We start from the raw sequence: 57,671 nt of genomic DNA, 5'->3' as shown, positions 1-57,671 counted from the left end.
AAAAGCTGTTTCAGTCGCTCAACAGGCGCGTCCGGCGCATAGGTACCCAAGGGAAATGCGGCAAACGGAACGGTCGGGCTCAGGAGCACATCGACATCGTTCAGCGGTTGAGCCGCCAAGGCCCCCAACTCGGCCAGTGTTTTCTGCGCGGCGATCATGCTGCGCGTATCAAGCGTCTCTCCTCGCTCCGCGAGCATCCGTGTATAGGGCTCGAGTGCCTCTAAGGGAGGTTTGGCTCCGGTCATTTGCTCGATCTTCGCCAGGATCCCGAAAACCGACGCAGACATGAGATCGAGGACGGCTTCCACACCGGCCCCGTCAGGTTGCTGGGGCATTTCGACAGGCACGATTTCATGACCGAGCGAGGCGCAGAGTGCGCTCGCCTGCTCGAAGACCTCAAGAACCTCCTTCTCGGCGTATTGTCCGAAACAATCACGGGCGTGGACACCAATTCGCAGTCTCGGGCAATTTTCGCGCAGTTCGTCATCGGCTTGCAGATTGTGTGCCTCGGTCTCGGTGACGCGCAGCCAGGCAGCGCTGTCGCGAACGCTTCGGCTGACGCAATGCTCGCTGAGGATGTTCCACGTCGGTGCTTCGGGAGGGACATCGGCCTGCACGGTTCGTCCCCTGCTTGGCTTGAACCCGAACAGACCGGTATGGGAGGAAGGACCGCGGATCGACCCACCGCCATCCGAAGCCTGCGCGACCGGCACGATGCCTGCGGCGACCGCTGCGACCGCACCGCCGGATGATCCACCGGTTGAACGGGTTGGATCCCACGGATTTCGTGTGGCACCAGTTGCCAGACTTTCGGTGGTCCCCATCAAGCCGAACTCGGATGTCGTGGACTTGCCGAAGACGACCAGGCCGGAGGTCTTGAGTGCATTGATATAAGGCGAGGACGTCTGCGCCAAATAGCCCTGAAACAAGCGTGATCCATATCCGCAAGGCAGGCCGGGATATGCACTCAGATCCTTCACCAGCGTAGGCACCCCGGCAAAAACACCACCCCGGTCGCACTGCTGCGCCTGCTCTTGAGCGACGTCAAAGTCGACGGATGCCAGCGCATTCACCAACGGGTTGACCCGTTCCACCCTGCGCTTGGCAGCTTCAAGCAATTCCCTCGGCTCCACCTCACCTGAACGGACCAGTTCAGCCTGGCCGGTGGCATCAAGATCAATATCGAGAGACGCATCTGACATCGGAGCTATCCAATACTAAAAGAGAATCATAAATTCTCTTTTAGGCTAACGTCTCCGCCTCGTCAAATCGAAGACGAACGAGCGAAGAAAAAACGCTCAATCAAGGAAAGGGAAGAGGAAACCTGGCCGAGCAGCGTCTCGAGTTCTGATCAGGCAAAAAGCGACGCGGGCAGCGAACACCACAGACAATCGACACCCCGTTCAGCACGAGGTTGAACCCATGTCTCCGGCACAAACCGCTATCTACGTCTCTGGGCCGGAAAATGAGGAAAGTGGCGCACCCGACAGGATTCGAACCTGTGACCACTGCCTTCGGAGGGCAAGGGATATTGAGTTTTCTAGGTTTTTTGAGATTCCGTGAAATTCAGTAAGGAGCTGAAATAAAACAAAAAATTACCAAAATCATTGATTTGCGTTCCTTGACGTTCTGCCTCCGGTGGTTACTATTTGGTTACTTTTTGGAAAAGTAACCACCAGCGGCAAGGGGCGCGCATGTCAGCGGGAACCACCAAAATCGGGTTTATCAATCGCAATCGCCAGAAGGTGATCCGCAATACCGAAGCGCCCGGGAACGATCACAATCAAAAGGTCTACGAGTTGGAGTGTCTTGAATGTGGTCACCGATACGGTGCGAACGGCTCTGATATCTTTCAGCGCCGTTGCCCAAAGCACGACAGCGGTCGGCCTGGGCTCGACATATGAGTAAGCGTCTCACGAAATCGACGATCGATGCTGCGAAGCCGGAAGCGTCGGACTACTTCCTTTGGGACGGCGAATTGAAAGGCTTCGGGCTCAAGGTTTCGAAGGGAGGCCGCAGGACCTACATCTGCAAGTACCGCGTTGGCACTGGCCGAACGGCGCCGTCTCGCCGCATGACGATTGGTGCACATGGTTCGCCGTGGACGCTCGACCAGGCGCAGGCGGAAGCGCGAAAAATCCTCGGACGAGCTGCTAACGGCGAGGATCCTGCAAAAGAGAAGCAAGATGAGAAAAAGCAGATTACCGTTTCTCAGCTCTGCGACCTTTACCTTCAGCATGGTGCAGGCACAAAAAAAGCCAGTACGCTGGCGACCGATAAAGGCAGAATAGAGCGCCACATCAAACCGCTGCTGGGCCGCAAGAAGGTACCTGCGGTCACGCGGGCGGACATCAGGCGCTTTCTGCAGGACGTTGCCAATGGCAAGACCGCCAGGGATGAAAAGACGGGTCTGCGCGGCCGCGCAATTGTTCGGGGCGGCCAGGGCACAGCAACAAGAACGGTGGGCCTGCTGGGCGGTATTTTTTCCTATGCGCTCGACTGCGGCATGATCGAAACAAATCCGGTCCGTGGCGTGAAGCGTTTCAAGGACAAGAATGGTCAGCGCTATCTCAGCCAGCAGGAACTCGTTGCGCTGGGCAAGGCGTTGCAAGTCGGCTTGGAACAGGGACTGAACCCGCAGGCATTGGCGATCCTGAAGTTGCTTGTCTTCACCGGAGCACGAAAGGGTGAAATCGAAACCCTGCGCTGGAGTGCGATCGATTTCGAAACTGGCTACCTCCGCTTGGAGGAGTCCAAGACCGGCCAGAAGGCGTTTCCGCTGAATGCCGGTGCCTTGGAAGTGCTTGCCGGCATCCCGCGCCTCAGCGGGACCAACTTTGTTTTCCCTGCGCTGCGTGGTGAAGGCCACTATGAGGGCACGCCAAAGATCTGGCGGAAGGTGCGGGAAATGGCGGACCTGCAGGATGTCCGGCTCCACGATTTGCGCCACAGCTTTGCAAGTATTGCGGTCTCAGGCGGGGTGAGCCTGCCGGTGATTGGGGTGCTGCTAGGGCACGCAGACAGCACGACAACGCAGCGCTATGCCCATTTGCACGATGATCCGGTCAAGGCGGCGAGTGAAGCGATTGGGAACAGCCTCAAGGCGTTGTTAGACAATTCAACCTCACAGGCCCATTCCGAAGGTGAGATGAGCTGATTTCGTGTGAGGGACTCAGACCAACGCCTGCCATATGAATAGCTTTTCAATATTGTTCTCCGAACTTGGAAACTGCATCAATCTCAGTCCAAAGTAAGGAATCTTTCAATTTTGAAGTGCATCGAACTGGTGATGCGCTCACACGGAAAATCGTATGCGAAATAGCAATGCCATCGGCCTCGGACTAAACGAGCAAGAAGCTACGCCCAAAACGCCTTACCGCCGGAAGGCTTGGCTGAGAATATCAGAGCGTCAAAACGGCCGGCACACTCCACCTGCGACATTCCCTGACCCCGAAATTTGGATCCCAGAAACCCATCTAAGGTTGAAGGAGGCCTTTGAGCTTGTCGGAATGCGATTTGTTCCAGAGTGGACTGGTAATGAGCGAAATGCGCGCGCGGTCGATGCGGAACCTGACCCGCCCTGGAACTGATTGCCAACGGGCATCATTCTAGAGACGCGCTACCAGATCATTTCAGATGACGGTGAAATTGAACTCGTCAGCAAAGAGCACGCCTTGAAATGGTGGTTTGAGCTTTTGCCTGTTCTTCGCGCTGAGTGGAAGGAGGAGCAGGAAGCTCAACGCCGCCAAAGTGCATGCTACGAAAAATTGAGAAACCTGTTGGCAGCGGGGGAGTCGCAAGCTCAGGTCCTGACGGAGAAAGGTCATCTCGTTGATGTTCCTCAAAGGATCTGGCGGAGCAGAAAAGGGCATCGGAATCTAAAAGCCGGCGTAGCAATTTCCGAACAAACAGACGGGGTCGAGCCAAAACATGTCAAAGGCATCTTAGTTGTCCGACATGACCAACTTGCATTGCTCAGGCCCAGTCGCGAAAGCGTCCCAGTTGCTCTGCCTGAAAGATCAGAAGTCGATGCAGAGAGGTTTCCATATTTGTCGCTGATGCTGGAAGCAGCGAAGTCAGAATTATTCGAAGGAGAAGAACGCGTCCGCACAGAAACGATTGTGGGTTGGCTGTCAGACAACTGGCCCCACGGGCTTGGGGGTAAATCGCCGAACAAGTTCTCGAACATGGCGACTCTGCTTAGGCGCCCTGAAGACGAAAAAGGCGGACAAACAAAGAGAAAGGTCCGGATGATTAAATAATTGACTTATAACGAATTTCCGTGGTCCGGATGTTTGGAAAAACCAACATCCGATCCCTTTGCACGTTTCGGATCGACACTTTTTTCTGAACTGTTCCCTCACTGGCCGGGGTGTTCCGGCACATGCTAAGTGATGGATCAATGAAGACGCTAACTCCACTTGTTCTCAGCGCAGACCAGGTCGCAAAGCTGCTCGGTCTTTCAATCAGCACGCTGGCAAAAATGCGACTGTCTAGCGCTGGGCCGGCCTATTCAAAGCTCGGCCGGCGTGTGGTGTATTGGCCCGAAGACGTCGATACCTGGATTGCATCAAACCGGTTTCAGTCGACCGCCGAATATGACGTGAAGCGGGGCTAGCAGCATGGCCGTTGTTACCCGTAAACGAAGCACCGATTTCGCCGTCATTCCGAATGCAGTCGCCGCCGACAAAGCCTTGTCCTTTGATGCGCGCGGTCTGCTCGTCTATCTGCTTTCAAAACCGAATGACTGGAAAGTACTCGTCAAGAACATTCAAAGCGAGGGCGGCATCGGCCGGGACAAGGCATACCGGCTCCTCAGTGAACTGATTGGCGCTGGCTACATCGAGAAGCAGGAAGTCCGAGGGCCAGGTTCTCGCTTCACGGATGTCACCTACATCGTCCACGACTGTGTTTTGCCAAAAGCTGCGAATGTCGACAGAAAGACGATGGCAGAAACAGCTGAGCCGATGGCCGACAACACCGATTCCTGGTTTTCCGGATCCGGAAAATCAGGACCCAATACAAAGAAAGGAAGGATACAAAGAACGGAGTCCCCCCCTACCCCCCGAAAAGGGGGATGAGGAATTGTGGGATGAAATCGTTGGCATGTGGCCGAAGAAGCATTTGCCCAGAAGCCTGCGCGCAGCAAAAGCGGTCTTTCAGAAACTGAGTGTCACTGAGCGGCAAGAGGCGCGCGAGACCTGCCGCTATTTCCTGCTGCGAAATTTTGGTCGAAAAGAAACGCCGTTGCTCATCCCCTATCTCAAAACGAAAGCCTGGCAGGAGTTTCTCGACGAGCCGCCGAAGGACGCAGAGGGTTACTTCATCATCGAGAACTTCCGTCCAGAGTGGGACGCATGGTTGGATCATATTCGGGTGACGAGAGGGGAAGACGCGGTCGCCAAGGAAAAACGCCGAGGAAAAATCCTGGCAAAACGCAGGTGGCCAACGTGAGAACGTTGGCCACGATGGCAATCACGCGTTTGCGCTGGGCGTAAAAGTCAGAGCGGCAACCGTCACAAACTGTAATGTGAAATCAAGCTGCGCGCCAATACCGGCCGCTGTAGATTGCAGATCCGAAGCGCGATGCCACAGCAACCTATTTGCCTCTCCAACGGCTAATCTCGCAGGTTGAGATTCAAGGCGTGCACTAAATTCGTTCTGAACACCGTGACTAAACGTTACCTGAAATCGCACAGAATGCTGATCGCAAGACATCGCTGGAGCACCTGAGCGGTTCTCTTCGATTGATGCCTAAGGTCCATTAGATGTTCGTGGCGCGACAAAATTGACCCAATTGAGCGCTCTGAAAACGTGACATGAAAACGAAACGTGTCCAAACCGGCTGAAAGGGGAACGGCGCGCTGGTTCACCGTTCTTGAAGCGGGCAACTTCACCAGCATGGCGCGCTTTCTGAGAAACGCTCCTGAGACCGGCATCAGAGCCTAGAGGAGGATGAGGTAGCGGCCAGGGGAGTGGTGCCCGGATAGCCGTCAGCATAGCCAACGACAGCAGTGAAAGCGCCGACGAGGAATTACTAGCCAGTCGTATTTATGATGCCAATAGTGCTTTGCGAACGGGACACCTGCTGCTTTATCATCCGCTAACACTGCAGTTTGGCGCGCGTATGATGTTCGGCGTGCACTACAGACTGAACCCGCGTCATCAAGCTCGGCAACCGCGCTGACCGCTGAGAAAGTGACGCGGATAGAGGTTTCGAAGGCAAGATTTTCTTCTGACCAAAGCTAGGCGCCCTTCCAGGGCGGCAATGTCTTCGACAACTAGAATAGAGACCAACTGAACACGAGAAGTATGCATGGGGACAAAAGAAGACATTCTGGAACAGATTGTCGAGGAATACCTTGTACACAATGGTTATTTTGTCCAACACAACGTCAAATTCCTGCCGCGCAAGGACCATCCCGATTACGTTCAGAACAAGGTTTCCAATCACAGCGACATTGACGTAATCGGCTACCACCCACTGCTGAAAGGAGTCCGCCGAGTACTTGTGGTCAGTTGCAAGAGCTGGCAAAGCGGATTCAATCCGGCGGCCGAAATCGATGCGGTCGAGAACCAGAAGATCCGTCGTGGCCGTCAGGCCTGGCAAGCCTTTCGCGAATTGGCCAGTCCAAAATGGTCTGAGGCCTTCATCGGTGTCATCAAGTATGCCACGGGCACCGACCGCTTTACCTACCTTACCGCTGTCACGCGGCTCACCGGCGACAAGGCGCTCTGGGAAAAGCATCGGAAATTCTCGGATGCCATCGGCGGTAATCCCTTACAGATACTCACCTTCGAAGAAATGGTGACGGACATTCAGGGCAAGCTGACGACGACGCTGGCCGCCACCGAAGTCGGCCGGATGCTGCAGCTCTTCTCAGCCGCAAGGATCAAGGTGACCTGACCTTCAAACGATAGGAAGATCTTTGGAATTTTCATTCGACATCACCGATAACGATATTTCCCGCGTGAAGAGCTTCGTGAGGGAGCACGAAAATGGCCGATACGTGGTCGAGAGGCGCAGAAGAAACCTCTCGGCAACAAAGCCGGAGATCACGAAAGAGCAATTCTGGAAGGCAATGACGGGAGCCCGGCTTACGTCGGTTCAGCGCTCCGGCCCCCAAAGCCCGGTCAGCCGCTTTCTGAGTTCTCAACCTTTTCCTCTGGCTTACGACAACGTGCGCGAATCCAAAGAGCCGGAACACTTTATGCGCAGCGCCCTGGTAAAAGCCGGCGGCATCAGATTCTCCAAGCGCATTGCCGAAGACCTTACCGCAAACCTAGAACTGTTGCGGTCTGGAGCCTGGAAGCAAACGCTTGCCGATTGCAACGCTCTTCGGTCGGCTACATCCGCGCAAGACGAAAGACGCGCGGCGTACCATATCCGCATCACGTTTAAAGGATTCGGCCCGAAACAATCGCGCAATCTTCTGCAGTCGCTCGGACTGACCCGATACGAAATTCCGATCGACAGCCGGGTTACCCGTTGGCTGAGGGACTTCGGTTTCCCCGTTCCGCTCAGTCCCTCGGCACTCGCCGACAGTGACTATTACGATTTCGTCTCCGGCGGACTTCAAGACCTGTGTAGGAAAAGCGGGGTCGAACCCTGTATTCTCGACGCGGCCATCTTCGCTGCGAAAGACGGCGATGACTGGGAGAATGCCGACATCCTGTATTAGGGCTTTGCAGGTCAAGCGACGGCTCCCAAGGAGCGCACCGAGGCAAACGTGACGCGATTGATTTATTTGGGGAGATCGCCGAGGCTTCAGTCGATCTGCTGCGAGGATATCGAAACAAAAGCCGATAGAGCCGACTACTGCTCGGGCTCTGTCGTTGGATTCAAAATGGCGGCGAGATTGCCTATCGGCAGTGTGTAGGAATCGCCCGGATAAGAGGTCGCTAGCTGGTCGGCTTCTTTCGTCAACGTCACGGCGAGCTCACTGATCGAGGCGCGAGGGTTTTCGAGGCGCGCCTTCATGACATGGTTCCAATCCGCCCAGGTCGCCCGCGGATCACGGTCGGAGAAGCCCGTAAAATAGGCGCTGTACCGCCCGATGACGAACAATTCGACCTTGACGTCCTCTTCGACCTCTATGCCAGCCCGTTTGGCGAGTTCGTGTGCGCCAAATCTGTCGAGCCAGCCGACTACGCGCTCCACCCAGTCGTTACCTTGAGAAAGTAGGTCCTTGCCAGCACTACGGCGGGCTCGATTGTCCATACCGACCGGCTGCTGCCACTTGAGCTGGAACAAGGCCAGTTCGTTGTTCCTCGAGTCGTAGGCGATGAAATCGAGATCGGTGACGGTCTTGCCGCCGTCACGCAATTTGAGATTTCGATCGTTCAAGACCCAACGGTCTCCCGGAAAGATGTGTCGCAAATCCTGCAGCCACCTTTTCTCCCGGTTATTGGCCACCCGGAACCAGTCCTTCGGAAACCTGGCCCGCAAGTCAGATAGGAGAAACAGAAATGGATTGATCTCCAGTCCGTAGAGCGGAAGAATGAAATAACCTTGGCTGGAACGGACGATTGGCGCCCATGCGATCTCGGCCGAATCCGTATGAGCGGCCAGATTCGAAGGTCCCAAGGTCAAGCACTCCAAAAGCCTACGCACCTGCCCGGTGTCGGCATCGAGATGGGCCGCCACGCCAGCGACGAACTCGTCGCAGGGAGCGAATGTCGTAAGCAAATTTCTCAAGTCCAGCTTTGGATGGCGACGCTTTAGAATGGACGCGAAGCAGAGATGTTTTTGTGCACGTCCTGCGATGGCTGCTAAAACGAAGATAGTGATTGAACGGTTCACCGCCGATTACGTCGTCCATCCCGATGAGGTCCTGGCTCCACATCCGGCGCAGGTAGATCTGACCGCACTCGACGAAATGATCGTCGATTTCCTCGGTAGTCGTGTACGCGATGCCCCACCCGCCAAAACATTCCACGGCCGCCTCGAACTTGTCTTCGAGAGCGGAATGGCGCCGCTGTATTTCGAACTCCCAGGGCTCATCGTGTTCGATAGTGAGATCGCTAACCCACCTCTTATGCCTTTGTGATATGACCTCGCCATACATGGAAGGATGGTCGGTTTTGAGAACGAGAATCGTGTCGATACCCGACTCCAGTCGTCTAGGTGGCTTGTCGACCCGCGCGGCCAATAAACCTTCGTCAAGCCAACCATAAAGCATTTCAGCGCGCTGCAGCACACCGGCCTGGAACAAAAACTCCGTTGTCTGCTGCCGGGTCTGACCGGTACTCGGAAACAAGCGAAAGGGGCCGCCTGGAAGCTCTGTCGGCACCATCAGGGATAGCGCCTTGTTCACGCCCCACGATGAAATCGTATCTTGTTGCCGCGATATGCTCGGTTCTGCATCGGGTGGGAGAAACAGCTCTTCGCAGAACAGGTTGTCGATGGTGCGAAGCGTTTCGAAAAGAAGCGGCTCGACAGGTTGTCGCCACTGTTCGAGGAACCGTCTTTGCGCTTCGATCTTCTCGCCAAGGATTTCGAGCGCTTCGTCCCTCATCTCAAACCACCGTCCAGCCCAGGGCCTCCTCGATCGCCTTTCTATAGCGGGTTCGAACGGGTGCCGGCGTCCGCCGGACGTAGGTTTCCGCCTTATCGCGCGTTTCACCCGACAGAGATTCGAGATACGTCACGACCTGCTGGCAAGACGGCGTGACGTAGGCACCCTCGAACTTCGGCTTGAGCGCCGTCCAGACCACACCGCCCCATCCGGATTCCGACGCCCAAGTCGCGACGGCGGCGGTTTCTGGGTGATCAGATTCGGAGTCCGCAGTCCAATGACCGACCGAGCGGTCCACAAAATGCGAAGATATTCCTTCACGCTTGGCGAGCGCGACACGCGCATCTTCGATCGAAAGCACATTCAGCCGGGCTGCGAACACTTTGACGGACGCCGCATCGGGTGTGAGAACCAAGGTGATACGACCGTCGTTAGATTGGCGCGCGAATTCGACCGGTAGGTCAGGCCCATCATATTCCCAATCAGAATGCAGGGGGAGGTCACGCGGGTCCCAGAGCAACGATCCCCAAGCTAAACAAGCGATTTTCATTGCAGTCTCCGATCGTTCGTTGATGGTGGCGTCTTAATGAGTATCTCCAAAAACACGGATTCAGATGTTAGCCAATCCATTGCGTTCTGGGCGACGTCATATGCTGGACGGGAAGTCCTTCCGACCAGAGAACATTCCCAGACGACCAAGACTCGCCAGCCTTCGTCGATCAGGCGATCGATATCGCGGCGGTCGCGTTTCTTGTTGGCTTCGAACTTCGCGAGCCAGAACTCGCGGCGCGATTTCGGAACGGTGGAGCGATAGCAGCCATGCGCATGCCAATAGCAACCATGAACGAAGATGACTGCCCGATATTTCGGGAAGACGAGATCGGGGCTGCCGGGAAGTTTGCGGTCATGCAAGCGATAGCGCAGACCGATCTTATGAAGAGCCGAGCGCAACAACATCTCGGGGCCGGTATTCTTCTGGCCGACTGAAGACATTATGTGTGAGCGTGTTTCCTTGTCGACCCTATCCATTTAAACGCGTTTCAACTGCCTAGTAGTGACGAGTGCTTCGAGATGATGATGGAGCTTTCTCGGTAGCGCACCACCGTCGATGAGAACGCCGGCTTCCATATTCTTTTCCATTGCATGTCCAGTCAGATTCGCGCTCGATATGAAGCAAATCCGCTCGTCCGCAACCGCCGCCTTGGCGTGAACCTTACCACCAGCGAAAGCTTCCGACTTATCCGACCAAAAATAGATTTGTGCGGCGGGCAGCAACTTTTGCATTTTGCGGATGACGTCATAAGAAACGCCGCCACCATGCTGCCGGTCGGATTCGAGCAGCATGGAAAGCGCGACGCCGTCCTGCATCGCCTTGGTGAGCGCCTTAATGATCGACGCGACTTCATAGGCGACGAAGCTGGTGAGAAAGAGTTTCGAGCGCGCCGCCTGGATGACCCGCAACAATGTCTGCTCTGTCTTACGGGTCGCGACGAGCTCGCTCGAAGGTCCGGTCCAGACGAGATCGACCACTTCTTCCGATTTCGCCTTATGGTAGGCATAGCTGGCACCGATCAGCATACCCGCCAACTCGGCAATTGACATATCGAGTACACCGACCGCACTGAGAAATCTGTCGAGCCGTGCGCGGGATGTCGCTGTCATTGCCCATCCGCTCGTGCCGACAGGAAAAGCCTCCATGGAGGTCTTCTGGATCAGGTCGGCCAGTTGCCGAACCTTGTCCGGCGGACTGTTGGCGACGAGATTGGTGATGGCATCGAGCAGTTCCTGCACAGTCCCCTCTCAATCGAAAAACGCCGCGTCGGCGACATCGAGTGTGGGCACGAGTAAAGTGCGGTCGATATAGCGGTTGCCGAACTCGCACGAGGTTTCCGAAACGAACGAACAGGCATGACAGGCCGCGGCATGCAGTGATCTGTCCTTTTCCGGTTCGTGTTCGGAACATAGCGGGTCCGACGAACAGATGTGGGCGCGGTTCAAAGCCTGACTCAAGAGACGGCCGAGATACTCGGGCTTTCCCAGATCGACGAGCCCGCCGAGCGTGCCGTCCGAGTCGGCCGCTGCCGTGTAGATTAGGATTCCTGCTTGCGGATCGTCGCCATCGACATCCGCATAAATTCGTTCGCGAATGCTGGCGGAGTTGTAGCCGCATTCGAGCGCGAGTTCCCGGATCAGAAGGTGGGAAAGCGTGTGCAGCATCGCGTACCGGATACCCGGATAACCTTCGTCCGGGTCGAGCTTGCGAGCGTTCCGCCATCCGCGATGTCCGGCGAGAAGCTTTTCGTTTCTCTCGATCACGCTCGGCAAAGCCTCCCAGGTCTTCAGCGCGTCTTCGCTGAACCGGATGAAGATCCCTTCGCCATGGACTTGCGTCGCCGGCACCCACTCTGGAGGGTCCTTGCACAAGGCTGCCCGCACCGGACTCTCGTCCGGGTTACCCGACTCTTCGGGCGCTTCGACGCGAGTGAAGCCGAGCAGCGCATTGACCTCGCGTAGCCGTTCGAGCAGCAAGACGCTCGCGATACGCTTTTCATACCCTTTCGGAACGGCAACCGGTTTGCTGAGGAAATGAGGCCAGTCGGTCGGTGGATTGGGATCGATTAGCACTTCCCATTCCGGGCCTTTGATATCGGCTTCCGTCACGCCCGTATCAGCACCGCCGCTTTTGATTTGCTGGATGACCTCCCAGATCGCTTTCGGAGTGTGCTTGTCGATACCGGGCAACGCACCGGTTTTCTTCAGCGTCTTGACCGTGACGGCAACCTCCGCCTCGGAGTCAAGGTCTTCGAAATAGTCCCAACCGTCGCGTACGAGCTGCGAGATCGGATCGCGTGCTAGGGGAATGGCCAGAGCGGACAAAGTGATCGGAAACCAGCTATTCGTCGCCCCGAGCAACACCGCGCGTGCCTGCTGGTTACAGTCGGCGTCGTATTGATCCATATGAGGATGACGACCCCGGCACTTGGGCAGGTTCTCTTTGCCGGATTTTCCGAACGCTTGAGCCATACTGCGCGACGCACCGCACTCGTCGCATTTCACCCAAAGGTTCTCGGTCTGCAGCGACGCACCACTCTCGTAGAATCGCAACGTTCCTGTGCAGCCCGACGGCCCGTTATGCACGAAGTAGTGCCACGGAAAATCATCGAGATGGCCGGCGCGGCAGGCGAGCAAGAATCGGGCGGGAACGGCGTCCGCATGTTTGGAGCCTTTGCAATCCTTGTGAATGAACCGGGTGCGTTCGGGCCGATAGCGATCCTCCTTACATTCGAAGAGACCGAGATCGTATTCCGATAGCAAGCCGCATTTCACGCAGCGCAGCCAGCGCGGAAACGGACGCACGGGCACGCCGATGTAGGCTTCGGCGGACCAGACGTCGATATCGTCGCTTTTCTGAAACGGTGGAACGCGCAAGCTATCGACCTGCTGTCCCAGCTCGTTCCTGACAGCGGCGAGCAGCCTCGCTTCTTCGATCGGCTGGCAACGGCTCTTTTCCCACCGATCGATGCCCAAGGTGACGACCGACAGACTAGGCATGTCGATCAGCGCGCCTGGACCGTAGGTCCACAGGAGCTGCGAAGGCCGGACCTGGCCGATGGGGGTTTTTTCACCGCTCATGCGTCTCCTCCATCGCTGTCATCGTTCTCGATCGGCGGCGGAGCCCAGGCCGGACTGGACCCGCCATGGCGATCGATACTCATGACGAGGCGCACGCCCGGCTCGACTTCACGCATCGACATAGGAACCGTGAAATTGTCCCACGCTTTGATGCCGGGTCTATGCAGCAGCGCAACCATCGTGTCCTTCTTCGGTCCCTTTTTCTCGTAAGCGAGCGTGCGTCCGCCTTTTCCTGCCTCGTTGGCCCATTCGTCGAGGCGCTCCTTGAGTTCATCGGACGCGAGGGTCTTGATCGCCGCCTCCTGCGATATACTCCAGGCGCGATCGACGATTACACTGGACGCGCGAGCGACTTCGGCCTTGTCGGGCTTGTCGAGAACGCCTGCTCCAACGTTGGGATTGAAGACGTCGTTCTCTAACCGCACCACGCTGAGCAGTGCGCCGGTCAATCCGCGGTCCATCGCCCGCGGCGAGAACGGTGTCACGGACTGCGCCTCGACATGTTTGTAGAATGTGGCGTGGTAGTGCTCGAACGTCTCGTAGTGCGACAAATCACGTGGCCGTGCCCATGTCAGGACCGTGCAGACGAGGCCGGGAGACGAGCGGCCGACGCGGCTCGTCGCCTGAATGTATTCGGCGGTCCCTTTTGGCTGGCCGTTGACGGCCATCAAACCGAGGCGGTTCACGTCGACACCGACCGAGAGCATGTTGGTGGCGAGTACCACATCGATGGCGCGAGCTTCGCCGTCGGCCCATTCGGTGACGTACTTCCCTTTCGACGGATCGAACCTCGCTTTGAACTTCACTTCCAACTGGTCGAGATATTTCGGGATATCCCGGCTCGACACGCGCGAAGTCAGCTCGCGGATATTGCTGACACTGCGCTGCGCCAGCCCCGGCCGCTCGAGGAGACTCATCTGCACGCGGTAGGATCGCGTCTGCACGTCGTCCTCGGCGAGCCGCTTCATGCCACCGAGCTCGCGCAGAGAATTGAAATAACCGACTGCTGTCAAATAGGGGTCAGCGGCCTGACCAAAACGGTCGAACAAAGCCTGCGAAGCAGTCAGGAAGGCGGTATAGACACGGATCAGCATGGCTGGGCGCGAACTTCCCGGCGAGCAAACGCCCATATAGCGCCGCCCCGGAATTTGCTCGGTCGGCCGCTGCACCGAGAAGAAATTGTCGGCGACATTGAGGCCGTGCGGCGGGAAGACCGCGACACGGCGCATGAAGACGTTGTTCACCTGCTCGGACGCTTTGCGCACCGTCGCAGTCGAGGCGACGATCTTGGGCTTGATGGTGAGCTCGCCGATCTTCCAACCAGACAGCTCGTCGATTGCGGTCTCGTACAGTCCGACCATCGTCCCCAATGGACCGCTAATCAGGTGGAACTCGTCCTGGATAATCAAATCAGGCGGCCGTAGCGGCGTGATCGTCTGCGCTGTCGAGCGCGGCAATCCCTTGCTCGCCGGATGATTGCCGCTGCAATCGGATTCGGGCCACAACAGGCCGTGACGCGGACACTCGCTCGTGGCGCGTCCAAACAGCGTTCGCACCTGCCCGCGCCATGCCATCAAAGCGAACTTGTCGACCGTGGCGATCATCATCGAGGGCGGACGGTGATAGATTTCTTCGTCGACCACGACGACAGGGATGCCGGGGTGTGGCTTCTTGCTCGACTTGCCGCGCGAGAATTCGCAGTGGCTCTTTTTGTCGCCGCAATAAATCGTCGTGCGTTTGAGGAAGGTATCGACATCAATGTCGCGCTTATCGGACACTTCACAGCCGCACCACGGACAGCTGGTCAACTGGGCCGGCGACGTTCCGCCGGCGTCGAACTTGTCGGGATCGCGAATGTCTTTGATCGCGCGGTGAGCGTCATCCGTCTTGCCGGGCGTCACCTTGTTGCCGACCCACAGGCCGATGGTGAACGGTTCTTGGCCTAACGACTCGTCACCATTCGCGAGCGATTCCTGGCGCAACAGTTCCATCGCACAAATCAGTGTCGATGCCCTCTGGAATTGCTGCAGGGTCAGCAGCCGCAACGTGTAGCGCATGATGACGCCGAGACCGCGGCCACCGTCGAACCCGCCTAGCTTCCCTTGGAGGCGCCTGATCGCCATGGCGAAAGCGGCGACGCCGAGATAGGCCTCGGTCTTACCGCCTCCCGTCGGGAACCACAGCAAATCGGCGTAGGCGTCTACCGGCTCGCTGCGATCCTTATGCGTCGGATCGGCGAGCGAGGGCAGCGAGAGTAAAATGAAAGCGAGCTGAAACGGTCGCCAAGAACGGTTCTTGCGCAGTTCGAATGCTGCAAGGCCCTTGCCTTCGCCACGGCGCCTCGAAAGCGCGTATAGGCTATGAATGCGTTGCCGCGCCATCGCATGGTTGGCGAACCGGAAAGCCTTCAGGGCTTTGTCGTCGGACTTGTCGGCAAGGACAGCAATGCCTTCTTCCAGTCGCGTTCTTATTTCCTGACACCGCTGCAACGCGGCCTTGGCTGGGGCATCGTGCCCGACGACGTCGGCTCCGATACGTGCCGTCTGTTCATCGATCCATTCGCCGTAATCGTCCGCGAGGATCGACAAGGTGGCGACGAGATCGTCGCGCTCCATAGCCGCGAGCGCGTCCATATCGAGATAGCCGTTGTCGACCATCTCGCGCATCGCCGGTCGATCCTCGGGCCTGAGGCCGGGAGTTTCAGTGACCGGCACTTCGTATTGCGGCATGACAACGGTACGTACGCTTGTCGCGCGCTCAGGATCGCCGGCCACGGTATCCGCATGCACGGCGACGCCGTGCCCGACCGCGAACTCGACTTGCCTGCGATAGATCATTTCGAGGGCGTCGCGTTCGGGATCGTCACCGTTGTCACTTAACGCGAGTCGCCGCCGGAAGATCGCGGGGTCTGTCGCACCGGAAGCGGCAAGCACCGCAATTTCGGGTTGGAACAGCCAGGCGCTGTCCTTGTTCTCTTCCGGCTCCTGCTGAGCATTCACCAGAAAGAGCGTAACGAGGCGGTCTCCGTTCGCGTTTTTGCCCCGGATCGTTCCCTGAATGCGTATTTCGGGATGATCCTTATCAGGCGCATGATGTGGAACCACTCCTTCGGTCAAATCCAGCGTGATTTTCCCACCGCAAGGCACACGCTGCCAGACCTTCGTTTTGACCTCTTCCTGTCTGGTTTCGACGACGTTGCCTTCTTCGTCTTTGACCTTCCTGTTGATCGTCTTTTTGTATTCGTGTTCGTGGATACGAAGATATTGCCCCCACCGGGCGTCGACTTCGATCTTGTCGATATCTCCGTCGACGCAGAAGGTAAATCCGAAGCTCGACGGAATGAGTGATTGATTGCTCTGTGCGTCGATCTCGTCAGCCGCTTCGGCCTCGGCGTCGACCTTGCCGGTCGTACCATCGAATTCGGCTCCAGGATCGTGGCGACCGGTATGGACTTCCAGATCGTCGGGCTCTTTTTCGTCCTCCGCTTCGAGCGGTCCTTCGAGACCCTCGATACCGCCCGCTTCGCCGCGCTGCTGTGGCGCGAGTTTCCCGACCAAATATCGATCGCGCACTCCCATATCGACAATATGCTCGTGTGGGCCGTTCGCAGGACCAAGAAGGTCGTCCATGACGGCAAGCTGGAGCAACTCTCGAATATAGGCTTGATTGTCAATTAACGGGACGTCTTCGAGCGCCTTGCCCGTCAATTTCGGCACCGCGCCGACAAAATCATTCCACTGCAAACGTCCTATCGAACCGGAACTGGGCAGTGAAAAACCAACTCTCGCCAAGCTCGTCCCGGCCAAGCATTCCACAGAGCGGTCGAAGTAGACAGTTGTGTTCTCCAAATCTGATCTGAGGCGCAGAACTCGGCCGACACGTAATGTTCGGCCAGAGTTCTCGGTAACTAGAAACCAGTCGCCTTCGGTGATGCCTTTGAAGAGGGTCGGGACACCGATCAACGTGGCGACGCTGTCTGGAAACGGAAAGTTGCCGGTACCGTCATCCAAGGCCAGCCATGAGTTGCACCCCGAGAACTCTCGCCCTATTTCTTCAGTACCTTGTGTGTCTGCATCGGTCGACATTTCGAAATCGTCATCAAGGCGTTGCCTAATGACATTGTTCGCCATGTTTTGTTGAAGCTCTGTCATGCCTGTGACGACGATTTTGTCGTTGAATGTCTCGCGTCCTAGCTCCGCCATCAATCGACCAAGCAACTCGTCCAGAAAACTACTCGATACCGAGCGGACGCCGGTGAAATCGATTTGGATGGGTTCTGCCGCCTCAGGCAATAATGCCAGGATTTTGCGTCGGATGCGGGTTGCCGGTGGCCGGCTACCCGTGTGGCTGCACTCGTTTTGTAAAACGAAACCGCTTTCTGCGATTCTTTCGCCTTCCGAGAACAGAAACATCGAGTCGCCGCTGGCGGCAATCCAAGTGTCCTCCAAAGACACCGGATTTCTGAGGTCGAAAGACATGGCAACGCCGGTACCCGCAATGTCAGATCCAGTTCGAAACCGGCCTATTTCGCCTTGTTTCATTTCATAGGTGGACTTTCCGGACCAAACGGAGAAACCACCCTTGTTCTGGGTCATAATTTCCAGACTGCCGGCCATCCCGTTGCCTTGGCCGACTTGCTTGTCCCGTGTCTTTCCTCGCGTTAAAGCGATTTCGATCGCTTCAGCATCGGTCTCCATACCGAAACTGCCCGACAAACTTCCAAGCAACCCAATGCCGTTATCGCAGATTGCGATGTCTAGTCGCTGGAGATTTGGGAAATACTGAGCACAAACAACGCCAGGGGTCGGAGATTCGGAATGAATGAAGACGTTGTCGACAATCTCGTTAACAGCCCATTCGAATGCAGGCAGGAATGCTGAAGCCTCGTCGAATTGTTGAAGCACCATGTCGGCGATAAGATTGACGGCATTGAAAACCGCCTCTCCATCTTTGACCAAAAGTATGGGAAGAAATCGTCCGGCCTCCGGGCTTCGACCATGATCCGGTTCTGCGAGGCCCAAGGCCCTATGGAAATCCATCCGGGCAAGGTAGGAGATAGCTGGCGACGTACCAATCAGAGAAACCGCCCGCCCTTTATGCTGTTCACCGAGCAACCAGCTTGTCAGGAGCGCGATTGCGCTGGTTTCTAGAAAACAATCATCCGAAAACTGAACGAAGATCGACTTATCTTTGGTTGGACATCGGCCAATCGCGACCTGCATCTCTTCGAGGCCGACCCGACCTGAGAGATCAATACTCGCCATTTAGTTAGCCTCCGTTGGAAATTCGGTAATCAGAGCCGTCCTCACACGGTCAAGCTCATTGTTACCGTTGGTTACGAGGATGCACCACTCCCGTCTGGCGCGATAGTCATCATGTCATGAGTTTTGTCCGTCACAGGCCACCTCCCCGAACCGCGAACAAATCGTCGAGCGCGTCGGCATCGGAGGCCTTACTCGCTGTAGCGCGCTTGCCGGTGTTGCCCGACTTACTTTCGTCCTCGTGCCGTACTTTGTTCAACGCCACTAAGTTCGAAATAATTTGCGTTGCGGTTTCTTCAGATACATAAAATCGCCGCCGATCGTTTAACGGAAGGTGGGAGATGTCATAGAAGTCATGCCGTAGTAGTATTTCGTCAAAACCATACGCTTCCAACACCGCCTGATCTAATTCCATTATGATTGATCTGAATTTTTGGACGCAATCGTCCTGATTTTCTTCATTGTTGATCAGATTATAGAATTCCGTTGGTCCAATATTTTTTTCTGAAAGTATTTTTTGACGTTTTTCGTAATATTTATTTCCTATTTCTTCAAGAAATTTTGTATTGTTTTCGGGCATTGGAAACGTATCGAGCGCCTTCGATGTAGAATATGATAAAGTTATTCCTCGCGAGCCAGACCTCCAACGTGCCCATACATCATGTATGTTCGACTGTAAGACCCCAAATGAACCATAATCCGAGAAAAAAATTGCTTTTGTTTTCTGATTAAAACCAGCCTTGCCCACATACCGTCTCAAAACGATGTACTTGGAAACGGAAGGCATTATGAGATAAGTATTATTATTTTCTTGCGCCTTTCTCAGTTTTGGGCGCATATCCCAGAACTTCCAAAAACAATCTTGATGTATTTGTCCGGTCTGACCGTCTCGGAATGGTTTAACTTTTGCAACTACACGTTCAAATGCGAAGCTCCATTGTGCGGCTTCCGTTTGGGACTTATCCTCAAAATCAATTACCCAACGATAGGGTTCAAGGGCCGGAAGGTCGACGATGTCGTCACCTCCAAAATAGGGTCTAATAATCTCATCTGCATCTTGGTCCTTGTTGGAGATTTCCGCCATTTCGGCTTCAGACAATACGAATCCTTCTCCCATCAACTTGAATCCGTCGGACTTCATGTCTCGCATCGATCTTAGTTTTTGCACCTTGAAATGCGACATTGAATCAAGCGCCGGGGAAATAAATGTAACGAACCTTCCATCTAATTTTCTGGCACCATTCCACTTGCCTTTGAAAATGGAGAAAACACTCACAGTAACCGAAGCGCTTCCGGGCCAGGGAGAGCTTGGATTGGCTGAAAATATCTCGCCACCATGTGTAAGCACTTGCTCGAAACCAACGTCTTTATTGCCGGTATCCTTAATTGCGCTAGTCGTGACAAGACCAAGGCAACCGGAAGGTTTGAGCAAAGAGAACGCTCGAAGAAGGAAAAAAACGGCTAAATCAGGCGAACCAGAAACAAAATTTCTGATTATATCGAGCGCGCGGTAATAAGATTGACCTGTATTGGATGTTATTACTCTTCCACCCATATAGGGGGGATTACCGACAATCCCATCAAACCCGCTATTTTCGCGACCGAACACCTCTGGAAACTCCAAAGGCCAATGGAAGGGACGCCTCGGTGCCTTTCCGTGGGAAAGGTCAGTACTCAATCTATCTCGTGCATGGCGCCGTAATAAATCGATCGAATGTCTATCACCGGCTATGCTCTTGCCTGCCTCGACAGACAAAGCCGTTGTGTCGATCGCTTTGGCGCCGGTCGCCAGAACCTCTCCAATCAATGCATCGGATATAAATTCAGGCAGCGACAACTTTGCACGTGCCTGTTCGTCCAAATTTGCCATGACCTCAACGTCATGAACGTCGCGGATGGGATGACATCGAAGTTTGGCGCGCAGCGTCATCGCTTCGTTTACAGTTTGATGGATTTTGGCAGCAAACAGCTTTTTTGAACTTCCCTTTCCGGGCTTCATGTCGAGATATAGCAATTGATCCAGCCTATGGATGCCCAACAGACCATCGCCTGCGCGGAGGTTGTGGTCGAGAAAACCGAAGGGTCGTCCCTTGGCGAGTGTGACAAGCCAGATGGAGAGCTTGGCGAGTTCGACGGCTAGCGGGTTAATGTCAACGCCATACAGGCAACGCTCTGCTATGAGGCGTCGAGCGGTCAACAATCTTTCTTCTAGGTTGTTTCGAAGAGGCTCGTAGCCGTTTCGCTTTTCGACAACGATACCTTCAGTGGTCACCGCGTTTCCGGACGCTTCACTCTGATCCCACGCCTCGACCAATCTTTCGGAAAGCCAGCGGCATACTTGGACCAGAAACGCCCCAGATCCCATAGCAGGATCACAAATCTTGAGATCAAGAAGCTCCGCTGGTGATTTGAGCTTCCACTCTTCACGTGGCGATCCTTCGGACGGGCCGACATAGACGATCGGTTCCAACGTTTCCTTGACGATCGCTTCGGTCAGAGATTTTGGAGTGTAATGAGTACCGGTCTCTCGGCGATCCGCCCCGGTGGTCACCATGAAGGTGTCAACCGGGTAAACAAGCGGATACCCCCAACCGTCCATTCGCAAGAAATGAAAATACGGCTTGATACGGTCACGGAGCGCTTTGTCTCCATGACAGGCGGTCAGAAGTTTGTCCGCGTCGGCGTCCTCGAACTTCTTCGCGAGATCATTCGTTACACGGCTCGCGGAGCTTCCCGTCCGGTTCTTGAGCAAGTCGGCGACCGCGTCGCCGCTCTTCTCGACCGCGGACTCCAATTCATCAAGTGTAATCCAAGGCTTCTTCGCACTCTTGGTCGCATCGAGATCCAGCGTCACGCCTTTGGCACGGACGACGGTACGCTCCAGAAGCCCTTCGTACACGTAGCCGATCTGTTCGACGTCGAGTGCCCGGTACGACAGAGTTCTCCCTTGAAAAAGTTGCACGGCGTCGAGCAGAAGCAAGACCGTTCGGTTGTCGATCGGTAGCGGCATCGCTGGATCGGCTTTCCAGTTCGAATCTTTCGCGCGTCCCTCGAGAAACGGGAAACGATCGGGATCGAAAAGCGAGCCACCGAGTGCCGGCAAACGGAGCGCTTCATGCCCGATGCCACCGTAGACTGCGCGGAATATAGCGAGCAGACGTGACCAGGCATCCCAACGTCGTTCCAGGATTTCTTCGGCTTCGCTGCGCAATTGCATGCGCAGCGTCGAAACGGCGTAGTTCGCTTCGTAACGTTCGTCCCCCATAAGCAAGAGATCACGCTCTTCTGCCGACAATAGGAAGACGATCCGCATCATGATCGTCAGGGCGGCTTCGTACAATTCGGCTGGCTCGACTCCTTCGAGAAGCTCGTAATTGCGATCGACGTTGGCACGGTCAAGGGATTGGATCAGAACTTCGACGGCACGGCGAACCTGCTCACCGAGCGCATCGGTAACTTCGTCTTGTAGCTTGAGCGACTCGTCGAGAAGCGCTGGCAACTGCTCGCTGCGGTCGACGAAAAAACGCCTTACGCCAAGAAGGTTGACGAAAGCCTGAAGTGTCTTGGGCTCCTGACTCCAAAGGTTGGCATACCAGCTCGCGAAGCTCGTCACCGCGCCAACCGGCGCGTCGACGAACATCCATCGCTCGCCATTCGTCACGAGCCCAATGCGCACACCCGTCGCTCGGCACAATTCCACCATGCGCTCGGCCGGGCTGGCGGGCCAACCGTCGGTTTTCAAGGGTTCGTCGAGCGCGACGCTGGGGTCGTAAACACAAACGAGCATCAATGGCTCGTCACTTTTCTGGTCGTTCACGATAGCGTAGTCGGGGTGAATCACGACACCGCGTTCGGGAATCTCGCATCGCAAAGCTTGAGGCAGATCTCGGCGCGACTTGAAAACGTCACCCGCACCGTCCTCGTCCAGTTCCAAACCTTGCCGCAAAACTAGATTGATCCATGCCGCGTGGATGGTGGCCAGGTCCGGGTCTTCGAGGTCCTGCGCTTCGCGCCATTCATCATAGGCCTGTCGAAGGACCCTACGCTTGGAGGCGTCTAGTTCCTCCAATCCTTGCGGAAAGGTCTTCGTCAGAACTGGCTCCGCGAGAAACGGCCCAGAGATATCAATCAGCGAAAGCCATTCGGCATGTTGACTTGCTGTGCTCATACTTCCGCCCTCGCCAGCACGGATTCGGGCACTATGAAGATAACTGCAACCGGGAATGTCCTGTCGTCGAGGTCATGGTAACGCTGTTCGATCGCAACGATTTCAGCTTCTTTTTCCATGGGGATACGGGTTAGCCTCGCTCTTAGCGCTTCGTTGTCGCGGCGCACCTGCAAGCGCTCATCCTCGTGCCACTGTTTGATCCAATCGATCTGTTCTGGCTCGGCTTCTTTTTTCAATTCTTCTTCGATCGCGTTCGAAAGTTCGTCAAGAACAGTGGTGATATTCTTGATTTCCTGCGTCTTTCGAGTTTCCAACGTGGATTCGAGATTGCGAAGACGATCGCGAGACCGCGCTTCGGCGGTTTGAGAGAGTGCGTCTTGGTGTTTGACGAACCTGGCCGAAAGCTCATTGAACAAAGGTTCTGATGCGCGGCACTCAGAGGATACCGCAAGCCATTCATTCACTTGGGTGACACGCTGCTCGCGCGCAAAGCCGGTGCTCTTCAGATAACCACCCGAAACCGTCAGTTCTTCATGGAGACGGTGGTGATTGCCACCAGTGACAACAAGACGCGCCACGATCACGGCAGCTGGTTCGTCAAGCATCGTATCCGGGACAGATCGGACGTCGATGCGGTGGAGCTTTTTGACATCGTCCTGCGCCCAAACCTCGGCGCGCATCAGCCTCAGACACATCTGGACGAGGCGATGGTTCAGGTGGATCAGGACGACATCGTCCCTGTTCTTCGCCACATCGTGGTCAAAGGTGATCGGGCGGAGCTTGCCCGTAAAGGGATGATGCAGTCCTTCCATACAGCGTGCCCAAGAGCCAGTCAGCGCCGGCATTTCGAAGACGGTGCCGCAAGGCGCACCTTCTAGCTCGACCTCCTTCAGCGGCGGCTTTTCGGCCAACGAGAGACCGGCTCTCACCGCAGCACAAATGCGCTCCGGGGTAAGGTGAAAATCTTTTTGGGTCTCTTGAAGGCGCTCGTGCAACCGGGTGATGCGTTCTTTGAGTTGGCGCTCAGCGCGCACGAATCGCTTGGCTTTCGCAGCACGCGCTTCTGCTTCCCTCGTATCCAGTTCACGCCGTGTCCCTTCAATGAGCCCCGCCATTTGGGGAGCGATGACAGGGTTCACGCTTCCCATGTCTGCGCGCATGGCTTCAAGCTTCTTGAGCGCGCGAATAATGTCGTCCTTGTGACCGCCGAGGTTGTCGCTTTGAGCGGCGCCACCGTCGACAGGATGCCAAATCAGTACCTCGTCGTGCCTCTGTCCGTGACGGTCGATACGACCGTTCCGTTGTTCCATAACGTTCGGGTTGTAGGGGATTTCGATATGGATCAAGCTGTTACAATAGTTCTGTAGATCGATGCCCTCCGAGGCCGCATCAGTCGCTAAAAGGATGCGAACCGGCGAATCAGTGGGGTTGGTCTGGAAGGCGGCCTTCACGATCTCCCGGTCGTCATGGTCCATTCCGCCGTGAATGATCGCGAGTCTGTCGCCGCCGAAACCGTTCGACGCGAGTATCTGCTGAAGCCATTGCTGCGTGGTGCGATACTCGGTGAACAGAATGACCCGTCGATCGTTCCAATTACCGTCGGTTTTGAGATTGTCGTTGACCCATTCGACGATGGCACGCGCTTTGGAATCGGCGCGCTGGGCATTCTTTTGTGCCCAATCCCGCATTTGGTCGAGCAGTCGTTTCTCTTCTTCCGTCAGCGGAGCCGTTCGCTTGGTCGCCTCTTCGACCGCTTCATTCTGGGCTGCTTCGGTCTGCCGGTCATCGGCGTAATCCTCTTCCGCTTTCTGGATCGCTTTGCGCAGGATGCGGTCAGCCAAAGGATCGGCCTTTTGCACCACCTGGCCAGCAGTCAAAGTCGCGAAATGCTTTTCGAGAGTGGAGGCAAAGGCGGCTGGCGATGAGAAGAGCCTCTTCTTCAGCATACCATTGACGAATTTGGTCGCGGTGGAACCGCTGTCTTGCGTCGTCAGCTCTCGGCTTTTGCAGTAGGCGTCAAGGACATGATGGATGGCACGTTCGTCGTCCTTAAATGGAATGGGCAGTGCTTGCAGGTTCCGCTTCGGATAAAGTGGTTTGCCGTCACTATCGACGAGGTCGGTTTTGAGCCGCCGGACCATCACTTGCGAGAGCTGCTTGTCGTCGGGCAAAATGTTCCGCGAGAAGCGCTGATCGTCGAGTAGTTCCAGAAGCGACGTGAAAGACTCGGTGTAGCCGTTGTGAGGAGTGGCGGTTAGAAACAGCTTGTGTTGGAAGTGCGGTGCGATCTTTCTTATTAGACGCGTTCTCAGGCTTTCCAGGGCATAGTGTGTGGAACCAGCGGGCGCTACGTTGTGCGCTTCATCGACCACCAGGATGTCGAATTTTCGTGGATAGCTGGCATGAAAGGGAAGTATGTCCTTGAGCGTACGATGGGCCTCACCCGACTTGATCCAGTCTACTGACGTGATCAGGCGAGGAAATGAAGTCCATGGATTTGCATGAATCCCGCGGTTGCGTCTGAGTTCCTTGACGTAGTCTGTATTGACGATCTTGAATTCCAGCCCAAATTTTCCGAGCATTTCGATGCGCCATTTCTCTTGAAGTGACGCTGGACAAACGACGAAAACCGTGCGGGCGCGGTGTCGCAACAGCAATTCTTGAATGACCAAGCCTGCTTCGATCGTCTTGCCAAGGCCGACATCGTCGGCAATTAGCAGGTTGGCTCTCGCCATATCGATTGCGCGGACCAAAGGATCAAGCTGAAAATCTTCGATACTGACGCCGCTTCGGAAGGGAGCCTGAAGGAAACCACGGTCGGCGTTCGTTGCCGCACCCCATCTCACCGCATCAAGAAACGCTTCCAATCGCTCGGTGTCGTCCTGTCCTGTGACAGAAGGTAAGCCCGCCCTTTCGATTACGTGAGCGCCAGGTTCGATCTCCCATATCACCTCGATTTCTTCACCGAGGCTGTCTTCGTCGATCGACGACAAGGTTAGGCAATGCTGCAGTGCAGTCGATCCGTTGTCTAGTGTCGAGGCTTGTACATCCGCGACAACCCACTGCCTGCGCCGGACTTCGACAAGCTGCCCAGGTTCGGGTGAGTTCGAAAAATAGCTTTGGGAAGGCTTGGGTTCGGTGCTGGCTAAAGACATCAGGCAGCGCACTCCTGGGATTCGTAATACTCTTGGACATGCCGAAGAATGCTCTTTCCGATCGCTTTGCCGAGATTCACTGGAACGGCGTTGCCAATCAATCGACCGATCGACTTGCGATAGATCGCGCCTTGGTTCGGAACGAATTTGTAACTACGAGGAAAACTCTGCAGGATCGCCCCTTCGCGAAGCGAGATCGCTCGATCTTGTTCGGGATGTCCAAACCGTCCGTTGCCGAAACCATAGTACTGCGTGGTCATGGTCGGGGCCGGGGCATCCCAAGTCATCCGGCCATAGACACTCGGATAGGTTTTGCCGGAACTCCTCTTGTGGCAGTCGGCGACAAGCTCTTCTTTCCAGTCGCGCCACGTGCCGCCCGGTTTTGACGCCTTGATCCTCTCTAGATTGAGCGGAGAGAGCTCGCAGGCCTGGTGTAGGGGATCGCTCTCGCAAATTTCCCCAGCCTCCAAAGGTGGCAAACCCTCGATTGCTTTTCTTACAGTTCTTCGACGTCCAACAGGGGTGGTAGGATCGATCAATTCTATCGGACCGAGTTTCGATGCGAGCAATACAAGCCGATTGCGTTGTTGTGGGACATTATAGTCGGCACAATTCACGACGTTGTGCCAGACATGAAACCCCTGGTTTTCAAGGCTTGCAATGAAGCCGGCAAAGACATCTTGCTTTGCGAGTCGCGGCACGTTTTCCATCGTGACTAAATCGGGCTCGGTTTCTTTTGCAATCCGACAAAATTGCTGGAGCAGATTCCAACGGTCATCTTCGGGACCACAACGTCCCTGCTGATAGGTTGAAAACGGCTGGCATGGAGCGCATCCGGCTAGCAGAGTAAGGTTCGCCCCCACAAAGAAATCGGACAGATCACTGGCTGAAACTTCATCAACGGATTTGAGGAGAAATCGAGCTTTGTTGTTCGCTTCATAGGGGTATTGGCAATGTGGATCGATATCGATACCCAGCGCTACATCAACGCCGGCAGATTCCAATCCCTTGGTTAATCCTCCAGCCCCGCAAAACAAATCAATGCCTTTGAGGACGACCTTATTACGCCGCCTTTGAGTCGACAGTTTATCTTTCAAGCCGCTTTGCGGCATGTTCCCCCCCCTAAGTTACTTATCTAAGGTCGTTGGCTTCGTCGCCCAAAATGCGGTCGAATCGAACTCTATCAGGCGGCCATATTCTTCGACCAATTGAGCTACGACAACACCACGGCCTTATTTTTCGTTGACTTCGGGCTAGGCGCAATCGGTGTCAAGAAGTCGATCGAAACCATTCTCCGCGTCCCTTGCGGACATCGCTTTAGGCAGAATGACCTTTGAGCCACAATGGATCCTTTTTGCTTTCAAATGCAACCAAAGTTATCTGATCGGATCAGTGCAACTAGCTCGCTAGATGCAAGCCTGCATATGGCCTTCATAAGGGCTGACCAAATAATGACGTAGACGCACGAACTTAGGTCACTCGAAGTTCATTGCCGGCATGTCGGGAATGCCACAATCTGTACAGTCCGCCTTCATTTCTGGAAAATCTTACACTCAACGAATTCGCGATGGAAATGACAGCGGAAAACCGGGCCATCTTGGGGCAAATCAACTTTAGGATTTTGCATTTAAGAAGGAGAGGAATGAGGCTCACGTGATGATCACGAAAGTCCAAAGCGATTGGTGGTTACTATGTGGTTACTTTTCCAAAGCTCAAATTCGTTGAACAGATGCTAAGTTTTTGAAACATATGGCGCACCCGACAGGATTCGAACCTGTGACCTCTGCCTTCGGAGGGCAGCGCTCTATCCAGCTGAGCTACGGGTGCTCTTCGCGGCGCGGGATTTGCGCGGCGGATAGAGGGGTCTGATACAAGATCCGGCGATCCGGGGCAATTGCTTTTTGAGATTTTGGACAAGATATCGGCGTGGCTGTACTGCCAGATGAAAGTGGGCGCTTTGCTTGCTTGAGGCGGCTTTGATGGGTGTGAAGTGCCGACAAAGCTCCGAGAAAATCTTGGCGGGCGACTCGACGCAAACGGCAGGGCTGAAATGTCGGAGGGGTCTGGAAGCAGGAAAAAAATGTCCGGTGCGGTGATAGGGCGGCGAGGGTCGTGCGTAGGAAGGTCGATGACCTGAGTTTTGCAGAGACCGATGACCAAGACAGATAAATGCCGATCGCTGGTTCTTGTGCTGGGGGACCAGTTGAGCATGGACCTCTCCAGTTTGAAGCGCGCAGACCCGGACCGCGACAGGGTGTTGATGGCTGAGGTGATGACGGAAGCCACCTATGTACGCCATCACAAGAAGAAGATTGCCTTCCTGTTCTCGGCCATGCGCCATTTCGCCGAAGAGCTTCGGCAGGACGGATGGACGGTTGATTACGTCAAGCTGGACGACCCGGACAACACTGGCAGTTTCAAAGAGGAGGTGGAGCGCGCGTGTGGCCGCCTGCAGCCGGAGCAGCTACTGGTCACCGAGCCCGGTGAATGGCGAGTGCTGGAGGACATGCGCTCGTGGTCGGATGCCCTCGGCCTGCCGGTGGAGATCCTCACGGATACGCGGTTTTTTTCAACGGTCGCGGATTTCCGGGCCTGGGCGGATGGGCGCAAGCAATTGCGCATGGAATATTTCTATCGGGAAATGCGCCGTTCGACCGGCTTGCTGATGGACGGCGACAAACCGGCGGGTGGCAAGTGGAATTATGATGCCGACAACCGCAAACCGGCAAAGCCGGACCTCTTCATGCCTGAGCCGAAACACTTCAAGCCCGACGCGACCACGCGGGAGGTCCTGGAAATGGTCGGCGAGCGGTTTTCAGAGCATATCGGCGACCTGGAGCCATTCTGGTTTGCGGTGACCCGCAAGGAGGCCGAGAAAGCCTGCGATCATTTCCTGGAGGAGGCTCTGGCTGATTTCGGAACCTATCAGGACGCCATGCTGCGAGACCGGAAGTTCCTGTTCCACTCTGTGCTGTCGGCCTATCTGAATGCTGGCCTGCTGGACGCCAAGGCGCTGTGCCGGAAGGTGGAGGCGGCCTGGCAGGCGGACAAGATTCCGCTCAACGCGGCCGAAGGGTTCATCCGGCAGATTCTTGGCTGGCGCGAATATGTGCGTGGTATCTACTGGCTGAAGATGCCGGACTATGTCGACAGCAATGCGCTTGGCGCGGACCGGCCGTTGCCGGACTTCTACTGGACGGGCAAGACCCGCATGCGCTGCCTTGCCGAGGCCATTGGTCAGACGCTGGAAGAGGCCTATGCCCACCACATTCAAAGACTGATGGTGACCGGCAACTTTGCGCTGCTGACCGGCGTCAGGCCGAAGGACGTGCATGAATGGTATCTGATGGTCTATGCGGACGCCTATGAATGGGTCGAAGCTCCCAACACCATCGGCATGAGCCAGTTTGCCGACGGCGGTCTGCTCGGCTCGAAGCCTTATGTGTCAAGCGGCAACTACATCGACAAGATGTCGGACTATTGCGGCACCTGCTCCTATGACGTCCGTCAGAAGACCGGGGCGGAGGCGTGCCCGTTCAACGCGCTCTACTGGGACTTTCTGGATCGCAACAGCAAGACACTGCGCGGCAATCCGCGCCTGGCTCAGCCCTATGCGTCCTGGGACAGGATGAAGACAGACCGGCAAGAGGCCCTGAAGGAAAGCGCGGCAGATTTTCGCAAGCGCCTCTTTGATGGTGAAGAAGTCTGAAGTTTTCTTCCCATGTCAGGACCGGCGAAGCGCTCTGGAGCGCGGCTTTCTGCCGTTTGTCGGGCCAAGGCCGGTGTCACAAAAAAAACGCGCAGTCGTGAGACTGCGCGAATAAAGTTACTGTGCACGTGGCCCCATCGACCACGGCGGCAACTCTAGCGGCATCTCTTGGGATTGTCATTACCGTAAAATATTTTATTTTTTGATTCACTGTAATGCGACTGATCGTTATTCATACTGAGTTAAATATGAAACAATTTGCAGCTTAAATTAATTTATTAATTTCAGCACCTTAATGTTGTCGTACATTTAAAAAATGCCGCTGCTTCAAAGCAACGGCATTTAGAGCGCAGGAATTTTATCGGCAAATTTGCTTATAATTGGAGGAAATTTTTCCTGATTTGCTGGAAACTTTGACGCGCGTAATGCCTTTTCGAACAAAGCCGAGCTCTTTTGCTGCAGCCCAGGTCACATCTATAACGCGCCCTTTGGCATAAGGGCCCCGGTCATTGATCCGGACGGTGACGGTCTTGCCATTGGCGAGGTTGGTAACGTTCACCAGCGTTCCGAAAGGCAGGCTTCTGTGTGCGGCAGTAAGCTGGTTCGGGTTGGCGCGTTCCCCGCTGGCGGTGGTGCCCCCGAGTTTGTACCAGGATGCTTTTCCGCATTGCTGATAGGCACCGGCCTGAGCACTGGTGAGAGCACCAGCTGCCAGAAGCAAAACACCGCTCAGCGCGACGCGCGATACGTGCCGTGCGAGAACACTTCTCTTCATGATAGTCCCCCTGGAGCCCTTCAAGCCGCCCCGATAGATCGTGAACACAGTTTTGTGACACAGCCAATAACATTCCGTAGCGGCGCCTTTACGCCGTGACAATGATCAAAATGTGGCAGATTTTCTGGACGAATTCGGCATTAGTATAAATTTATAACAAGATTTTAATTACATTTAAAATTTCAAGATTAATCTTTCGTTTACTATAAAAATCCTAAGAGTTGTGGGTTGTTTTTCAGCATCAATTTTAAATACTGAACTGTGTTAGTAATTTTTCATAGCGACGGCGCAAGTGTATTGAGTAGCGCCAACCTGACGATAATTTTGAAAGGACGGTCTGGTGCAGGTCAGCCATCGGTTCTTGAGTGACCGGCTGGAACAATCCGGTCGTGCACGAAGCAATACTCTTACAGGCTTCCACACGTCCTTGCTGGAGGTGCTCCCTCATGCTGCGGCCTATGTCACGAAGGATGGCAGCTTCCTGGTTCATAATCAGCAAATGAAGGCGCTTTGTGCCGCAAAAGGTGTCTCGCCGGTTCCTCTCAGCTTGCCCGCACTTCTTTCAGAAAAATGCTGGCGGCGGTGCGAACCGGTTCTGTCGGCGGGCTTCGGGGGTATCCCGGCACAGGCAAGTGGTGCGATCCTCATGCAATCGGGGGAAACTTTCTGCCACCACATGATCTGCACATCCTTTGTTTCACTGCCGGGTGAACGTCAGGCCGTTCTGGTTCAGTTCGAGCTGGAGCAAAACCGGGAGGACGAAATGGTCGTGATGTCCGAACCGGCAAAAAACGACGCGCTTTCCGGAAAGGCAGAACGTGGCCTTGATCTCATGGAACATTTTCCAGACGATGTTCTGGTGTTTGGTGCCTCTGAAAGTGTCGAGGCAAGAGCTGAAAAACTTCTGCAACTGATCGGCAGTGATTACGATGCCAACTTGCTGGCCGAAGCCTTGGCAAGTCTGGAAGGCGGACTGCCGCAGACCCTCTATATTCCTGAAAACAGAAGTTTTCAGTCCGCCGGCCGTGCCGCCGACCGTCAGATGTGCGAAGTGCGGGTCGTCCCCATTCCCGGTACGGAGCAAGAGCAATCAAGCAGCCGCGCGTCCATGGCTGTCATTCGGCGCAATGTCGATTGCCCTCAGGAAACCGCGGAAAACAGGCGTCTGGCCTATCTCGATCCCTTGACGGGGCTGGAGAACCGCCGGGCTTTCACCAGGGCGCTGAAGCGTGAACTGAAGCGGCTGGCAGCCGACACGGAAACGGGCCTGGCCGTTCTTTATATCGATCTCGACGAATTCAAGAAGGTCAACGATCTTGGCGGTCACGATGCTGGCGACGATATGCTTTTGCGTGTTGCGGCCTGCCTGCGCCTGACCTTGGGCGAATTCGGCACCGCCGCCAGGATCGGCGGCGATGAATTTGCGGGCATGGTGCCGGTTGCCAGTGAGGAAGCCGCCCTCGATATTGCCGAAGAAATTCTTGGTGCTTTTGACCGCATCCGCCTGGAGGTCGGAGACCGTGTGTTCACCATCGGCGGATCCATTGGGGTCGCCTATCTCGGTGGTGGCATCAAATTGCGCGAAACCGATGCGGCAGCTCTTCTGGGCCTGGCCGATCGGGCCTGTCTGCGCGGCAAGCGATTTGGAGGCCGTTCGGTGCAGGTTCACGCGGTTCAGCCACAGGATTTCGAAGGCGTGGGCGGCGAACTGGTGGATCTGCCCGAGCCGGGCAGTTTCCGCGGCAATGAATTGACCCTCTATGCAATGCCGATTGTCTGCCTCAAGCGCGGCAAGCCTTGGGGATCGGAAATCCTGTTGCGTCTCAAGGGCGACCGGGCGCGGGGCCTGTCTTCGCGGGCCTGGATTTCGGCCGCCGAACGCTCCGGTTTCATTGCGAAGGTGGATGCCTGGACCCTGGACAAGGTGCTGGATGCGGCTGAGCGGAATTCGGATCGCAGCATTCTGACGATGAATGTATCGGCGGAATCGGCCCGCGACCCGAATTTCCGCGACGGTCTCTACCAGCGTCTGTCGGTCAATCCGCTGCTGGCGGCCAAGCTCTGCCTTGAAATCGCGGAGAAGGACTTTCTGCGCGAGCCTGCCAGCGTGCAGGCGTTTTTCCGGTTCGTGAATGAACTTGGCTGCCAGACCGCCATCGACGATTTTGCCGGACATTGGCCGGTGCTGTCCCGGTTGACCGGCCTGCGCGTCGATTGGCTGAAGCTTGAATCGAGCCTGACCCAGCAGGTTGTGGAAGAGCCGGCGAAGGCCGCCATCTTGAACGGCCTGGTCCGTGCAGCGCATGAACTCGGCATCAAGGTGATCGCCAAGCACGTGGAAACATCTGAAGAAGCAAGATTGCTTTGCGAATTCGACATCGAAGCGGCGCAGGGCTTTTTCTTCGGCCGTCCGGAGCCTTGGCCAGGCGCCTGATCGACGCTCGGTGCGCACAAAAAAAGAGCGACTCCTGGCGCCGCTCTTTTTGTTTGTCTTTTACGTAACTTAGATGTCGAGATTGGCCACGGCCAGCGCGTTTTCCTGAATGAATTCGCGTCGTGGATCGACCTCGTCACCCATCAGCTTGGTGAAGATATCGTCGGCGTCGTCCGCCTCGCGCACTTTCACCTGCAGCAGGGAGCGGACATTCGGGTCGAGCGTCGTTTCCCAGAGCTGCTCCGGGTTCATCTCGCCAAGACCTTTATAGCGCTGAAGCGAAATGCCCTTCTGGCCGGCTGCGTAGATCTGCGCCAGCAGGGTCCTCGGGCCACGTATCTCCGTGGAGATATCCTTGCGCCGCAAGACGGCGGCCTTGCCGTAGATTTCGTTCAGATGGTCGGCGTGCGCGGCCAGTCGGCGCGCGTCGGTAGACCCCAGCAAAGCGGCGTCGATCATGGCGGCTTCCTGTACGCCGCGCACCATCCGCTTGAACACCAGGCTGCCGTCGTCCTGCGCTTCGCCGGTCCAGCCCCGTTCGAATTCGTCAGCCAGAATATCCATGCGCCGGGCGATATAGGCGGCGGCTTCTTCGGCTTTGCCCTTGTCGTCGAGCATTTCCGGTGTCAGCGCACCGGCGATGGCTGCCTGCTCGACCACATCCCGGTTGTAGCGCGAATGCAGCCCGTCGAAGATGTCGGAAATCGCGCGGGCGGTCTCGGCCACTGCACGAAGGTCCTCGCCAGTGCGCACTTCGCCGTTGGCAAGTGTCAGGGAGGCTTCGTCGAGGCCCTGGCCGATCAGATAATCTTCCAGCGCCTTCTGGTCCTTCAGATACTGCTCTGACTGTCCGCGCTTGACCTTGTAGAGCGGCGGCTGCGCGATATAGATGTAGCCGTTCTCGATCAGCTGCGGCATCTGGCGGAAAAAGAAGGTCAGCAGCAGGGTTCGAATGTGCGCACCGTCCACGTCAGCATCGGTCATGATGATGATCTTGTGGTAGCGCAATTTCTCGACGTTGAATTCCTCCTTGCCGATCCCGGTGCCGAGCGCCGTGATCAGCGTTCCGATTTCGTTGGAGGACAGCATCTTGTCGAAGCGGGCACGTTCCACGTTGAGGATCTTGCCGCGCAGAGGCAGCACAGCCTGGTTTTCCCGGTGACGGCCCTGTTTGGCCGAGCCACCTGCGGAATCACCCTCCACCAGGAAGAGTTCGGCTTTGGAAGCATCGCGCTCCTGACAATCGGCAAGCTTGCCGGGCAGGGAGGCGATGTCGAGAGCGCCCTTGCGGCGGGTCAGCTCGCGCGCCTTGCGCGCAGCTTCTCGTGCGGAGGCCGCTTCCACCACCTTGGAGACGATCGTCTTGGCCGGGGCGGGGTTTTCCTCAAGCCATTCGCTCAGGATCTGCGAAATCAGGTTCTCAACGACCGGCCGCACTTCCGAGGAAACCAGCTTGTCCTTGGTCTGGGACGAGAACTTGGGATCCGGCACCTTGACGGAAAGAACGCAGGTCAGGCCTTCGCGGCAGTCGTCGCCGGAAAGGTTCACCTTTTCCTTTTTCATCAGGCCGGTGGCTTCGGCATAACCGGTCACCTGCCGGGTCAGCGCTGCCCGGAAACCGGCAAGGTGGGTGCCGCCGTCGCGCTGCGGAATGTTGTTGGTGAAGCAGAGTACGTGCTCATGATAGCTGTCGTTCCACCACATGGCGGCTTCGACGGTAATGCCGTCACGCTCGGCCCGCATGTTGATCGGTGCTTCGATCAAGGGGTGCTTGGCGCGGTCCAGATACCGCACGAAGGCTTCCAGGCCACCTTCGTAGAACAGCTCCTCGACATTGTCCTCAACACCGCGCTTGTCGGTCAGGATGATGCGAACGCCGGAGTTCAGGAAGGCTAGTTCGCGCAGACGGTGTTCCAGGGTGCCGAAATCGAACTCGGTCTTGGTGAAGGTCTCCGTGGACGGCAGAAAGGTAACCTCGGTTCCTTTCCTGCCATTGGCAGGGCCAACCACTTTCAGCGGTGCCTGGGCATCACCATGGGCAAAGGTCATGGCGTGTTCGTTGCCGTTGCGCCAGATGCGCAGTTCCAGCTTGGTCGACAGGGCGTTGACCACGGAAACGCCCACACCGTGCAGGCCGCCGGAAACCTTGTAGGAATTCTGGTCGAACTTACCGCCGGCGTGCAGCTGGGTCATGATGACCTCTGCGGCCGACACGCCTTCTTCCGTGTGCACATCGGTCGGAATGCCGCGACCGTTGTCGGATACGGTGACCGATCCGTCCGGATTCAGGGTCACCGTCACGTGGTCGGCATGACCGGCAAGTGCTTCGTCGATGGCGTTGTCGACCACCTCATACACCATGTGGTGCAGACCGGAGCCGTCATCGGTGTCGCCGATATACATGCCGGGCCGCTTGCGCACGGCATCGAGACCCTTGAGGACCTTGATGCTGTCGGCGCCATATTCGGCACCGCTATTGGTTTCGGGGGTCGGGCTGCTGTCGGGCGTGGACGTGTCGCTCATGCGAATCAATCACCAATCGATTTTTCTTTTCCATCCCCGTTATACGGGGTTCCGGCGGGGGTTCAACCACGTGCCGGCCATAGGCCAGCCAGCGAAGGAATTCTGGTGGAAAACCATAAGATTCCGGCGGATTTAAGGGGCCTTGCTCCGCTCGAGCAGGCGTCCCTGGTGCTCCCTGATCTCAAACACTTCCGCTTCCGCTGGCAAAGCTTCGAAGAGGGCCTCGTCCGTGCCGGTCATGAAAACCTGTCCGCCAAGGGAATCCAGCTTCGAAAACAGCGCCGACCGTCGGTCGGGATCAAGATGCGCCGCGACTTCATCGAGCAGCAGAAGGGGCGTCATTCCCGACACTTTGGCTGTCAATTCGGCATGGGCCAGGATGAGCCCGATCAGCAGGGCCTTCTGTTCGCCGGTGGAGGATTGCGACGCCGGCATGGCCTTGGCCGCGTGCAGAACGGTGAGGTCGCTCAAGTGCGGGCCATTGAGCGTGCGCCCGGCCGCGCGGTCACGCCCGCGGCCGTCGTGCAGCATATGCCGGTAGCGGTCCTCCCGGTCGGAGGCGCTCAGACCCGCGGTCTCCGCCTCGAAGGCGCCTTCCAGGCTGACGGTGGCATGGGGAAACGGCAGATCCTGTGCGGCCTGTCCTGCAATCATGCGGCTGAGCAGGTCAACGGTTTCCGTTCTCGCAATGGAGACGGCGGTCCCGAGTTCCGCCACCTGCTGTTCCAACGCGCTCAAATAGGCATCGGAGCCGCCCTGGTCGAGAAGCCGGTTGCGTTGCCGGAGAGCGTTTTCAAAGTCGCTCACCCGGCGTCCGTGGGCCGGGTCGATCGCCAGCGTCAGGCGGTCGAGAAAGCGGCGCCGGTCGGAGCCGGGGCCGGTGAACAGCCCGTCCATCGAGGGCACCAGCCAGAGCACCCGCATATAGTCGAGAAGACTTTCCGAGCCGCGAACCTCCTCGCCGTCGATACGCACCTTGCGCCCGGACGTCCCGGCCACGAGACCGGTTCCAATCCTGGTTTCAAACCCGTCCAGTTGCACCGTTGCGGCAACGCTCCAGCTGCCATCGCCACCTTTCAGGGCAATATCGGCAAGCGCTGCCCTGCGCAGGCCGCGGCCGGCGGTCAGAAACGATATGGCTTCCAGGATATTGGTCTTGCCGGCGCCATTGGGCCCGACAAAGGCGACCATCTTGGCCGTCATCGGCAGCGTCAGGGCGCTGTAGTTGCGGAAGCCGGTCAATGACAGACGGGTCAGCTGCGCTGTCCGGTATTCTGTCATGACCCCACTTCCGCTACAGTTTGGGCGTGCCGCTGAACTCAGACGCGCATCGGCATGAGAACGAACAGGCAGTCGTCAACCGTGTTGTCCTGAATGAGGGTCGGAGAGCCGCTGTCCGCCAGACGGAACAGAGCCGTATCACTCGACAGCTGGTTGGCAATATCGAGCAGGTAGCGGGAATTGAAGCCGATTTCCAACGGCTCGGCATCATATTCGACGGCCACTTCTTCGGTCGCGCTACCGGAATCCGGGTTGTTCACCGTCAGCACCAGGCGGCCTTCGGTCAACGACAGCTTCACGGCGCGGCCGCGTTCGGAGGAGATCGTCGACACGCGGTCGACGGCTTCCTTGAACTCGTCGCGGTCGACGCGCATTTCCTTGTCGTTGTTCTGCGGGATCACACGGCCGTAGTCCGGGAAGGTGCCGTCAATCAGCTTCGACGTCAGGATAACGGAGCCGGTCGTGAGGCGGATCTTGGTGTCTGAAAGCTCGATTTGGACATTGGCTTCCGGCGTCTCGAGCAACTTCTGGATTTCGCCAACTGTCTTGCGCGGCACGATGATGCCGGGCATGCCTGCCGAGCCGGACGGTGCGGGCACTTCAGCCTGCGCCAGACGGTGACCGTCGGTCGCGACCGCGCGGAACTGAAGGCCGGATCCCGCATCCACCGTGTGAAGGTAGATGCCGTTCAGGTAATAGCGAGTCTCTTCGGTCGAAATCGCGAACTGGGTTGCGTCGATCAGCTTGCGGATATCGGCGCCGGTCAATGCGAAGCCGTGGCTGAAATCGCCTGCGGTCAGATCCGGGAAGTCTGTTTCCGGCAGCATCTGCAGGGTGAACTTCGAGCGGCCTGCGCGAATTTCGAGTGTGGCATTGTCGCTGGTGGTTTCAAGAACCACCTGCGAGCCTTCCGGCAGCTTGCGCACGATGTCGTAGAACATATGGGCCGGAACAGTGGTCGCACCCGGCAATTCGATCATGGCCGGCACGCTCTCGACGATTTCCAGGTCGAGATCCGTTGCCTTCAGATTGAGCGCGCCGCCATCGGCGCGCAGAAGAACGTTCGACAGGATCGGAATGGTATTCCGGCGTTCGACGACGCGGTGAACATGGGTCAAGGACTTGAGGAGGTCGGTCCGCTCGAGGGTCGCTTTCATACTCTCGTTCCGTACTCATGAAACGCCTGGCTGAGCTGCCGGGCTGATTGAATATTCTTGGCTCCGGTGAGGAGCGGGGTGGACGACACTGCCCTTAACCGGCTGCAAAAGCAAGAGGGCGTTCAGCCAGAACGCCCCCAATTTTGGTAGAAAATCGTGTATTTTAATCTTGCTTCGCCGCGGGCCGGGAAGAGGTCGGTGGATGCCCGATTGAAATCGCCGGGCACCCACGATAGACCTGATTCCGAAGCGCTCCGCCTCAGGCGTCGAGCATGCGCTTGAGCAACTCCAGCTCCTGCGCCAGGGCGTAGTCGGCGCGCGCCATTTCCTCAATCTTGCGCACAGCGTGCAAAACTGTGGTGTGGTCTCGATTGCCGAAGCGGCGGCCGATTTCCGGCAGCGAGCGCGGCGTCATGACCTTGGCAAGATACATGGCAATCTGACGCGGGCGGACAATGGTCCGGGTACGCCGTGCAGACAGCAGATCAGCCTTGGTGACATTATAGTGCTTGGAGACCACCCGCTGGATGTCTTCGATCTTGACCCGGCGCGGCTCACTGGAGCGAACCAGATCGCGCAAGGTCATTTCTGCCATTTCCTGCGTGATCGGCTGGTTGGTCAGCTGGTTGTGCGCGATCAGCCGGTTGAGTGCACCCTCAAGGTCGCGGCCAGAAGAGGCGACATGGCGCGCGACATAGTCCAGCACACTGTCCGGAACGTCGAACTGCGGGTAGGTCCTGCGGGCCGTGTCGACACGTGTGGCCAGGATGTTCCGGCGCAAGGCGAAATCCGGTTCCTGAATGCCGACCACCAGGCCGCCGGACAAGCGTGAGCGGACACGGTCGTCGAGCGTGTCGAGTTCGGACGGCGCGCGATCCGCAGCCACGATCACCTGACGGGCACCGTCGATGAGAGCGTTAAGGGTGTGGCAGAATTCCTGCTGCACCTGTTTGCCGTGCAGGAACTGCATGTCGTCGATCAGGAGAAGGTCGATCGTGCGCAGGTTTTCCTTGAAGGCCAGGGCAGACTGGGATTTCAGGGCGGTCACGAACTTGTACATGAAGTGCTCGGCCGTGAGGTAAAGCACCTTGCGACCGGATGCCCGCGCCTTTGCGGCAACAGCCTGCATCAGGTGGGTTTTGCCCAGACCAACGGAGGCATGCAGGTAAAGCGGGTTGAAAGTGACCGCGCCGCCGGCGGCAACCTGACGGGCCGCAGCCAGAGCCAGATTGTTGGACTCGCCTTCGACAAAGGTCTCAAACGTGTATTTCGGATCGAGTGCGGCGCCCTGGAGCACGTCACGAGTGGTATCGGAGCTGCTTTCTCCGCGGCCGAGGGCAGCCGTTGCCGCCTGGGCCCGCGTCACCTGGGTCGCATCGGCAAGAGCGTCGGAGCGGCTTTCGGCTGTAGCCGGCTTGCTGCCCTGGGGCGCTGCAAGGCTCGGTTTGGCAATCGGGGTCTGACGCGGGCGGATTGCGCCACGCACCGTCAGTTCGATGCGGTGAACGTTGTCGCATTCACGCTGCCAGAGGCCCATCAGCTGGTCATTATAATTGTTCTGAATCCATTGTTTCAAAAACCGGGTCGGAACAGACAGACGGACGGTGCCGTCCTGATGTTCCTCAAGGTCTACGCGTGCAAACCAGCTGGTGAAAACATCATCGCCCAATTCTGCGCGAAGCTGCTTCTTCACCCGTTTCCACTGTTCGGAGCCACCTGCCTCCTGAACCTGCATATTATCTGCCTCCTGTATATGTGAAGAGCAGTCCGCCACAGCCACTCTTCGACGCCTTGCTACTTTTGCAGCATTATAATGTCCCTTTTGGGACGGTTGTTTATTTGGCGAAGGGATTGTTCCCTTCACCTGACCCTGTCGATGGGCAGGGTATCTAACTTTGAATCCAGGGCAATCCGGCCGCTTTCCACCCGGACTGGGTCCCACGATGGCCGTCCGGACCGAGCGGGCCCTCGAAACCATCGGAGATATTGAAGCACTTGGAGTAGCCGGCCTGCGTCAGCGCGATTGCTGCGGCCTGGCTCCGTGCTCCGGAGCGGCACAAGAAATAGATTGGCGCGTTCCGGTCAAGCCCTTTTTCGACCAAAAGACCAGAAACCGATTCCACGAAGCTCGGATTGGGGCCTGCAGACGGAAAACTCTGCCATTCCGCCAGGATCGGCTCCTTGCCGATCGGGCGCAGATCCGGCAGTCCGACAAAGGACCATTCCGCCTGTGTCCGCACGTCGACAAGGATTGCGTCCTGCTGCTCGGCAAGGCCGTCAAAGGCCTCCTGCGCAGTTACGTTTCCTGCATATCCACCGTCAAATTGCAAAACAGCCCCCTTCAATAGCGTAGAGCTATTGATTAAAAGTATTCTTCAAGGTTTTCTTGAGAAGGAAATAGACTTCTGCAGGCTAAGTGCCTGGGTGGTCGAATACGCTAACGTATTCATTCCATGATTTTGATATATTGTGCTCAGCGATGGTCCGGCTTAACTTATTCATTGTTTTCCAAGCACCGTTTTTAAGTAGGTCGCTGGTCTTACCCGCCAGCCGTATCGTTAATATACAGACCGCGAGCGAAGGGGCAACAGCGTGTTTTTGCTAATGGCGGAAAGTGCCTTTTGTTTCCCTGTGCAATCGTTTTTTTGGTCTCTGTTGGCGAAAGAGCAAACGTGTTTTCCCGCAATGACTTTTCCCGCTGAAGCGCCCTGTCACAGTCCAAAAACAACAGTTTCAAAAAAAATTTCGCAACTGACAGCTTGACTCGTATCGAATCCGGATTGATTGCCTTTTCCCAATGGTACATGTCCGTAAGAGTCTGATAAATAACGACTTTTTATGACACTATTGCGCTCGGTAGAAATTGCAATATTGCGCGCTCAGGTTGCTGAATTTGACCATCCACAAAATTACGCGGCTAAAAAAAACCCGGCACTTAGGCCGGGTCTTTTTAACGCTCATATGACGGTGCGGTTACGCGCTGAGTGCCTTGATACGGGCATTGAGGCGGGAAACCTTCCGGGACGCCGTATTGGCATGCATCGTGCCTTTGCTGGCAGCGCGCATGATTTCCGGCTGTGCGGCCTTGAAGGCCTCGCTTGCAGCGGCCTGGTCGCCGGAAGCAATCGCTTCCTCAACCTTGCGCAGGTAGGTGCGCACGCGGCTGCGACGGGCTTTATTCGTGGCCGTCCGGCGGGCAATCTTACGGGCCGCCTTCTTGGCCGATGGTGTGTTGGCCATGGGCTCTATCCTGATCGGTAATTGGGACTAGTGTCCGGTGGCGATCGGGACGAGGGAGCAAGAGCTGCAAGACCCGATCAAAAAACAACGGCGGCGGAAAACCGCCACCGATTGGGCGCAGCTTATAATCTCGCTTTCGGATGCAGTCAACGGCTTTATCGTTCGACGCCGTAGTTTATTTGTTCCGGAACTGCGGTGCCCGTTTCTCGCTGAAGGCACTCATGCCTTCGTTCTGGTCTTCCAGCGCAAACAGGGCCTGGAAAACACGCCGTTCGAAACGCACGCCTTCCGAAAGCGTCGTTTCATAGGCGCGGTCGACACTTTCCTTGGCCATCATGACAACGGGAAGCGAGAAATCGGCGATCTTTTCGGCCGCCTTCAGCGCTTCCTCAAGCAGATCGTCTGCCGGTACGATGCGGCTGACGAGACCGCTGCGCTCGGCTTCTTCGGCGTCCATCATGCGTCCGGTCAGCACCATTTCCATGGCTTTGGACTTGCCGACGAACCGCGTCAGGCGCTGGGTTCCACCGGCGCCGGGAATGACGCCAAGGGTGATTTCCGGCTGGCCGAACTTGGCCGTGTCCGCGGCAATGATAAAGTCGCACAGCATGGCCAGCTCGCAGCCTCCGCCAAGCGCGTAGCCCGCCACGGCGGCAATGATCGGCTTGCGATTGCGCGAAACCCGGTCGAAAGGCGTGATCAGATCGGTCTGGTATGCGGAGGAAAAATTGTGCGGCTGCATTTCCTTGATGTCGGCACCGGCGGCAAAGGCCTTTTCCGAGCCTGTGATGACAATACAGCCAATCCGCTCGTCCGCATCGAACCCGTCAAGCGCGGTCCCCAGTTCGTTAACCAGTGCCGCATTGAGTGCGTTCAAAGCTTTTGGCCGGTCCAGTGTGATCAGACCGACTTTTCCCCGTTTTTCGACGCGGATGTTCTCATATCCCATGTTGCCAGCTCCCGGTGCTGGAACCCGTGGCGGGCCGGATGGATGGGGCTCGCTTGAGCTCACCTCCGGATGCCTGCGGTTTCCTGGACGTGTAGTTCATCGGCAATGCGTACCTGAGGTCGGGCGGGTCTGGCAAGCTTGACCGTTAGGACAGGTCAGCGCTGGCAGGCCGGGCAATGAAAGGTCGACCTGTTCGACTGCACAAGGCGCGCCACGGTGCCCGTGCAGCCAGGCGTCCGGCAGGCTTGCCCCTCGCGGTCATAGACCGCAAAGGAATGCTGAAAATAGCCGAGGCTGCCGTCCGCCTTCGTATGATCGCGCAGCGAAGATCCGCCGGCCTTGATGGCATCCTCCAGCGTGGCGCGAATATTGGCGGCAAGTTCCACAGCCTTTTTTGTCGGCCTGCCGGTTTTGGTTACCAGCGTTCCGGCGGCCCGTTCCGGGCTCAGCCCTGTGCGCCATAGCGCTTCGCACACATAGATGTTGCCGAGGCCTGCAATCAGTTTCTGATTGAGAAGCGCTGCCTTCAGCGGCGTCTTGCGCCCGTTGAACAGCCGCGCAAGCGTTTCGCCGCCCAGATCGTTACCGAGAGGTTCCAGGCCGAGGTCGCGGAAAAAGGGGTGATCTGCAAGCGCGGGACGGGAAATGAGGTCCATGAAGCCGAACCGGCGCGGGTCGTTGTAGACAATCCGGGCCCGCGCACCATCTGGTGTTTCCAGGTGGAAGATCACATGATCGTGTTTCGGGTCCTTGCTGCGGGCATGGGCAAAGCTGCCTGGCGTTGCAGCGGCGAGATCGTTTTCGATCCGGAACGATCCAGACATGCCAAGGTGCATCACCAGCACATCGCCGCTGTCGACGTCGCCAAGCAGATATTTGGACCGCCGCGACAGTACCGTCATCCTGCGACCGGTCAGCCGGTCGGCGAATTCCGCCGGAAACGGGAAGCGAAGGTCCGGCCGGTTCTGGTCGACCTTTGTAATCAGAGCCCCTTCGAAAGTGGGGGCAAGGCCGCGCTTGACGGTTTCGACTTCCGGAAGTTCGGGCATGAGAGGTCTGGTGTCCGCTGTCATGGCAGGCTATAGGCCTGCGGCATATGGTTTTTGGTGGCCGGCAACGATAGCGCTTGCCAATGGCTTGTACTATGGTCCGGCGCACTTTGAAGATAGTTTCGAAACGGCAATCCGCCAGCACTTTCAACAGGTGGCTTGTCCAACGGGTAAGAAGTGACCGGCCCCGCAGCCGGCCGGCAGCAGTGCCGCGGCGCGGAGCGGTCTTGGAGGCGCTTTCATGACGCAACAGCCAAACGGGCAGTCGGCCAGGCCGAACCGCGCTCCGGAAGAAATGCCGACGAGTTTCGGCTTCACAAGGGTTGCCGAAGGTCACAAGCAAGCGCTTGTGGATGATGTTTTCCATAAGGTCGCCGAGCGCTACGACCTGATGAACGACCTGATGTCCGGCGGGCTTCACCGGGTCTGGAAGGATGCCATGGTGTCCTTCCTGGCTCCGCCCAAGAAGGAGAGCTCCAACTGGCGCCTGCTGGACGTGGCCGGCGGCACCGGCGATATCGCCACCCGTGTGGTGCGCCGGTCCAACGAAACCGCCCGTGCGGTGGTGTGCGATATCAATGAAAGCATGCTCGGCGTCGGCCGGGACCGGGCTGAAAAGGCCGGGCTTTCCGATCTCATCACCTTCAGCCAGGGCAACGCCGAGGAGCTGCCGTTTCCCGACAAGAGCTTCGATGCCTATACCATCGCCTTCGGTATCCGGAACGTGCCGGACATTCCCAAGGCGCTGCGGGAAGCGCGCAGGGTTCTGAAGCGCGGCGGCCGCTTCCTGTGCCTGGAATTTTCCGAAGTCGACGTGCCGATGCTCGACAAGGTCTATGACACCTTCTCCTTCAAGGCGATCCCGGCCATGGGGCGCTGGGTGACGGGCGACGGTGATCCCTACAAGTATCTGGTGGAATCGATCCGCAATTTCCCGAACCAGGAGCGCTTTGCCGACATGATCCGCGAAGCCGGGTTCGAGCGCGTCGGCTACCGCAACTACTCCGGCGGCATCGCCGCCCTGCATTACGGCTGGAAACTCTGATATATGGCCCTTCCCGTGATGCCTTTTCTCCGCCTGATGCGGGCGGGTTTCGTGATGGCGCGCGAAGGCGTTTTCGGCCTCGTTTCGCTTCCGGATCTACCGGCCGGTCCCCGGTTCGCCATTGCCATGGCACGGCTACTGGAGCGCCCCTCGGTTCGAAACAAGCGGGCTGACCTGCGCCTGTCCGATGCACTCAACAAGCTCGGCCCCTCCTATGTAAAGCTTGGCCAGTTTCTGGCGACCCGGGCCGACGTTGTCGGCAAGGAGGCTGCTCGCGAACTTTCGGCCCTTCAGGATCGGCTGCCGGCCTTCGATCACGACGAGGCCTGCGCCGCGGTGGTGGAGCAACTCGGCAAGCCACTCGACGAGGTCTTCGTCTCCTTCGGTGAGGCGGTTGCCGCGGCCTCGATTGCGCAGGTGCATCCGGCCGTGATCCTCGACAAGGACGGCATGGAGCAGAAAGTTGCGGTCAAGGTGCTGCGGCCAGGCGTTTCCCGCCGTTTCCAGCGAGACCTTGAAAGCTATTATCTGGTTGCGCGCCTGGCCGAACGGTTCCATCCGCCGTCACGGCGTTTGCGGCCGGTAGCGGTGGTGGACACGCTGGCGCAGTCTGTTGCGATGGAAATGGACTTCCGCCTCGAGGCTGCAGCCCTGTCGGAAATGGCCGAGAACACCGCAGAAGATCCCGGGTTCCGCGTTCCGGCTGTCGAATGGCTGCGCACCGCCAAGGGCGTCCTGACCATGGAATGGATCGACGGCCGCAAGATGTCGGACGTCGACGGCTTGAAGGAAGACGGTCATGACCTGGAGGCGCTGGGCGCCGCCGTGATCCAGAGCTTCCTCCGTCACACGCTGCGCGATGGCTTTTTTCACGCCGACATGCATCAGGGCAATCTCTTCGTCGAGCAGGATGGCACTCTGGTTGCTGTCGATTTCGGCATCACCGGCCGTCTCAACAAGCGTGAGCGGCGGTTTCTGGCCGAAATCCTGTTCGGCTTCATCACCCGCAATTACCGGCGGGTGGCGGAAGTTCATTTCGAGGCGGGCTACGTGCCGTCGCATCAGGACGTCGATATGTTCGCCCAGGCGATCCGCGCCATTGGTGAGCCGATCCACGGTCATGATGCCAGCGAAATCTCCATGGCCCGCTTGCTGACGCAGTTGTTCGAGGTCACCGAGCTTTTCGAAATGCGGACCCAGACCCAGCTTATCATGCTGCAGAAGACCATGGTCGTGGTCGAAGGCGTGGCTCGGTCACTCAATCCCAACCTCGATATGTGGCGGACGGCGGAGCCCGTTGTCGGTACCTGGATCAAGGATAATCTGGGGCCGGTCGGCAAGATTCGTGATGCAGGCGACGCGCTGTCGGCGCTCGCGCGTATCGCCAACGACATGCCGCTCTTTGCCGACAGGATCGGCCGCATGTCGGAAGAACTGGAAAAGATGACGCAGGGCGGGCTCAGGTTCGACGACGAGACCGCCGAGGCCATTGGCCGGGCGGAGGCGCGTCACACCCGCTCCGGGCGGGCCGCCCTTTGGGTCATTGCCGCCTGTGCGGTCGTGGCGACCTACATGCTTTTCTAAGCTTGGCGGATGCCTTGGCTGTTTAGCCGGGCATTGCCGCCAGCAACGTCTCGCGCGCATCTGCGATATGGCGGGCGAGAATGTCCACCGCCCGATCTTCCGCGCGAGATTTCATGGCTGCTACCAGGTCTTCATGGTCCTTCAGCCATTTGTCGGTCAGTGTTGGCAACACGCCGTAACCGGCAATGTGAATGCGGCAGGTTCGCCGAAGGTCTTCGACCATCGACAGTTCTCTCGGCCGTTTTGCCGGTGCATACAGGCTCTTGTGAAAGGCCCAGTCGCCGTCGGCCCATCGATCGGTCGCCGCGTCGATATTGGAATGGGCAAGGGCCGCCTCGATCTTCACAAGATCGTCCGCCTCCAATTGTCTGATCGCCTGGCGCAGGCAATCGGTCTCCAGAAGGCCGCGCAGATGATAGACCTCGTCGATTTCTGACGGGGAAAGATCGATCACACGGGCCCGGCGGTTGCGCTCAAGGTCGATCAGGCCTCGTGCGGCCATGAGCTGTAGGGCATCGCGCACGGGAATGCGGCTCACCGAAAAGCGGGCGGCGATCTCCCCCTGTTTCAGGTCCTCGCCCGGCCGGAAAATTCCGGAAACGATGTCGGCTTCGAGTATCGCTGCGATTTTTTCTGCGGACATGGCGCCTCCCTCGTTTTTGAATAGAGCCTTGACAGCGGACTGTAAATCCAAAATGTATAAATGTATACATTTTGGAGGATGCATGAGCAAAGAACACGGCTATACGTCTCTCATTCGCTGGACCGGCAATCGGGGCGAGGGGACGAGAAGTTACAGGTCCTACGACCGGACCTGGGAGATACGCACGCCTGGAAAACCGCCGGTCTTCTGCTCAAACGACCCGCTGCTTGGCGGAAATCCGGCGCTCCATAACCCGGAGGACCTGCTCCTGTCCGCCCTGGCAAGCTGTCACATGCTCTGGTACCTGCATCTGGCAAGTGACGCGGGCATTGCAGTCATGGCCTACGAGGATGCACCAGAGGCGACGGGGGAGACGGAACCTTCCGGTGCAGGCAGGTTTTTGAGGGCTGTGCTGAAGCCGGTCATTACGGTGCCCAGAGGCACGGACCTGGCAACGGCCGATGCGATCCACCAGGAGATCCACAAGGTCTGTTTCATCGCCCGGTCAGTGAATTTTCCGGTCAGCTTCGAGGCGACCTACCTGGAAGCCTGAGAGATCAGGCCGGATTGACCCGTCTCAGCGTCAGGTTGATCCGCCCGCCGTTCTTCAGAAGGGTGGATGTTCCCGCCAGCACCCGGTCGATGCCGTGAAAAGCAAGACGGGCCTCGCCGCCAAGCACGACCACATCGCCGGACTGCAGGCGGAAGGACTTGGTCGGATCCTTGCGGGACAGGCCGCCGACGCGGAAGGTTGCCGTATCTCCCAGGGAAACCGAGACGACCGGGGCGTCGAACATCTGTTCGTCGCGGTCCTGATGCAGGCCCATACGCGCGCCCTGATCATAGTAGTTGATCAGGCAGGCTTCGGGGGGTGGCGCTGCGGCGGCAACCTCCGCCCAAAGGCGCGTCAAGGCATCGGGAATGGGCGGCCAGGGCAGGCCGGTTTCCGGGTGCTGCGGCTGGTAGCGGTAGCCGCGGATATCCGACACCCAGCCAAGCCGCCCGCAGTTGCTCATCCGCACCGAAAAGGGCTTCCCGGTTTTCGGCATCACCGGCTGGAACAGCGGCGCTTCAGCCACGATCGCGCGGATCTGGTCCAGGAGTTGATCCTGGCCCGCACGATCGAAATAGCCCGGCAGATAGGAAAGGCCGTTCAGGCCGTTGATGAGAATGTCCTGCATTGTCGATGCTCGGGCCTTCGGTCAGTCTCCACCGCCGCAACCGCTGCAACCGGAACCGCAGCCGCTGCCCCCACTACCACCGCCGCCGCAGCCAGTGCTGCATCCGGAGGAGTTGCCGCCGGACGACTTCATGGAAAAGATCGCCACTGCCAGGGCGATTATGAACAGGGTCATCACGAACTCGGTTGTGTGCATGGTGGCCCAATGCCACACCCTGTTGCCCAGTCTTTCCAGGAACGTGTCGCCTTGCGGTTCGCCGTGGGCGAAGGCGAGTCTCGTCCCCAGAAGAAGCGACATGGCGGCCAGCAACGCGCAATGCACAGCGGCAGGCGCATCGACTAACCGTCTGGCCAAATGCGCGACCCGGTTCGGCCACTGCGGCTTGCGGATGATCCAGACATCCTGCGCATTGATCCGGACAAAGCCCGGAGCCTTGCCGAAACGAATGTCTTCCGGCGGCCAGATATCCCGCGGCGGCTCGCCAAATTCTGTGCGGTAAAGCTGGAGCGTTCTGGCATAGGCCTGCCGGAACCGGACTTCCTGGTCCGGGCCACCCTTCGTCGGCATATGGTGCAGCGGGCCCCCGAGCGCTTCCCTGAAGAGCCCCCAGTAATGTTTGGTGTAGGTCAGGTGCAGATGCCAGGCCTGGTCCACTTCGTCGCTCGGTGTCACGATGCCCTCGCCAAGCCGGCTGAGATAGGCAAAACGCAGATATTCGACAACGACCCGGCCGGCAAAGCTCTTGCTCCAGCCGTTGTCGCGGGCAAGGCGTGCGGTAAACGGGAAATCCGCTTCCACGTCATCCGGGTGACAGGCTTCAAGCCGGCTCCAAAGGCGGGGGTCGCGCAAATCAGGTCTCCTTTCCACCAGAGTCTCTGCTGTGACGAGCTCAGTTTAACCGCTTTGTCGCACCCGTTTCAGCAAAACCTGACGCCAATCCCGCAATTGCATGTGGAATTCGCAAAGCTGACAATGGCGGTAACGATCTGGGAAGAAATATCGGCCAAGAACGCAAAGTCTGCGAAATGTCATTGGACAGATGTCTTGCAGGCAAAGTTTCATCCACCTATATAGCGGTCAAGCTTCGCGCCAAAACATGAACCTAGCGTTCTGGTGCGATGTCCGGGGAAACCCGGTACCCAACTGAGAGGAGCCGGAATGACGCCTACATGGGTCTATCCGGTTTGCTAGAAAGAGAGGCAGATATGGCAAAGGTCATTGGTATCGACCTCGGCACGACGAACTCGTGCGTCGCCGTCATGGACGGTAAAGATTCCAAGGTAATTGAAAACGCAGAAGGCGCCCGCACCACCCCGTCGATGGTGGCCTTCTCCGAAGATGGCGAGCGTCTCGTCGGCCAGCCGGCAAAACGCCAGGCGGTCACGAACCCGACCAACACCCTGTTCGCAGTCAAGCGACTGATCGGTCGCCGGTATGCCGACCCGACGGTCGGCAAGGACAAGAAGCTTGTTCCGTTCGAGATCGTCGAAGCGGACAACGGCGATGCATGGGTAGAAGCCAACGGCGAAAAATACTCCCCGTCCCAGGTGTCAGCTTTCATCCTTCAGAAGATGAAAGAAACCGCTGAGAGCTATCTCGGCGAAAAAGTGACCCAGGCGGTTATCACCGTCCCGGCTTACTTCAACGACGCGCAGCGCCAGGCAACCAAGGATGCCGGCAAGATCGCGGGTCTTGAAGTTCTGCGCATCATCAACGAGCCGACGGCAGCAGCGCTTGCCTACGGTCTCGACAAGAACGACGGCAAAACCATCGCGGTCTACGACCTTGGCGGCGGCACGTTCGACGTTTCCATTCTGGAAATCGGCGACGGCGTCTTCGAAGTGAAGTCCACCAACGGCGACACGTTCCTCGGCGGTGAAGACTTCGACATGGTCCTCGTCGACTACCTTGCGTCCGAGTTCAAGAAGGACCAGGGCATCGACCTGAAGAACGACAAGCTGGCCCTGCAGCGTCTGAAGGAAGCTGCGGAAAAGGCGAAGATCGAACTGTCGTCCTCGTCCCAGACCGAAATCAACCTGCCGTTCATCACGGCGGATGCATCCGGTCCGAAGCACCTGACGCTGAAACTCACCCGCGCCAAGTTCGAGTCGCTGGTTGACGATCTGGTCAAGCGCACCATCGAACCGATGAAAGCCGCTCTGAAAGATGCCGGTGTTGCAGCCGGTGAAATCGACGAAGTGGTTCTGGTCGGCGGTATGACGCGCATGCCGAAGATCCAGGAAACCGTGAACACGTTCTTCGGCAAGGAACCGCACAAGGGTGTGAACCCGGACGAAGTCGTTGCCATGGGCGCAGCGATCCAGGCCGGTGTTCTGCAGGGCGACGTCAAGGACGTTCTGCTGCTCGACGTGACCCCGCTGTCGCTCGGCATCGAAACGCTTGGCGGTGTCTTCACCCGTCTGATCGACCGCAACACGACGATCCCGACCAAGAAGGGTCAGGTGTTCTCGACCGCTGAAGACAATCAGACGGCCGTGACCATCCGCGTCTTCCAGGGTGAGCGTGAAATGGCTGCGGACAACAAGATCCTCGGTCAGTTCGACCTGGTCGGCCTGCCGCCGGCACCGCGTGGGGTTCCTCAGATCGAAGTCACCTTCGACATCGACGCCAACGGTATCGTCAACGTGTCCGCCAAGGACAAGGGCACCGGCAAGGAACAGCAGATCCGCATCCAGGCCTCCGGCGGCCTCAGCGACAGCGACATCGATCAGATGATCAAGGACGCTGAATCGCATGCCGATGAGGACCAGAAGCGGAAGGAACTGGTGGAAGCCAAGAACCAGGGTGAATCCCTTGTTCATTCCACCGAAAAGTCCCTGAAGGACTATGGCGACAAGGTTTCCGAGGACGACAAGTCCGCGATCGAAACTGCTCTCGCCTCCCTGAAGTCTGCTCTTGAAGGTGAAGACCTGGAAGACATCAAGGCCAAGACCCAGTCTCTGGCAGAAGCGTCCATGAAACTTGGCGAAGCCATGTATCAGGCCGCTCAGGCTGACGCCCAGACCGAGGACGGCGAAGAAGCCGATCCGAAAGCCAAGGCTGAAGATGATGTCGTCGATGCGGATTTCGAAGAAGTCAAAGACGACGACGACAAAAAATCCGCATAACTGAAAAACGCCAGCCAGCCGGCCCTCCGGCTGGCTGGTCCAATCCCGGCGCCGGGTGCTCGACTGTCTGCTAATACAGGCACTTGTGCGCGGCGCCTTCGCCGTAATTGGCGCCGGCCTTTGCCAGGCCGCCTGCGGCGCAACAACAAGACCGGAAGATCTTGATGTCGAAACGTGATTTCTATGAGGTGCTGGGTGTTTCGCGCGATGCGGATGAAAAAGCGCTGAAAAGCGCCTACCGCAAGATGGCCATGCAGTTTCACCCGGACCGCAATCCGGGCGACGAGGCCGCCGAAGCCAAGTTCAAGGAAGTCAACGAAGCCTATGACACGCTGAAGGACGGGCAGAAGCGCGCGGCCTACGACCGTTTTGGCCATGCGGCCTTCGAAAACGGTGGGTTTGGCGGCGGTGGCGGCGCAGGCGCCCATGACTTCTCGTCCACCATGTCCGATATCTTCGAGGAATTCTTCGGCATGGGCGGTGGCGGTGGCCGCCGGTCTGGCGGACGCGAGCGCGGCGCGGACCTGCGCTACAATCTGGATATCACGCTGGAGGATGCCTTCAGCGGAAAGACGGTGGAGATCGAGGTTCCGACCAGCGTCACCTGTGACGACTGCTCCGGTTCGGGCGCAAAACCCGGAACCAGCCCGACCACCTGCCGCACCTGTGGCGGCGCCGGCCGAGTGCGTGCCGCACAGGGTTTCTTCACGCTGGAACGCACCTGTCCGAGCTGTCAGGGCCGCGGCCAGGTGATTACCGATCCGTGCGAAAGCTGTGGCGGTTCCGGTCGCAAGACCCAGGAACGCACGCTGTCGGTCAACATTCCGGCGGGCATCGAGGACGGAACCCGTATCCGGCTTGCAGGTGAAGGTGAAGCCGGCGTGCGCGGCGGACCCGCGGGCGATCTCTACATTTTCCTCTCGATCAGGCCGCACGAACTCTTCCAGCGCGACGGCGCCGACCTTTATTGCCGCGTGCCGATTTCCATGTCGACGGCGACTTTGGGCGGTCAGTTCGATGTGCCGACGGTCGAAGGGGCCACCAGCCGGGTCAAGGTGCCTGAAGGCACGCAGACCGGTAAGCAGTTCCGGTTGCGGGGCAAGGGCATGCCGATCATGCGGTCCAGCCAGCACGGCGACATGTATATCCAGGTCACGGTCGAAACGCCGACCAATCTGACCCGCCGCCAACGCGAACTTCTGGCGGAATTCGAAAAGGAATCTTCCGGCGAGAACCATCCCGAATCCGCGGGCTTTTTCTCCAAGGTGAAAGATTTCATCGATAATCTCGGTGCATAAGCGGTCGAAAATGGGCGGTTTAGACGTGCAATCTGTGCGCTGGGCCATAGCATCTCATTGCAATCACTCCTATATTCCCTGTGTGTGGGGATGAGTGAGGAAAGATGCTGAAACGCAATAGCTCCCGTCGGGAGGCCTTTCGCGAAAAGCTTGAAAAAGCCGGTAACGTTCGGGCCAAGGTGCTTGATGAGGTTAAATTCATACGCTCCTGGGCCCAGAATCCGCTTCGAACCGGGGCTGTCGCCCCTTCAGGACCGGAACTAGCCGCCAAGATGGCGTCCTTTCTCACCCCGCGGCCGCATTCAAGGGTTGTTGAACTCGGCCCGGGAACCGGCGTCGTCACCAAGGCAATCCTGGAGCGCGGGTTCTCGTCCCAGCAGCTCAGTCTCATCGAATATTGTCCGGAGTTTTGCGACCTTCTGACCCGCAGATACCCCGGTCTGAAGGTTGTGCAGGGCGATGCCTATACGCTTGGCAAAACCCTTGGCCTCGCCGGAGATACCTTTTCATCGTCGGAAGGGCAGCAACATTCGCTGGATGGCATTGTCTCATCCCTGCCGTTGCTGACGCGGCCTGAAGCGGCTCGCAAGGCCCTTCTGACGGAAGCCCTCGAGCTTCTCAAGCCGGGCGCACCCTTCATCCAGTTTTCCTACGGGCTTGTTGCTCCGGTCAAGCCGGACAGCCGGTCGGTCTCGGTCTTGAGTTCGGAGTGGGTCTGGAAGAACCTGCCTCCCGCGCGTGTCTGGGTCTACCGCAAGGCTCATTGAGGCCTGAGACGGCAGGGGACAGCGGTCAAGAACCACTCCCATTTTCGGAAAAGCGCCCTACACTTGCCCGTCAGGTGGTTTCCGCGCTGCGTCATGCGCAGGCCGGACAAGAGTTGGGTAGGTTCTGATGCGCAATCCTAAGATCCTCGTTTGCTCGGGCTCTGTCCGGGGCGGTTCCTTCAACGGTAAACTTGCGGCCCTGGCTGCCAAGAAACTTGCGATCCTGGATGCGGACGTGACGCATCTGTCGCTGAAGGATTATCCGTTGCCGCTCTATGACGGCGATCTGGAAGAAACCGGGGGCGTCCCGGAAAATGCCAAGAAACTCAAACGCTTGTTTCTGGCGCAGGATGGCGTCTTTCTATCCTGCCCGGAATACAATGCCGGCATCACACCCCTTTTGAAAAACACCCTCGACTGGATCAGCCGCGTAAAGGAACCGGGGGATCCTTACAGGAGCACGGTGTTTGCGCTCGGTGCGGCCTCGCCCGGTGCGTTTGGCGGCATGCGAGGCCTGATCGCCATGCGCACCATACTGGAAGTCGGCCTTGGGGCGATGGTGCTGCCGCAGATGGTGGCCGTTGCCAATGCCGCCAATGCCTTCGATGGCAAGGACGACCTCACCGACGACCGGGCAGCCGGTCAGCTCGACAAGCTGGTGGACGGGCTCTTGCGGGCAACCCGGATCGAGATGTCGCACTGACGGTGCGATTTCCCGGCGAAATGCGAGGCGCAAAACCCTGCCGTGGGCCGTTCTCAAGCTGCCCTTAAATCCGTTCCCGAGAGGCCGGATGTCATTGACTGCTTGGAAAAGCCCGCTTTGCCGCCTACATAGGGCGGCAGACAGAAGACCATGAACGATTGCCAAGAGGATTGAATGAGCGAAACGCGCGAACCGGCCCAGTGGCACGGTACGACGATCATGATGGTGCGCAAGGGTGGCAAGGTGGTCATCGCCGGTGACGGCCAGGTCTCCCTCGGCCAGACCGTCATCAAGCACACCGCCCGCAAGGTACGCCTGCTGGCCAAGGGCGAGGTTATCGCCGGTTTTGCCGGCGCCACCGCCGACGCCTTCACGCTGTTCGAGCGCCTCGAGGCGAAGCTGGAACAGTATCCGGGCCAGTTGATGCGCGCCTGCGTGGAACTTGCCAAGGACTGGCGCACCGACCGTTATCTGCGCCGTCTGGAGGCGATGATGCTGGTGGCCGACAAGAATGTGTCACTGGTGCTGACCGGTACCGGCGATGTTCTGGAGCCTGAAGGCGGTGTCATGGGCATCGGTTCGGGCGGCAACTACGCTCTGGCCGCTGGCCGCGCTCTGGTCGACACCGATTATGACGCGGAAACCATTGCTCGCAAGGCGATGGCGGTTGCCGCGGAAATCTGCGTCTACACCAACTCCAGCGTCACAGTCGAATCGCTGGATACGGCCGAGTAGCGGCCAATGATTTCGTTTCGCCCCGTCACCGCCGAAGATCTGCCGATGCTGGCGAATTGGCTGGCGCGGCCGCACTGGCGGCACTGGTGGGGCGATCCGGAAGAGGAACTGAGCCACATCCGGGACATGATCGAAGGCAGGGACACGACCCGGCCTTTCATCTTTCAGTCGAACGGCGCCGACAAGGGCTATATCCAGGTCTGGTTTGTCGGCGATCAGCAGGGCGGCGCATATGCGGCGGATTATCCCTGGCTGGATCTGCTGCCGTCCGATGCCGTCGGTGTCGACCTGTCGATTGCGGTCGAGGAAGATCTGTCCCGGGGACTTGGAACAAGAACGTTGCAGGCATTCGTCCGCGAACTGCGTGAACAAGGCCATGAGCGGATCATCATCGATCCGGATCCGGCCAATCTCAGAGCCGTGAAAGCCTATCGTAAAGCCGGCTTTCAAGAGATCGAAGCGCTTCTGGGACGCACCGGCGACAGCCTGCTGATGGAACTCGTAAGTAAAGAAGGCGTGTCTTAAACAATGTCCGATTTTTCTCCGCGTGAGATCGTTTCAGAACTCGACCGCTACATCGTCGGCCAGAAAGATGCCAAGCGCGCGGTCGCCATCGCATTGCGCAACCGCTGGCGCCGCCAGCAGCTTCAGGGCCAGATGCGCGAGGAGGTTCTGCCGAAGAACATCCTGATGATCGGCCCGACCGGCGTCGGCAAGACCGAGATTTCCCGTCGGCTGGCAAAGCTCGCCAACGCACCCTTCACCAAGGTGGAAGCCACCAAGTTCACCGAGGTCGGCTACGTCGGCCGCGATGTGGAACAGATCGTTCGCGATCTGGTGGAAGCCGGGATCACGCTCGTACGTGACCAGAAGCGTGAGGCGGTGAAGGCGAAAGCGCACATGCTGGCCGAGGAACGCGTGCTGGACGCACTGGTCGGAAAGAACGCAAGCCCGGCGACCCGGGACAGCTTCCGCACCAAGCTGCGCGACGGCGAGATGGACGACAAGGAAATCGAGGTCGAGGTCCGGGCCCAGGCCCAGATGCCGAGCTTCGATCTGCCGGGTATGCCGGGGGCCAGCGTCGGGGTGATGAATGTCTCCGACCTCCTGGGCAAGGCGTTCGGTGGACAGACAAAGACCAAACGCACCACCGTAGGCGACAGCTACCAACTGCTGATCAACGAGGAGTCGGACAAGCTGCTCGATGACGACAAGGTGGTGGAAGAGGCGATTGCGCTGGTCGAGAATTCCGGCATCGTGTTCCTGGACGAGATCGACAAGATCTGTGCCCGCGAAGGCCGCGCCGGGGCTGACGTTTCACGCGAAGGCGTGCAGCGCGACCTTCTGCCGCTGATCGAAGGCACGGTCGTCTCCACCAAGCACGGACCGGTCAAGACCGACCACATTTTGTTCATCGCTTCGGGTGCATTTCATGTCGCCAAGCCTTCGGATCTTCTGCCGGAATTGCAGGGCCGTCTGCCGATCCGTGTGGAATTGCGCGCGCTTGACAAGGACGATTTCCGGGCGATCCTGACCGAGCCGGAAGCCAGCCTCATCAAGCAGTATGTGGCGCTGATGGAAACGGAAAAGGTCAAGCTGAACTTCACCGAAGATGCCATTGACGAGATCGCGTCCATTGCGGTCGACCTCAATGCCTCGGTTGAGAATATCGGTGCCCGCCGCCTGCAGACGGTGATGGAGCGCATTCTCGACGAGATTTCCTTCACGGCGCCGGACCGGCCCGGTGAGGAGGTGGAGATCACGGGGGCATTCGTCCGTGACAACATCGGTGACCTTGCCAAGAACGTCGACCTGTCGAAGTTCATCCTCTAACAGTCGTTCCAACAGACCCCGGTCAAGCGTTTCGTGCGCGGCGATTTCGCCGCTTGCGGAGCGCGCGGACCGGTGGCAGCATGCGCCCCATGGTAGCTATTCGAAAAAGCAACGAGGAAGGCCACCGCCGGAAATTTCTGGTCGTGGTCGATGAAACGCCCGAATCTGACCGGGCGATCGTTTATGCCGCCAAGCGGGCGGCCCGGACCGGCGGCGTTGTGACGCTGGTCTTCATCATCGCACCGGGCGACTTCCAGCATTGGCTGGGGGTTGAAGACATCATGCGGGCCGAAGCCCAGGAAGAAGCCGAGGCGGCCCTTGCCAAAGCTGCCGAACGGGTGCGGTCCGTTGCTCGCACGGAACCGGAATCGGTGGTCAGGGAAGGCTCCAAGGCCGAGGAGATCATGGAACTGATCGAGGCGGATGCCGATATCGCCATTCTGATCCTCGCCGCCAGCACGGGCTCGGAAGGTCCGGGGCCTCTGGTGTCGTCGATTGCCGGAAAATCCGCGGGAACCTTCCCGATTCCGGTAACGATCGTACCAGGCAATCTGGACGATGATTCCATTGCAGCACTGGCCTGACCGACAAAGGTTCCGTGGGTCTTCTGAAGATTGCTTGACCGGGCAGGATCTGCACCTATCTAGTTTTTAACGGTTCCAAACTGCTGCCAGATGCGTTAGAAACATTCATCGGCGTTTTGCGATGGAGGTGAGGCGCAAAACGAATCCGGCAACACGGGCGCGACCAGAAGCGCAAGGACGAGACAAGATGTTCATTCAAACCGAAGCCACACCGAATCCGGCGACACTCAAATTTCTGCCGGGACGGGTTGTTCTGCCCGAGGGAACCTACGACTTCCGCTCCAGGGCGGATGCAGCGGTATCGCCTCTGGCGCAGAAACTGTTCGACGTGCCGGGCGTGGTGGCGGTCTTTTTCGGCCACGACTTCGTGACCGTGACCAAGGACGAAACCGACTGGCAGCACATGAAGCCCGCCATCCTTGGCGTGATCATGGAGCAGTTCATGTCCGGCCAGCCGGTCATGGCAACCAGCGAAGCGGAAAATATCGAAGAAGGCGAGTTCTTCGAGGCCGGTGACGCGGACACTGTCAGCACCATCAAGGAACTCCTGGAAACCCGCGTGCGTCCGGCGGTGGCGCAAGACGGTGGCGACATCACCTTCAAGGGCTTCAAGGAAGGGATCGTGTACCTTTCCATGCGGGGTGCCTGTGCCGGGTGCCCGTCTTCCACGGCAACGTTGCAGCATGGCATTCAGAACCTGCTGCGGCACTTCGTGCCGGAAGTCGAGGAAGTTCGCCCGATCTGATCGGACAATTCCTGTAAAGTTTCAAAGGCCCGGCATGCGTCCGGGCCTTTCATATTTTCGACTCCCATTCTTTGTGGAAGGCAAGCCCCCCTTTGGACTTAGGTCCAAAGCCCCGCTCGACTCCCGGGCCGTGCCGGGGTAGTGGCATGGAACAAACGAAAACCACGAGCCAATCCGGAATGCGCGTCCTCGCCATCGATACAGCCCTTGCCAATTGCGCGGCCGCCGTTCTGGACGACGGTGCCGAAACCGCATGTTTCGAGGCGTGCGGGGAAGAGATCGGGCGGGGGCATGCCGAGAAGCTGATGGACATGATCGGCGAGGTCATGGCCGAATCGTCCACCACCTTTTCCGAACTCGACCGCGTTGCCGTGACCATCGGGCCCGGCAGCTTTACCGGCCTGCGTGTCGGGCTGGCCGTTGCACGCGGGTTCGGCCTGGTGCTGGGCAAGCCCGTTGTCGGTGTGACGACGCTGGCGGCCATTGCCCGCGCCTGCTTGCCGGCGGACGAAGGCGGACCCGTTCTGGTGGCGCTGACGGGGAAGGCCGACGAAGTTTACTGTCAGCTTTATC

At 57.8% G+C, this 57,671-nt stretch carries 45 protein-coding genes and 1 tRNA gene (2 of these 46 running past the window's edge); 22 read left to right on the top strand and 24 right to left on the bottom strand.

Features of this window, described 5'->3' with window-relative positions; genetic code table 11:
- Positions 1 to 1,202: the 5' portion of an amidase gene (locus AC2A6O_RS23125; protein WP_498930615.1), read on the bottom strand. Its footprint begins 214 nt before the window's first position; only the first 1,202 of its 1,416 coding nucleotides appear in the window; it begins with the start codon at positions 1,200 to 1,202; its stop codon lies beyond the left edge, outside the window.
- 698 nt (positions 1,203 to 1,900) lie between these two features.
- Here AC2A6O_RS23125 and AC2A6O_RS23120 point away from each other — a divergent pair.
- The 7 genes from AC2A6O_RS23120 to AC2A6O_RS23090 all read left to right on the top strand — a co-directional run bounded on the left by AC2A6O_RS23120 (position 1,901) and on the right by AC2A6O_RS23090 (position 7,682).
- Complete coding sequence (locus AC2A6O_RS23120) at positions 1,901 to 3,157, top strand: tyrosine-type recombinase/integrase (RefSeq protein ID WP_498930854.1); 1,257 nt, start codon at positions 1,901 to 1,903, stop codon at positions 3,155 to 3,157.
- Between the two features lie 433 nt (positions 3,158 to 3,590).
- Positions 3,591 to 4,262 (top strand): hypothetical protein, encoded by a 672-nt coding sequence (locus AC2A6O_RS23115; RefSeq protein ID WP_498930613.1) that lies wholly within the window; start codon positions 3,591 to 3,593, stop codon positions 4,260 to 4,262.
- 140 nt (positions 4,263 to 4,402) lie between these two features.
- A complete protein-coding gene (locus AC2A6O_RS23110; RefSeq protein WP_498930611.1) occupies positions 4,403 to 4,618 on the top strand; it encodes a helix-turn-helix transcriptional regulator in 216 nt (71 codons plus the stop codon).
- 4 nt (positions 4,619 to 4,622) lie between these two features.
- On the top strand, positions 4,623 to 5,081 hold the full coding sequence (locus tag AC2A6O_RS23105; protein ID WP_498930609.1) for a hypothetical protein: 459 nt from the start codon (positions 4,623 to 4,625) through the stop codon (positions 5,079 to 5,081).
- Positions 5,082 to 5,085: 4 nt separating this feature from the next.
- Positions 5,086 to 5,454: a hypothetical protein gene (locus AC2A6O_RS23100; RefSeq protein ID WP_498930607.1), complete on the top strand. Its 369-nt coding sequence runs from the start codon at positions 5,086 to 5,088 to the stop codon at positions 5,452 to 5,454.
- A gap of 862 nt (positions 5,455 to 6,316) precedes the next feature.
- On the top strand, positions 6,317 to 6,907 hold the full coding sequence (locus AC2A6O_RS23095; RefSeq protein WP_498930605.1) for a hypothetical protein: 591 nt from the start codon (positions 6,317 to 6,319) through the stop codon (positions 6,905 to 6,907).
- Between the two features lie 22 nt (positions 6,908 to 6,929).
- Positions 6,930 to 7,682 (top strand): hypothetical protein, encoded by a 753-nt coding sequence (locus tag AC2A6O_RS23090; protein ID WP_498930603.1) that lies wholly within the window; start codon positions 6,930 to 6,932, stop codon positions 7,680 to 7,682.
- Positions 7,683 to 7,816: 134 nt separating this feature from the next.
- Here AC2A6O_RS23090 and AC2A6O_RS23085 read toward each other — a convergent pair whose 3' ends face one another.
- From AC2A6O_RS23085 to AC2A6O_RS23035, 11 genes are all read right to left on the bottom strand, one after another.
- Positions 7,817 to 8,647 (bottom strand): hypothetical protein, encoded by an 831-nt coding sequence (locus AC2A6O_RS23085; RefSeq protein ID WP_498930601.1) that lies wholly within the window; start codon positions 8,645 to 8,647, stop codon positions 7,817 to 7,819.
- On the bottom strand, positions 8,607 to 9,518 hold the full coding sequence (locus AC2A6O_RS23080) for a hypothetical protein (protein ID WP_498930599.1): 912 nt from the start codon (positions 9,516 to 9,518) through the stop codon (positions 8,607 to 8,609). Before AC2A6O_RS23080 ends, AC2A6O_RS23085 begins: the two co-directional genes overlap by 41 nt.
- A gap of 1 nt (position 9,519) precedes the next feature.
- Entirely contained in the window at positions 9,520 to 10,068 is a 549-nt protein-coding gene (locus AC2A6O_RS23075) for a hypothetical protein (protein WP_498930597.1), read from the bottom strand.
- Positions 10,065 to 10,547: a very short patch repair endonuclease gene (locus AC2A6O_RS23070; protein WP_498930595.1), complete on the bottom strand. Its 483-nt coding sequence runs from the start codon at positions 10,545 to 10,547 to the stop codon at positions 10,065 to 10,067. Before AC2A6O_RS23070 ends, AC2A6O_RS23075 begins: the two co-directional genes overlap by 4 nt.
- Positions 10,548 to 11,309, bottom strand: a complete 762-nt coding sequence (gene drmC / locus AC2A6O_RS23065; protein ID WP_498930593.1) for a DISARM system phospholipase D-like protein DrmC — start codon at positions 11,307 to 11,309, stop codon at positions 10,548 to 10,550.
- 9 nt (positions 11,310 to 11,318) lie between these two features.
- Complete coding sequence (gene drmB / locus AC2A6O_RS23060) at positions 11,319 to 13,151, bottom strand: DrmB family protein (protein ID WP_498930591.1); 1,833 nt, start codon at positions 13,149 to 13,151, stop codon at positions 11,319 to 11,321.
- A complete protein-coding gene (drmA, locus tag AC2A6O_RS23055) occupies positions 13,148 to 18,415 on the bottom strand; it encodes a DISARM system helicase DrmA (protein WP_498930589.1) in 5,268 nt (1,755 codons plus the stop codon). The genes drmB and drmA overlap by 4 nt, the downstream gene beginning before the upstream one ends.
- Before the next feature lie 130 nt (positions 18,416 to 18,545).
- Positions 18,546 to 22,580 (bottom strand): Eco57I restriction-modification methylase domain-containing protein, encoded by a 4,035-nt coding sequence (locus tag AC2A6O_RS23050; protein WP_498930587.1) that lies wholly within the window; start codon positions 22,578 to 22,580, stop codon positions 18,546 to 18,548.
- Positions 22,577 to 25,735: a DISARM system SNF2-like helicase DrmD gene (gene drmD / locus AC2A6O_RS23045; protein WP_498930585.1), complete on the bottom strand. Its 3,159-nt coding sequence runs from the start codon at positions 25,733 to 25,735 to the stop codon at positions 22,577 to 22,579. The genes AC2A6O_RS23050 and drmD overlap by 4 nt, the downstream gene beginning before the upstream one ends.
- The gene (locus AC2A6O_RS23040; RefSeq protein ID WP_498930583.1) at positions 25,735 to 26,847 is read right to left on the bottom strand and encodes a DNA cytosine methyltransferase; all 1,113 of its coding nucleotides are present in this window, start codon (positions 26,845 to 26,847) and stop codon (positions 25,735 to 25,737) included. Before AC2A6O_RS23040 ends, drmD begins: the two co-directional genes overlap by 1 nt.
- A gap of 638 nt (positions 26,848 to 27,485) precedes the next feature.
- Positions 27,486 to 27,562 (bottom strand) — tRNA-Arg (locus AC2A6O_RS23035).
- Positions 27,563 to 27,887: 325 nt separating this feature from the next.
- On the opposite strand from AC2A6O_RS23035, the gene AC2A6O_RS23030 reads away from it, so the two are divergent.
- Entirely contained in the window at positions 27,888 to 29,444 is a 1,557-nt protein-coding gene (locus AC2A6O_RS23030; protein ID WP_498930581.1) for a cryptochrome/photolyase family protein, read from the top strand.
- 358 nt (positions 29,445 to 29,802) lie between these two features.
- Here AC2A6O_RS23030 and AC2A6O_RS23025 read toward each other — a convergent pair whose 3' ends face one another.
- Positions 29,803 to 30,219, bottom strand: coding sequence for a septal ring lytic transglycosylase RlpA family protein (locus AC2A6O_RS23025; RefSeq protein WP_148582106.1), 417 nt, complete (start codon positions 30,217 to 30,219; stop codon positions 29,803 to 29,805).
- A gap of 340 nt (positions 30,220 to 30,559) precedes the next feature.
- On the opposite strand from AC2A6O_RS23025, the gene AC2A6O_RS23020 reads away from it, so the two are divergent.
- Positions 30,560 to 32,653: an EAL domain-containing protein gene (locus AC2A6O_RS23020; protein WP_498930579.1), complete on the top strand. Its 2,094-nt coding sequence runs from the start codon at positions 30,560 to 30,562 to the stop codon at positions 32,651 to 32,653.
- A gap of 69 nt (positions 32,654 to 32,722) precedes the next feature.
- On the opposite strand, the gene gyrB is transcribed toward AC2A6O_RS23020, so the two are convergent.
- From gyrB to mutM, 8 genes are all read right to left on the bottom strand, one after another.
- The gene (gene gyrB, locus AC2A6O_RS23015; RefSeq protein WP_148582107.1) at positions 32,723 to 35,176 is read right to left on the bottom strand and encodes a DNA topoisomerase (ATP-hydrolyzing) subunit B; all 2,454 of its coding nucleotides are present in this window, start codon (positions 35,174 to 35,176) and stop codon (positions 32,723 to 32,725) included.
- Between the two features lie 132 nt (positions 35,177 to 35,308).
- Positions 35,309 to 36,457 carry a DNA replication/repair protein RecF gene (recF, locus tag AC2A6O_RS23010; protein ID WP_498930577.1) on the bottom strand — a complete coding sequence of 383 codons (1,149 nt, stop codon included), beginning with the start codon at positions 36,455 to 36,457 and terminating at the stop codon, positions 35,309 to 35,311.
- Positions 36,458 to 36,495: 38 nt separating this feature from the next.
- Positions 36,496 to 37,614, bottom strand: a complete 1,119-nt coding sequence (gene dnaN, locus AC2A6O_RS23005; RefSeq protein WP_148582109.1) for a DNA polymerase III subunit beta — start codon at positions 37,612 to 37,614, stop codon at positions 36,496 to 36,498.
- A 259-nt stretch (positions 37,615 to 37,873) separates the two neighbouring features.
- Complete coding sequence (dnaA, locus tag AC2A6O_RS23000) at positions 37,874 to 39,349, bottom strand: chromosomal replication initiator protein DnaA (protein WP_148582110.1); 1,476 nt, start codon at positions 39,347 to 39,349, stop codon at positions 37,874 to 37,876.
- A gap of 154 nt (positions 39,350 to 39,503) precedes the next feature.
- Entirely contained in the window at positions 39,504 to 39,944 is a 441-nt protein-coding gene (locus AC2A6O_RS22995; RefSeq protein ID WP_148582111.1) for a rhodanese-like domain-containing protein, read from the bottom strand.
- A gap of 643 nt (positions 39,945 to 40,587) precedes the next feature.
- Positions 40,588 to 40,854 carry a 30S ribosomal protein S20 gene (rpsT, locus tag AC2A6O_RS22990; protein ID WP_148582112.1) on the bottom strand — a complete coding sequence of 89 codons (267 nt, stop codon included), beginning with the start codon at positions 40,852 to 40,854 and terminating at the stop codon, positions 40,588 to 40,590.
- Positions 40,855 to 41,029: 175 nt separating this feature from the next.
- Positions 41,030 to 41,803: an enoyl-CoA hydratase gene (locus tag AC2A6O_RS22985; RefSeq protein WP_498930574.1), complete on the bottom strand. Its 774-nt coding sequence runs from the start codon at positions 41,801 to 41,803 to the stop codon at positions 41,030 to 41,032.
- A gap of 155 nt (positions 41,804 to 41,958) precedes the next feature.
- Positions 41,959 to 42,852, bottom strand: a complete 894-nt coding sequence (gene mutM / locus AC2A6O_RS22980; protein ID WP_498930572.1) for a bifunctional DNA-formamidopyrimidine glycosylase/DNA-(apurinic or apyrimidinic site) lyase — start codon at positions 42,850 to 42,852, stop codon at positions 41,959 to 41,961.
- Between the two features lie 295 nt (positions 42,853 to 43,147).
- On the opposite strand from mutM, the gene ubiE reads away from it, so the two are divergent.
- Together ubiE and ubiB are read left to right on the top strand one after the other, a co-directional pair.
- Positions 43,148 to 43,897, top strand: a complete 750-nt coding sequence (gene ubiE, locus AC2A6O_RS22975) for a bifunctional demethylmenaquinone methyltransferase/2-methoxy-6-polyprenyl-1,4-benzoquinol methylase UbiE (protein ID WP_498930852.1) — start codon at positions 43,148 to 43,150, stop codon at positions 43,895 to 43,897.
- 3 nt (positions 43,898 to 43,900) lie between these two features.
- Positions 43,901 to 45,481: a 2-polyprenylphenol 6-hydroxylase gene (ubiB, locus tag AC2A6O_RS22970; RefSeq protein WP_498930570.1), complete on the top strand. Its 1,581-nt coding sequence runs from the start codon at positions 43,901 to 43,903 to the stop codon at positions 45,479 to 45,481.
- Between the two features lie 22 nt (positions 45,482 to 45,503).
- On the opposite strand, the gene AC2A6O_RS22965 is transcribed toward ubiB, so the two are convergent.
- Positions 45,504 to 46,124 carry a GntR family transcriptional regulator gene (locus AC2A6O_RS22965; protein ID WP_498930569.1) on the bottom strand — a complete coding sequence of 207 codons (621 nt, stop codon included), beginning with the start codon at positions 46,122 to 46,124 and terminating at the stop codon, positions 45,504 to 45,506.
- Positions 46,125 to 46,206: 82 nt separating this feature from the next.
- Between AC2A6O_RS22965 and AC2A6O_RS22960 the strand changes: the two genes are divergently transcribed.
- Positions 46,207 to 46,677: an OsmC family protein gene (locus AC2A6O_RS22960; RefSeq protein WP_498930567.1), complete on the top strand. Its 471-nt coding sequence runs from the start codon at positions 46,207 to 46,209 to the stop codon at positions 46,675 to 46,677.
- A gap of 4 nt (positions 46,678 to 46,681) precedes the next feature.
- Here AC2A6O_RS22960 and AC2A6O_RS22955 read toward each other — a convergent pair whose 3' ends face one another.
- Positions 46,682 to 47,305 (bottom strand): alpha-ketoglutarate-dependent dioxygenase AlkB family protein, encoded by a 624-nt coding sequence (locus AC2A6O_RS22955; RefSeq protein WP_498930565.1) that lies wholly within the window; start codon positions 47,303 to 47,305, stop codon positions 46,682 to 46,684.
- Between the two features lie 21 nt (positions 47,306 to 47,326).
- The gene (locus tag AC2A6O_RS22950; protein WP_498930563.1) at positions 47,327 to 48,154 is read right to left on the bottom strand and encodes a glycine-rich domain-containing protein; all 828 of its coding nucleotides are present in this window, start codon (positions 48,152 to 48,154) and stop codon (positions 47,327 to 47,329) included.
- A 356-nt stretch (positions 48,155 to 48,510) separates the two neighbouring features.
- On the opposite strand from AC2A6O_RS22950, the gene dnaK reads away from it, so the two are divergent.
- The 10 genes from dnaK to tsaB all read left to right on the top strand — a co-directional run.
- Positions 48,511 to 50,433, top strand: coding sequence for a molecular chaperone DnaK (gene dnaK, locus AC2A6O_RS22945; RefSeq protein ID WP_148582121.1), 1,923 nt, complete (start codon positions 48,511 to 48,513; stop codon positions 50,431 to 50,433).
- Positions 50,434 to 50,597: 164 nt separating this feature from the next.
- Positions 50,598 to 51,731 carry a molecular chaperone DnaJ gene (dnaJ, locus tag AC2A6O_RS22940; protein WP_148582122.1) on the top strand — a complete coding sequence of 378 codons (1,134 nt, stop codon included), beginning with the start codon at positions 50,598 to 50,600 and terminating at the stop codon, positions 51,729 to 51,731.
- 104 nt (positions 51,732 to 51,835) lie between these two features.
- Complete coding sequence (locus AC2A6O_RS22935) at positions 51,836 to 52,498, top strand: class I SAM-dependent methyltransferase (RefSeq protein ID WP_498930560.1); 663 nt, start codon at positions 51,836 to 51,838, stop codon at positions 52,496 to 52,498.
- Between the two features lie 127 nt (positions 52,499 to 52,625).
- On the top strand, positions 52,626 to 53,201 hold the full coding sequence (locus tag AC2A6O_RS22930) for an NADPH-dependent FMN reductase (RefSeq protein ID WP_498930558.1): 576 nt from the start codon (positions 52,626 to 52,628) through the stop codon (positions 53,199 to 53,201).
- A 174-nt stretch (positions 53,202 to 53,375) separates the two neighbouring features.
- On the top strand, positions 53,376 to 53,936 hold the full coding sequence (gene hslV / locus AC2A6O_RS22925) for an ATP-dependent protease subunit HslV (protein WP_148582125.1): 561 nt from the start codon (positions 53,376 to 53,378) through the stop codon (positions 53,934 to 53,936).
- A gap of 6 nt (positions 53,937 to 53,942) precedes the next feature.
- Positions 53,943 to 54,461: a GNAT family N-acetyltransferase gene (locus AC2A6O_RS22920; RefSeq protein ID WP_498930556.1), complete on the top strand. Its 519-nt coding sequence runs from the start codon at positions 53,943 to 53,945 to the stop codon at positions 54,459 to 54,461.
- A 3-nt stretch (positions 54,462 to 54,464) separates the two neighbouring features.
- Entirely contained in the window at positions 54,465 to 55,769 is a 1,305-nt protein-coding gene (gene hslU / locus AC2A6O_RS22915; protein ID WP_148582127.1) for an ATP-dependent protease ATPase subunit HslU, read from the top strand.
- 89 nt (positions 55,770 to 55,858) lie between these two features.
- The gene (locus AC2A6O_RS22910; RefSeq protein ID WP_148582128.1) at positions 55,859 to 56,353 is read left to right on the top strand and encodes a universal stress protein; all 495 of its coding nucleotides are present in this window, start codon (positions 55,859 to 55,861) and stop codon (positions 56,351 to 56,353) included.
- A 187-nt stretch (positions 56,354 to 56,540) separates the two neighbouring features.
- A complete protein-coding gene (locus tag AC2A6O_RS22905; RefSeq protein WP_148582129.1) occupies positions 56,541 to 57,098 on the top strand; it encodes a NifU family protein in 558 nt (185 codons plus the stop codon).
- 146 nt (positions 57,099 to 57,244) lie between these two features.
- On the top strand, positions 57,245 to 57,671 hold the 5' portion of the coding sequence (tsaB, locus tag AC2A6O_RS22900) for a tRNA (adenosine(37)-N6)-threonylcarbamoyltransferase complex dimerization subunit type 1 TsaB (protein WP_498930553.1). Its footprint extends 284 nt past the window's final position; only the first 427 of its 711 coding nucleotides appear in the window; the start codon lies at positions 57,245 to 57,247; its stop codon lies beyond the right edge, outside the window.

This window comes from Labrenzia sp. ATLA3 (assembly GCF_057180185.1).
This window is presented reverse-complemented; position numbering and strand designations above follow the sequence as displayed.

Excerpts from the sequence above, each read along its gene's own strand:
- mutM (WP_498930572.1), bottom strand. The coding sequence starts at position 42,852 with ATGCCCGAACTTCCGGAAGTCGAAACCGTCAAGCGCGGCCTTGCCCCC.
- drmA (WP_498930589.1), bottom strand. The coding sequence starts at position 18,415 with ATGGCGAGTATTGATCTCTCAGGTCGGGTCGGCCTCGAAGAGATGCAG.
- recF (WP_498930577.1), bottom strand. The coding sequence starts at position 36,457 with ATGACAGAATACCGGACAGCGCAGCTGACCCGTCTGTCATTGACCGGC.
- AC2A6O_RS22910 (WP_148582128.1), top strand. The coding sequence starts at position 55,859 with ATGGTAGCTATTCGAAAAAGCAACGAGGAAGGCCACCGCCGGAAATTT.
- AC2A6O_RS22985 (WP_498930574.1), bottom strand. The coding sequence starts at position 41,803 with ATGGGATATGAGAACATCCGCGTCGAAAAACGGGGAAAAGTCGGTCTG.
- drmD (WP_498930585.1), bottom strand. The coding sequence starts at position 25,735 with ATGTCTTTAGCCAGCACCGAACCCAAGCCTTCCCAAAGCTATTTTTCG.
- AC2A6O_RS23050 (WP_498930587.1), bottom strand. The coding sequence starts at position 22,580 with ATGAGCACAGCAAGTCAACATGCCGAATGGCTTTCGCTGATTGATATC.
- dnaJ (WP_148582122.1), top strand. The coding sequence starts at position 50,598 with ATGTCGAAACGTGATTTCTATGAGGTGCTGGGTGTTTCGCGCGATGCG.
- dnaK (WP_148582121.1), top strand. The coding sequence starts at position 48,511 with ATGGCAAAGGTCATTGGTATCGACCTCGGCACGACGAACTCGTGCGTC.
- AC2A6O_RS22935 (WP_498930560.1), top strand. The coding sequence starts at position 51,836 with ATGCTGAAACGCAATAGCTCCCGTCGGGAGGCCTTTCGCGAAAAGCTT.
- hslV (WP_148582125.1), top strand. The coding sequence starts at position 53,376 with ATGAGCGAAACGCGCGAACCGGCCCAGTGGCACGGTACGACGATCATG.
- AC2A6O_RS22960 (WP_498930567.1), top strand. The coding sequence starts at position 46,207 with ATGAGCAAAGAACACGGCTATACGTCTCTCATTCGCTGGACCGGCAAT.
- dnaN (WP_148582109.1), bottom strand. The coding sequence starts at position 37,614 with ATGAAAGCGACCCTCGAGCGGACCGACCTCCTCAAGTCCTTGACCCAT.
- AC2A6O_RS22930 (WP_498930558.1), top strand. The coding sequence starts at position 52,626 with ATGCGCAATCCTAAGATCCTCGTTTGCTCGGGCTCTGTCCGGGGCGGT.
- AC2A6O_RS22905 (WP_148582129.1), top strand. The coding sequence starts at position 56,541 with ATGTTCATTCAAACCGAAGCCACACCGAATCCGGCGACACTCAAATTT.
- AC2A6O_RS22955 (WP_498930565.1), bottom strand. The coding sequence starts at position 47,305 with ATGCAGGACATTCTCATCAACGGCCTGAACGGCCTTTCCTATCTGCCG.
- hslU (WP_148582127.1), top strand. The coding sequence starts at position 54,465 with ATGTCCGATTTTTCTCCGCGTGAGATCGTTTCAGAACTCGACCGCTAC.
- AC2A6O_RS23025 (WP_148582106.1), bottom strand. The coding sequence starts at position 30,219 with ATGAAGAGAAGTGTTCTCGCACGGCACGTATCGCGCGTCGCGCTGAGC.
- AC2A6O_RS23030 (WP_498930581.1), top strand. The coding sequence starts at position 27,888 with ATGACCAAGACAGATAAATGCCGATCGCTGGTTCTTGTGCTGGGGGAC.
- AC2A6O_RS23095 (WP_498930605.1), top strand. The coding sequence starts at position 6,317 with ATGGGGACAAAAGAAGACATTCTGGAACAGATTGTCGAGGAATACCTT.
- AC2A6O_RS23070 (WP_498930595.1), bottom strand. The coding sequence starts at position 10,547 with ATGGATAGGGTCGACAAGGAAACACGCTCACACATAATGTCTTCAGTC.
- AC2A6O_RS22965 (WP_498930569.1), bottom strand. The coding sequence starts at position 46,124 with ATGTCCGCAGAAAAAATCGCAGCGATACTCGAAGCCGACATCGTTTCC.
- AC2A6O_RS23105 (WP_498930609.1), top strand. The coding sequence starts at position 4,623 with ATGGCCGTTGTTACCCGTAAACGAAGCACCGATTTCGCCGTCATTCCG.
- AC2A6O_RS23110 (WP_498930611.1), top strand. The coding sequence starts at position 4,403 with ATGAAGACGCTAACTCCACTTGTTCTCAGCGCAGACCAGGTCGCAAAG.
- AC2A6O_RS23040 (WP_498930583.1), bottom strand. The coding sequence starts at position 26,847 with ATGCCGCAAAGCGGCTTGAAAGATAAACTGTCGACTCAAAGGCGGCGT.
- drmB (WP_498930591.1), bottom strand. The coding sequence starts at position 13,151 with ATGAGCGGTGAAAAAACCCCCATCGGCCAGGTCCGGCCTTCGCAGCTC.
- gyrB (WP_148582107.1), bottom strand. The coding sequence starts at position 35,176 with ATGAGCGACACGTCCACGCCCGACAGCAGCCCGACCCCCGAAACCAAT.
- rpsT (WP_148582112.1), bottom strand. The coding sequence starts at position 40,854 with ATGGCCAACACACCATCGGCCAAGAAGGCGGCCCGTAAGATTGCCCGC.
- AC2A6O_RS23075 (WP_498930597.1), bottom strand. The coding sequence starts at position 10,068 with ATGAAAATCGCTTGTTTAGCTTGGGGATCGTTGCTCTGGGACCCGCGT.
- dnaA (WP_148582110.1), bottom strand. The coding sequence starts at position 39,349 with ATGCAGGTTCAGGAGGCAGGTGGCTCCGAACAGTGGAAACGGGTGAAG.
- AC2A6O_RS23120 (WP_498930854.1), top strand. The coding sequence starts at position 1,901 with ATGAGTAAGCGTCTCACGAAATCGACGATCGATGCTGCGAAGCCGGAA.
- ubiB (WP_498930570.1), top strand. The coding sequence starts at position 43,901 with ATGGCCCTTCCCGTGATGCCTTTTCTCCGCCTGATGCGGGCGGGTTTC.
- ubiE (WP_498930852.1), top strand. The coding sequence starts at position 43,148 with ATGCCGACGAGTTTCGGCTTCACAAGGGTTGCCGAAGGTCACAAGCAA.
- AC2A6O_RS22920 (WP_498930556.1), top strand. The coding sequence starts at position 53,943 with ATGATTTCGTTTCGCCCCGTCACCGCCGAAGATCTGCCGATGCTGGCG.
- AC2A6O_RS23080 (WP_498930599.1), bottom strand. The coding sequence starts at position 9,518 with ATGAGGGACGAAGCGCTCGAAATCCTTGGCGAGAAGATCGAAGCGCAA.